The sequence below is a fragment of the Streptomyces sp. WMMB 322 genome, assembly GCF_900090145.1.
Lineage (GTDB): Bacteria > Actinomycetota > Actinomycetes > Streptomycetales > Streptomycetaceae > Streptomyces.
Genome location: NZ_FMHI01000024.1, coordinates 1 through 57,671 on the forward strand (window position 1 = coordinate 1; position 57,671 = coordinate 57,671).

The following is a 57,671-nucleotide window of genomic DNA, read 5'->3' on the forward strand; positions in this document are numbered from 1 at the left end:
GACGCCGGCCATCTGGCCTCTGCGGCCGGACTGGTGCCGGTCCCGCGTGACTCCGGGCGCCGCACCGGCAACCTGCACCGGCCCCAGCGCTACAGCCGCCGCCTGCGCCGGGTGTTCTACATGTCCGCGCAGACCAGCATCATTCGCGAGGGACCGAACCGGGACTTCTACCTCAAGAAGCGCGGAGAGGGCTGCAAACACGTCCAGGCCATCATCGCCCTGGCCCGCCGACGAGCGAGCGTGATGTGGGCGCTGCTGCGTGACGGAAGGGTCTTCACCTCCGCCCCACCGGTCACGCAAGCCGCTTGATTTCGTCATTGAGACTCCTGCGGGGCGGGCGACGGGTCGGGCGGTTCGGGACGACCGTAGAAGTTGAAGTTACCTTGAAGTCAATGGTTCGGTGTGCGGGCACTCCGTTCGTCGGCGGACGTCACCCGGGGCACCGCGGTACGCCCTGCTCCCGTACCGCTCCGATGTCGGCCGGAAGCGGAACCCGTGGACTCCGGGTGATGGGTGATCAGCCCTCCGCGAGGGGCTTTGACCGGCTGTGATGGCACAGCGACAGGGTGTCGTGCACGTGCATCGGCACATGCATAAGCACATGAACGGGGCTATGATCCGGGGCAGTTGAAGGACAACGGTGTCCCCACCGCGCACTGTGCGACACCCCCCACCGCACCAGCCGGGAGATCCAAGTGCCTCACCCGTACAACGGCATGGCCGCCAGGGACCTGCACGGGGTCGAGTGGCAGAAGAGCCGGCACAGCAACTCGCAGGGAACCTGCGTGGAGTTCGCGAAGCTCCCTGGCGGTGACATCGCCGTACGGAACTCGCGCTTCCCGGACGGCCCGGCGCTGCTCTACACACCCGCGGAAATCGAAGCGATGCTTCTCGGCGTCAAGGACGGCGAGTTCGACCACCTCGTGCAGGACTGACCCCGCTGCGGCAGCCGGGCCGTCAGTGAAGACGCCTTTTTTGCGGCGGAGGTTGAGCCGTCCGCCGGCGAATCACGGAACACGACGGCCGGCCCCGGCGCCGTTCCGGCCGCCTCGCACTCCGGCGCCCTCACGCCCCGGAGCCGTGACTCCCGTGCCGCGGGTGCGGCCCGCCAGGATGCGGCCTGCCCGGGTGCGGACTAAAGGGGCCGCACGGACGTGAGGCGGAAGAGCGCCCAGACGACCTTGCCGCGCATCATGCCGGTCATCGGATGCCAGCCCCAGCCGTCGCTGAAGGACTCCACGAGGCACAGACCCCGGCCCGACTCGGCGGTGAAGTCCCCGTACTCGGTGCAGTTGTTGGTGGTCTCCGGCGGCGCGCCGCTCGGGTCGCGCACGGCGCACACCAGCCGTGACGCCCAGCGCATCAGGTCGAGTCTCACCGGGGAGGACGGGTCGGGCACCGGGGTCGGCGGAGCCGTCAGTCCGTGTCGCAGTGCGTTGGTCACCAGTTCCGAGACGACGAGGGCGACGGTGTCGAACTCGCCCTCCAGCCGCCAGCGTTGCAGCGTCTCACGGGTGAAGTCCCGTGCACTCTTGACCGCGTCGAAGCGAGCCGGAAGTGCACAGGTGGCGGACCCGGAGACGGTCGAGTGGTCGAGGTGCGGGAGGCCGCGCCACAAGGGCTCCAGCACAGTCGATCCTTCGGTCCCCATGACGAGCCACTCCTGGCGTTCGCGGCAGTGATGATCCTGTGTGGATCCGGTCGAATTGCTGTCCCGATTGGTCTCGCTGTTCCTCGGTCCCCGTACCCCGTCTTCCACAACTGCCCTGACATGCAGTGCACTTGTCCGGTGCCCATGGTTCCCAATGCCCACGGCAGATGCAAGGGCAGATGCACGTGCACGCGAGACTTTCGATCGTGTGTAATCACCCGGGCACGCAACGAAGCGCATTGATGGCACACTTCCTTCAGAGCAGGGTGAAGGGTTCCTCGAAAATGGAGACACAACCGGCAATGGGTGTGAGCGGCGGCGCAATCGGGGCGAGTGGCTCAAGCGGGTCGATGGTGCGGCGCATCCTGCTCGGCTCTCAGCTCCGCCGCCTCCGAGAGTCCTGCGGCGTCACCCGCGAGGCGGCCGGTTATTCGATCCGCGCATCCGAATCCAAGATCAGCAGGATGGAGTTGGGCCGCGTGAGCTTCAAAGCCCGTGACGTGGCCGACCTGTTGACGCTCTACGGAGTGGTCGACGAAACCGAGCGGGAGCCGCTGCTCGGGCTCGCGAGGGAATCGAGCATAGCCGGGTGGTGGCACAGCTACAGCGACGTGCTGCCCGGCTGGTTCCAGACGTACGTCGGCCTGGAGGGGTCCGCCTCCCACATCAACACCTATGAAGTGCAGTTCGTGCACGGCCTGTTGCAGACGGAGGAGTACGCGCGCGCCGTCGTCACCGCCGGCCACCAGAGCCACATCCCGTACGAGGAGGTCGAGCGCCGCGTCGCCCTGCGCGCCGAGAGGCAGAAGCTGCTGTCCGGTGAGAACGCCCCGAAGCTGCTGTGCATCCTCGACGAGGCCGCGTTGCGCCGCCCGTTCGGCTCGCACGAGATCATGGACGCCCAGCTGCGCCATCTCGCCGAGGTCTCGGAGTCGCCCAACATCACCCTTCAGATCGTGCCGTTCGAGCTGGGCGGTCACCCGGCCGAGAGCGGTGCCTTCACGCTCCTGCGCTTCCCCGAGTCCGATCTGAACGACGTGGTGTATCTCGAGCAGTTGACCAGTGCTCTTTACCTGGACAAGAAAGATGAAGTCGCCCACTATGACCAGGTGTTGAGCCGACTGGTGAAGGACAGTCTGTCCCCCGTGCGCACGCGCGATCATCTTCAGGCAATACGCCGGCTCGGCTGAATTGCAAGTACGATGACCAGCTACCAGTACGGGAGTTGTGCCAGGTCCGCCAACCCCAGGCGGCGTTGCACAACTTGTTCCTGCCCCACGAAGGAATGACATGTCCTACTTCACGGACCTGGCGCTTCAGTACATAGACGGCCAGTGGTGCGAAGGAAGCGGCTCCTGGGATGTCATCGACTTCGACCCGTTCAACGACGACAAGCTCGCCGCCATCACGGTCGCGACGTCCGAAGAGGTCGACCACGCCTACCGTGCGGCCGAACGGCACCAGCGCAACTGGGCGAAGACGAATCCGTACACGCGGCGGCAGGTCTTCGAGCGCGCGATCGGCATCATCGAGGACAACGAGCAGGAGATCAGCGAGGCGCTCATCGCCGAGGTCGGCGGTACGCGGCTGAAAGCGAACATAGAGCTCCACCAGACCAAGGAATTCCTGCGTGAGGCCGTCCACTTGGCGCTGCGTGCCGAGGGCCGGATCTTGCCGTCACCGATCGACGGCAAGGAAAACCGTGTGCACCGCGTCCCCGTGGGGGTCGTGGGCGTCGTCACGCCGTACCACTTCCCGCTGCTGCTGTCGCTGAAGACGGTCGCGCCGGCCCTCGCTCTCGGCAACGCCGTCGTCCTCAAGCCGCACCAGAACTCGCCGGTGTGCGGCGGTTCGCTGGTCGCCAAGATCCTTGAGGACGCGGGACTTCCGCCCGGCGTGCTGAACGTCGTGATCAGCGACACCGCCGAGATCGGTGACACGTTCATCTCGCACCCGGTGCCGAAGGTCATCTCCTTCACGGGCTCCGAACCGGTGGGCCGTCAGGTCGCCACCGTGGCCGCCTCGCACTTCAAGCGCGCGGTGCTGGAGATGGGCGGCAACAGCGCGCTCCTCGTCCTGGACGACGCAGACCTCGACTACGCGGTGGACGCCGCGGTCTTCAGCCGTTTCGTGCACCAGGGCCAGGTGTGCATGTCGGCCAACCGCATCATCGTCGACCAGAGCATCTGCAAGGCGTTCAACGAGAAGTTCACCGCCAAGGTGAAGACCTTGAAGGCGGGCGACCCCCGCGATCCCGACACCCAGATCGGGCCGCTCATCAACCCCGTCCAGGCCGACAAGGTCCACTCGCTCGTGGAGCGCACCATCGCGGAGGGCGCGACCGCCCTCGTGCGCGGCACGAAGCGGGGCAACCTCATCTCGCCGACCATCCTCACCGACCTCCCCGACGGCTCGCCCGCTCTGCGGGAGGAGATCCTCGGCCCCGTGGCCCTGGTCATCCCGGTCGACGGCGAGGACGAGGCCGTGCGCGTCGCGAACGACACCCCGTACGGTCTGGGCGGCGCCGTGCACACCGGCAACATCGACCGTGGTCTGCGCGTGGCCGACCGGATCGAGACCGGCATGGTCCACATCAACGACACCACGGTGGTCGACGAGCCGATCGTCCCGTTCGGCGGCGAGAAGAACTCCGGCCTGGGCAGGCTCAACGGCGAACAGATGGTGGACGCCTTCACCACCACCAAGTGGATCTCCATCCAGCACGACCGCAGCGGCTTCCCCTTCTGAGGCACAGGGAGAGCGGCGGCGCCGTCGCCACCCTTGAGGACAGATCCTGGCCGCAAGGCCGCCTAGCGTTGCCGTCATCGAGAGACGCCGGAACGGGCGGCTCCTGGCGGAAGGTGACGACCATGCCCGTAGTCGTGAAGCCGGAGGAAACCGGTGACGAGCGCGGTGCGCTCCTGGCCTATCTGGACGCCCAGCGCGGCGGCATCCGGCGCTCGCTGCACGGGCTGACCGAGGAGCAGGCCCGCAGCGTCCCCTCGGCCAGTGCGCTCTCGCTCGCGGGGGTGCTCAAGCACGTCGCGGTGGGGGAGCGCGGCTGGCTGCGCACTCTCCGGGCCGGCGGCGAGGAGTTCGACTACGCGGCCTCGGCCGGTGAGTGGGAGGACAGCTTCCACCCGGGCGACGGTGAGACCGTCCAGGTGCTGCTCGACCTCTACGAACGTGTGGCGAACGAGACCGACGCGGCCGTGCGCGCCCTCGGTTCGCTGAACGAGACGTTCGAGGCGCCCAGGGTGCCGTGGGACGAGGGCGGCAAGCGCTCCTGGCGCTGGGCGCTCCTGCACCTCATCGAGGAGACCGCGCGGCACGCGGGGCACGCCGACGTCATCAGGGAGAGCATCGACGGCAAGGGCGCCTTCGACCTCGTCTTCGAGACCGGAGCCATGCCCGAGCCGGACTGGTCGGCCTTCGGGGGCGCCCCCCAGGAGTAGCCGCCGGTTGCCGGCGCGCGGCCCCGCAGCCCGCTTCGTCGCCCGCGCACCGCCGGTCCGGGACACCACCCCCTAGGCTTGCGGCGACGCGGCGCGACGCGCCGGAGTGCGAGAGGGAGACGATGTCGGCGATCCGGCTGCTGGTGCTGGGCGCGGTGCGCCAACACGGGCGGGCACACGGCTACATGGTCCGCAACGACCTGGAGTTCTGGGGCGCCCACGAGTGGTCCAACGCCAAACCGGGCTCGATCTACCACGCTCTCAAGCAGCTGGCCAAGCAGGGCCTGCTGCGCCAGTACGAGACCGCCCCGAGCACGGCCGGCGGCCCGCCCCGCACGCAGTACGAGGTGACCGAGGCCGGCGACGCCGAGTTCATGAGGCTCCTGCGCCACGCGCTCACCTCCATCGACGAGAAGCAGGACGTGCTCACCTCGGGCGTCGGCTTCATCGTCGACCTGCCCCGCGACGAGGCCGTGTCGCTGCTCAAGAAGCGCATCGCGGCCCTTGAGGAGTGGCGGCAGGAGGTGACGCGCCACTGGGCGCCGGACGAGAGCACCCCCGAGGAGTGGGGCCACATCGGCGAGATCATGAAGCTCTGGGTCCACAACGCCGACAGCGGCGCCGAGTGGGCGCGAGCTCTCGTGGAGCGCCTCGAGAACGGTGCGTACGTGATGGCGGGCGAGGGCGAGCGGCAGGTCGACGTGCTCCCGCCCGGCACCGGGAACCCGTTCGCGGGCCGGTGAAGCAGCTCATCGGCATGGACCTCTGACGCGTTCACCTCGCCCGGCACCATGCCTTGTGGACGGGCGCGGTCGCCGGGTGGACCCCGATGTCGGCCACCCCACCGCGCAGGCCGTACGCGAACTGTTCGCCAACCCCGTGCGGGGCGAGGGCGGTTCGTGAGCGACGGAGCACACCCTGCTGCCTGCCGTGGCCTGGCCGTCGCCCCCGGTGTGGTGTTCTTCACGCTCCCCGTGCGCCGTTGCCGGGCGCTGGGCCGCTGAAGAGGCCCGGCGGCGCACCACACGGCCTTCCGCCCGTCCCCGACGCCGTCCCGGGCGTGTCGGGAAGCACCCTCACGGGCACCCTGACCGGGACTTCCACCCGGGGGCGCTCATATGCTTCGGAGGAGCGGACGGGGGCGGACGAAGGCCGCGGATGCGACAGTCAGGGAGGGGGCAGAAAGTGGGCGGGGAGCGGAAGCGCAACGGCCGGACGGTGGAGAACGGGGACTCCCCGGAGGAGACCCGGCAGCAACTCGCCGACGAGGTGCACAGCGCGTTCACACCGCCCCTGGGCATGCCGCTGCCACCAATACCCGAGGACGAGCACCCGAGCTCGGAATTCGCAATTCCCGAGGGGCTGTTGACATCGCCGCCGCAGGACTTCGGCAGCGCCTTCACCCCGCCGGACGGCATCCCCAAGGTCTCCCTGATCAAGCCGGGCGGCCCCTGGCAGGACCGGATGCGCACCATGATCCGGATGCCGCTCGCGGAGCGGCCCGCGCCGGAGAGGCTCACCCGCTCCGAGGACACGGAGACCGGCCCCGCCGTGCCCCGCGTGCTCGACCTCACGCTGCGCATCGGCGAGTTGCTGCTCGCCGGCGGCGAGGGCGCCGAGGACGTCGAGGCCGCGATGTTCGGAGTGGCCCACGCGTTCGGGCTCGACCGCTGCGAGCCCACCGTCACCTTCACGCTGATCTCGATCACGCACCAGCCCTCGCTGGTCGACGACCCGGTCACGGTCGGCCGGACCGTACGCCGCCGCGGCACGGACTACACGCGTCTCGCAGCAGTCTTCAGACTCGTCGACGACATCACCAAGGGCGACGTCACGCTGGAGGAGGCCTACCGGCGACTGGCCGCCATACGCCGTAACCGCCACCCGTACTCCAAGAACGCGCTGACCCTGGCCAGCGGTCTGCTCTCCGGCGCGGCGTCCCTGCTCGTCGGTGGCGACGCGCTGGTCTTCGTACTGGCGGCGATCGGCGCGATGCTCGGCGACAGGCTGGCCTGGCTGTGCGCCGGGCGCGGGCTGCCGGAGTTCTACCAGTTCACGGTCGCGGCGGTGCCGCCCGCGGCGATGGGCGTCGCGGTGGCGCTCGTCGACTCGCAGGAGGCGACGAAGCTCAAGGCCGCGGCCGTCATCACCGGTGGTCTCTTCGCGCTGATACCCGGCCGGGCACTGGTGGCGGCCGTGCACGACGGCCTGACCGGCTTCTACATCACCGCGGCGGCCCGCCTTCTGGAGGTCATCTACCTCATCGTCGGCATCGTCGGCGGCGTACTGGTGATGCTCTACATCGGCTCGAAGCTGGGCGCGGAACTCACGCCCGAGAACACGCACGGCGCGGTCAGTCCCGTGCTCCAGCTCTTCGCGGCGATGGTGCTGGCGCTGGCGTTCTGCGTGCTGCTCCAGCAGGAACGTCACACCGTGGTCCTGGCCACGCTCAACGGCGGTGTGGCCTGGCTGGTCTACGGGGCGCTGACGAATCCTCCGGTGAACGTCGACGCGGTGCCCGCGACGGTCACCGCGGCCGGACTGGTCGGCCTCTTCGGGCAGTTGATGTCCCGTTACCAGTTCTCCTCGTCGCTGCCGTACATCACGGCCGCGATCGGACCGCTCCTGCCCGGCAGCGCGATCTACTTCGGGCTGCTCAACATCGCCCAGGGCCACATGGACGAGGGCATCCTGAGCATGTCCAGGGCCGTCGCCCTCGCGCTGGCCATCGCCATCGGCGTCAATCTGGGCGGTGAGCTGGCCCGTCTGTTCATCAAGAGCCCCGGAGTCGAGACGCCGCTGCCCGGCCGCCGCGCGGCCAAGCGCACCCGCGGCTTCTAGGCCCTGTCTGACAAATCCCGTCTGGGCTGCGATGCCTGGCACGCACTCCCCCAGCCTTCGGCCGGGGGCGCCCCCACGCTGCGTTGTCGATCGTCGGCGCAGCCCGCTGCGCTCTCCTCCTCCGCCTTGCGACCGCACGCACCAGACACCGCAACCCACGTCCTGACGGACGTACGACGCTATTTGTCAGACAGGGCCTAGAACCGCCACTGCCCGCGTCGGGCATCCGGCCACCGCCATCCGGAGACGTCAGCGCCCGCAACCGCCGGGCAGCTCCGGCACGGACGAGGGTGCGCCCCCGCCGGCAGGGGACGCACCCTTCGGATTACGCCTTTCGTACGCTCCCGTCTCGCCGGGGGCCCGGATCGGTGCTTCAGTGGTCGCCGTGGGCCTCAAGCCGCTTGATCGACGCTTCGACCTCGGCCTCGGCCTCGGCACGGCCGACCCAGTTGGCACCCTCGACGGACTTGCCGGGCTCCAGGTCCTTGTAGACCTCGAAGAAGTGCTGGATCTCCAGGCGGTCGAACTCGCTCACGTGGTGGATGTCCCGCAGGTGCTCCATCCGCGGATCGGACGCGGGAACGCACAGCAGCTTGTCGTCGCCCCCGGCCTCGTCCGTCATGCGGAACATGCCGATGGCGCGGGACTTGATGATGCAACCGGGAAAGGTGGGTTCATCGAGCAGCACGAGCGCGTCCAGCGGGTCGCCGTCCTCGCCGAGGGTGTGGTCGACGAAGCCGTAGTCGGCCGGGTAGACGGTCGAGGTGAACAGGTGCCGGTCCAGACGGATGCGGCCGGTCACGTGGTCCACCTCGTACTTGTTCCGCGAACCCTTCGGGATCTCGATGACGACGTCGAACTCCAAGGAAGGCTCCTCAATGATCAGCACATGTATCTGGTGATTAAGTGTCCCCCACGCACGTACACGGGCGCGAAAGGGGCTGATCGAGGTGCGTGACACCGCCTCACAGGTGCGTGACACCGCGATCCGGGCATACCGGAAGGTCCGGGCCCGTGCCCGTCGTGACGGGCGGCGGATCCGGCAGCACTGGCGGACCGCGACTCCGCAGCAGCGGCAGACCGTACGAGTGACGTCCGGTGCTGCCGCACTCGGACTGGTGCTCGCCGTCACGGTGGTGGCCACGAGCGGACCGTGGGACTCGGGCCAGCGTACGGCGGAGCGCACACGGGCAGCCGCCGGGGAAGGGCGAAGTGGCGGGAACCACACCGGTGACAGTTCCCCGGGAGCGCCGCAGGTGCTCGCCGCACTCGACATGGAAGCGGCCCGGAACGACGCCGCGGGGGGCGGACGCGACGCCAAGCCGTCGCACGGCCCGGGTGCGGAAGGAGTGCCGCCGCCGAGCGAGGACGCACTGGCCGACACACTCGAACCGCTCCTGAAGGGCGGGGACTTGGGCAAGCTCCGTGCCGTCTCCGTCGTCGACGCGGCCACGGGCCGGAAGCTGTACGCCACCAAGGCCGGCACCGCCGTCACCCCCGCCTCGACCGTCAAACTGGCGACCGCGACGGCCGCGCTCTCCGCCCGCGGCGCCGACCACCGCATCGCCACGCGGGCGTTGCGCGGCAAGGCCTCCGGTGAGGTCGTCCTCCAGGGCGGCGGCGATCCGACGCTCACCTCGACCGCGCTGGGCGGCCTCGCGCGCGACACCGCCCGCCGGCTGCGTGACCAGGGCTCCGGCAAGGTCTCGCTCCGGTACGACACTTCGCGCTACAGCGGGCCCCTGCGCCACTCCATCGGCACCAACGACAACCTCGCGCCCGTGAGCCCGCTCATGGCCGACGAGGCCCGTCTCGAAGGCGCCTCCGGGGACGGCGACGGCGGGGACGGCGACGCCCCGCCGCACGGCCCCGCCCCGCGGTCCTCCGAGCCCGCGAAGGACGCCGCCGAGGTCTTCGCCGAGGCCCTCGAGAAGCACGGGGTCGAGGTCGAGGGCAAGCCCAAGGAGGGCAGGGCGCCGGGCAAGGCGAAGGAGCTGGCCACGCACCGCTCGGCCCCGCTCTCCGCACTCGTCGAGCGGATGCTGACCTACAGCGACAACGACATCGCCGAGGCCCTCGCCCGCCAGACCGCCCTCGCCGAGGGCGAGCCCGCGAGCTTCAAGGGCGCCGGCAAGGCCGTACGCCACCGCCTCGGCAAGCTCGGACTCTCCCTGAAGGGCGCCCGCTTCGCCGACGGCAGCGGCCTCGACCGCCGCGACAAGGTTTCGCCCAAGCTGCTCACCGGCCTCCTCGTGCGCGCCGCCGACCCCGACCGCCCCGAACTGCGTCCCGTCCTGACCGGCATGCCCGTCGCCCACTTCACCGGCACCCTCGGCAGCAGGTACGGCAGCGACAAGGGCAAGCAGGGCGCGGGGCTCGTACGCGCCAAGACGGGAACCCTCACCGGCGTGAACACCCTCGCCGGCACCGTCGTGAACGCCGACGGCCGGCTGCTGGCCTTCGCCTTCATGACGTCCGGTACCAGCGACGGAAAGGGCGCGCAGCGCTCCCTGGACAGCCTCGCGTCCGCGCTGGCCAACTGCGGCTGCCGCGATTCGCCCTCGGATGGCTGACCTCGGCGGCAGGCACGGAACGCTCCTGCCCAGGCACCCTGCGCCCTCGGTGCAGCCTCCCGTCCGGCGGCGCTGACACGTACCGTGAAGTCATGACGAGCCTCGGTGGTGTGGAGATGGTCGACTGGAATCTCGCGGTCGCGACCGCGACCCGGCTCGTACGGCCGGGCCCCGAAGTGACACGTGAGGAGGCGCGAGCGGCCGTCTCGGAGCTTCGCCGTCACGCGAAGGCGTCCGAGGAGCATGTGCGCGGCTTCACGCGGATGCAGCCGGACCGCCCGTCGGAGTCGGACACCCCGGTCCTCGTCGTCGACCGGCCGGGCTGGGTGCGCGCCAATGTCGCCGGTTTCCGGGAACTGCTCTCACCGCTGCTCGAGAAGGTGCAGGAGCGCCGCGCCGGAACCCCCGGCGGAGCCGTGCTGGGCGCGGTCGGCGGCAAGGTGACGGGCGTCGAGGTCGGCATGCTGCTGTCGTTCCTCGCCTCCCGGGTGCTCGGCCAGTACGAGACGTTCGCCCCGGTGACCCGCGACCTTCCCGGCGGCGCCGACGGAGGGGGCCGTCTGCTGCTCGTCGCACCGAACATCGTGCATGTCGAGCGTGAACTCGAGGTCGACCCGCACGACTTCCGCCTCTGGGTCTGCCTGCACGAGGAGACGCACCGCACCCAGTTCGCCTCGGTCCCCTGGCTCCGCGACCACATCCAGGGCGAGATCCAGGCCTTCCTCAGCGAGACCGACATGGACCCCGGCACGCTGCTGGAGCGCCTGCGCGAGGTGGCCCAGTCCCTCTCCGGCACCCGCTCGCAGGGAACGGAGGGGGAGGAGCAGGAGACCGGCCGGGCCGGACTCGTCGAGCTGGTGCAGACGCCCACGCAGCGCGAGATCCTCAGCCGTCTCACCGCCGTGATGTCGCTGCTGGAGGGCCACGCCGACTACGTGATGGACGGCGTCGGCCCGCAGGTGGTGCCGAGCGTCTCGGAGATCCGCGAGAAGTTCCAGAAGCGCCGGGCCAAGGGCGCCGGACGGCTGGACCAGGCACTGCGCAAGCTGCTCGGGCTGGACGCGAAGCTGCGTCAGTACCGCGAGGGCGAGCGGTACGTACGTGCCGTCGTCGAGGAGCTGGGCATGGAGGGCTTCAACCGCGTCTGGACCTCGCCCAACACGCTCCCCACGAAGTCGGAGATCGCCAGCCCGGCCGACTGGATCGCGCGCATGCGCTCCTGAGCCCGGACAGGGCTGCGATCCGGCCGCTGCGTTCTGGCCGCTGCGACCCCGCGCCGGCGGGACCGCAGCGACCGGAACGACGTGTGCGCAGGTGCTGACAGCGCCGGAGCTCTGTGTCCGCCGGGCCCCGGCGGCTACTCTCCGGAGCGGGGGCGGACCACGGGAAGCCCCGGTAATCACTCGTCCGAGGGACCGAGAATGGCTGTTCCGCGTGCGATGCTCTGGGAACACTCCCATCTCTGTCACCATCAACACACTCAGCGTGACAAGACTCCTTCGAGGAAGTGAATCGGACATGGGTCCCCACCCCGCGGTCGCTGCAATACGTCTCGCGGTTCGCCGCGCACTTCACGACGTCCTCAGCGAGCAAGCAGTCGTCAGTGAGAACGCCGGCGACACCCGCAGCCCGGACGAGCCGCCGCTCGTCCTCGTGGCCTGTTCCGGCGGCGCCGACTCCATGGCGCTCGCCTCGGCCCTCGCCTTCGAAGCCCCCCGGCTCGGCCTCCGCGCGGGAGGCGTGACGATCGACCACGGTCTTCAGCCCGGATCGGCCGATCGCGCCCAGGAGGTCGTCGAGCGGCTCACCGCCCTCCGGCTCGACCCCGTCGAATCGATCGCCATCACCATCGGACGCACGAACACCGGCCCCGAAGCCGCCGCGCGCACAGCGCGGTACGCAGCCCTCGACGACATGGCCGAGCGCTGCGGCGCCAAGGCCGTGCTGCTCGGACACACCCGTGACGACCAGGCCGAGACGGTGCTCCTCGGACTGGCCCGCGGTTCCGGTACGCGCTCTCTGTCCGGCATGGCGGAAGTCACCGGGCCCGGGGACCGCTACCGCCGCCCGTTCCTCGCCATCGACCGGCAGACCACCCGCAAGGCCTGTCTCGCACAGTCGCTGCCCGTGTGGGACGACCCCCACAACGACGACCCCGCCTACACCCGCTCCCGCGTCCGCCACGAGGCCCTGCCGGTGCTGGAGAAAGCATTGGGCAAGGGCGTCGTCGAGGCGCTCGCCCGTACCGCACGTCTCTCCCGCGACGACGCCGACGCCCTCGACTCATGGGCTCTCCAGGCCGAGAGGGCCGTACGCACCGACCAGCCGGGCACCGACGGCTGGGACGGGGTGGAGCTGGACACCGCCCGGCTCTACGCACTCCCGTCGGCGGTACGCCGCCGCGTGCTGCGCCGCGCCGCCGTCGCCGCGGGCGCCCCCGCGGGCTCGCTCTTCGCCCGCCACATCGAGGAAGTCGACCGACTGATCACGGCCTGGCGAGGTCAGCGCGCCATCAACCTGCCGGGCCGTGTCGAGGCCGCGAGGCAGGGTGGCAGACTTGTCCTCCGGCATGGCTCACAGACCCCGCCGACACCGACCGGCTGACCGTCCTCCCGGGGCGGTCTCCGGCCGGCGGCAGCGTGGGCCGGGGACCTCGACCGAGAGCGGCACGCGTGGACGAGAAGGACATGGGCACCGACCTCAAGTCGGTGCTCATCACAAAGGAAGAGATCGACGCGAAGCTGGCCGAGCTGGCCGGGAGGATCGACGACGAATACGCGGGCAAGGACCTGCTCATCGTCGGTGTCCTCAAGGGCGCGGTGATGGTGATGGCGGACCTGGCCCGTGCCGTCTCGACACCGGTGACCATGGACTGGATGGCGGTCTCCTCCTACGGCGCGGGCACCCAGTCCTCCGGAGTCGTCCGCATCCTCAAGGACCTCGACACCGACATCAAGGGCAGGCACGTCCTGATCGTCGAGGACATCATCGACTCGGGGCTGACGCTTTCGTGGCTGCTCTCCAACCTGGGCTCGCGCGAACCCGCGTCGCTGAACGTCTGCACGCTGCTGCGCAAGCCGGACGCGGCCAAGGTGGCGATCGACGTGAAGTGGGCGGGCTTCGACATCCCCAACGAGTTCGTCGTCGGCTACGGGCTCGACTACGCGGAGAAGTACCGGAACCTCCCGTTCGTCGCAACGCTCGCTCCGCACGTCTACGGCGGCTGAGCACCCCGGCACCCAGCGGGAACCATGGGGGACCGCGCTCCGTTGGAGGGTGCAGGACCGGTTCTGTTTGACCGTCCTCGGCGGCGCCTTGCGACAATGCTGAGGTACCGTCCGAAGGTCAGCCTTTTTTCAACTCACTGTGGCAGGAGGGACGGGGCGCACGCGCTCCGTATGGATGGACGTGAAGCGATACTTCCGCGGGCCGGTCATGTGGATCGTGCTGGCCGTCCTCGCCGTGGTCGTGTTGATGCAGGTCGTCGGCTCGTCCGGCGGCTTCAAGACGGTGGACACGGGACAGATTGTCCGGGCGATCGACCAGGACAAGGTGAAGTCCGCCGAGCTCACGACAGGCGACGAGCAGATCGTGAAGCTCGAACTCAAGGACGGCGCCAAGGTCGAGGACAGCGACAAGGTCAAGGCGAGCTACATCGACTCCCAGGGGGTCGACCTCGCCAAGAAGCTGCAGAGCAAGTACGAGCAGAACGAGCTCCCCAAGGGCTATACGGTCGCGCCGCAGCAGCAGAACCCGTTCGTCGGGATGCTGCTGTCGTTCCTGCCGTTCGTGCTGATCATCGTGGTGTTCCTGTTCCTGATGAACCAGATGCAGGGCGGCGGCTCCCGGGTGATGAACTTCGGCAAGTCGAAGGCCAAGCTGATCACCAAGGACACCCCGAAGACGACGTTCGCCGACGTGGCCGGGTCGGACGAGGCGTGCGAGGAGCTCCAGGAGATCAAGGAGTTCCTGCAGGAGCCCGCCAAGTTCCAGGCGGTCGGCGCCAAGATCCCCAAGGGTGTGCTCCTGTACGGGCCGCCCGGTACGGGCAAGACGCTGCTGGCGCGCGCGGTCGCGGGCGAGGCCGGTGTGCCCTTCTACTCGATCTCCGGTTCCGACTTCGTCGAGATGTTCGTCGGTGTCGGTGCCTCCCGTGTGCGTGACCTGTTCGAACAGGCCAAGGCGAACGCCCCGGCGATCGTCTTCGTCGACGAGATCGACGCGGTCGGCCGCCACCGCGGCGCCGGCATGGGCGGCGGTCACGACGAGCGCGAGCAGACGCTGAACCAGCTGCTGGTCGAGATGGACGGCTTCGACGTCAAGGGCGGGGTCATTCTGATCGCCGCCACGAACCGTCCCGACATCCTCGACCCCGCCCTGCTGCGTCCCGGCCGGTTCGACCGCCAGGTCGCCGTCGACCGCCCGGACATGCAGGGAAGGCACGAGATCCTCAAGGTCCACCAGAAGGGCAAGCCGATGGCGCCCGACGTGGACCTGGGTGCCGTGGCCCGCCGTACGCCGGGCTTCACCGGAGCCGACCTCAGCAACGTGCTGAACGAGGCGGCGCTGCTGACCGCCCGCGGCGACAAGAAGCTGATCGACAACCGGTACCTGGACGAGGCGATCGACCGTGTCGTGGCCGGTCCGCAGAAGCGGACCAGGATCATGAGCGACAAGGAGAAGAAGATCACCGCGTACCACGAGGGCGGACACGCCCTGGTCGCGGCGGCTTCGCCGAACTCCGACCCCGTACACAAGATCACGATTCTCTCCAGAGGCCGTGCCCTCGGCTACACGATGGTCCTGCCGGACGAGGACAAGTACTCGACCACGCGCAACGAGATGCTCGACCAGCTCGCTTACATGCTGGGCGGGCGCGCAGCCGAGGAACTGGTCTTCCACGACCCGACCACGGGTGCGGCGAACGACATCGAGAAGGCGACGGCGACGGCCCGCGCCATGGTCACGCAGTACGGCATGACCGAGCGGCTGGGTGCGATCAAGTTCGGCTCCGACCAGTCCGAGCCCTTCCTGGGCAAGGAGATGGGCCACCAGCGCGACTACTCCGAGGAGGTCGCGGGCCTGGTCGACGAGGAGGTCAAGAGCCTGATCGAGACGGCGCACAACGAAGCCTGGGAGATCCTGGTGGAGAACCGCGACGTCCTCGACAACCTGGTTCTCGCGCTGCTGGAGAAGGAGACGCTCGGCAAGGAGGAGATCGCCGAGATCTTCGCCCCGATCGTCAAGCGTCCGAGCCGCCCGGCGTGGACCGGCTCCTCGCGGCGTACGCCTTCCACGCGTCCCCCGGTCTCGTCGCCCGCTCTGAGCAACGGGAACGGCTCCGTTCCCAGCCTCGAGAAGAGCGGCGGCAAGGAGATCGGCCCGCACGAGGCTGAAGCCGTCATCGAACCGGCCGATCCGACGGAGAGCTAGAAGGGTCCTGTGCAGCGGCCCACAGCGGGCCGTGGAATTCCAGCCGCGTCCCATCGGGTTGTGAGACCTGAAGGGGCGCGGCTGACTGCTTGCGCAGGTACCAGGAACGAGGCGACAGATGACCGATCCGGTGACGCTCGAAGAGGGCGGGTTCGCGACGGCCGAATTCGACGAGAAGCGCGCGGAGAACGCCGTACGCGAGCTGCTGATCGCCGTCGGCGAGGACCCGGACCGCGAGGGACTGCTGGAGACTCCCGCCCGTGTGACACGGGCGTACAAGGAGTTGTTCGCCGGCCTGCACCAGCGTCCCGAGGACGTGCTGACGACCACTTTCGACCTCGGACACGACGAGATGGTCCTGGTGAAGGACATCGAGGTGTTCAGCACGTGCGAGCACCATCTGGTGCCGTTCCACGGCGTCGCCCACGTCGGCTACATTCCGTCTGCGGACGGCAAGATCACGGGCCTTTCGAAGCTGGCGCGGCTCGTGGACGTCTACGCCCGCCGGCCCCAGGTCCAGGAGCGGCTGACGACGCAGATCGCCGAGTCCCTGATGCGGATACTGGATCCCCGCGGAGTGATCGTCGTCCTGGAGTGCGAGCACATGTGCATGTCGATGCGCGGCATACGCAAACCGGGCGCGAAGACCGTCACCTCCGCGGTGCGCGGTCAGCTGCGGGACGCCGCGACCCGTTCCGAGGCGATGAGCCTGATTCTGCGCTGAGGACGCGTTCAGGCCGCCGAAGCGGCCGACGGGCCGTCGTTGTCGTCGTCATCGGGGAGACGGCAGACGCGCTCCAGGAAGATCGCCGTCGCCACCACGGCGATGCCCGCCAGGACGGACAGCCCGGCGTAGATCGTCTGGTCGTTGCGGGCGGGAGCCTCTGACGGGTCCATCAGCAGGAAGACCCCGACGCCTCCGTAGATCCCGGCGACCAGCGACGCCACCAGGGCGCTGGCGTGCCCGAAGAGAACGGCGCGCGCCGCCATCATCGGGTCCACGCCCTTGGCGCCCGGTTCGCGCTCGCGCTGCGCCTTGAGCCGGGAGCGCAGCGAGAGGGCGGTGGCGAGCAGCACCGTCGCGATGATCGCGAGTACGACGGGCGCGGCGACCGGTACGGCGGGCAGGGTGTCGAGCGAGTTCCACAGCCGTGCCACCGCCCAGGCCAGCACTCCGGCCACGACGAAGAGACCCGCCAGAACGGGGATACGCAGTTCCTTCACGGGGTTCCCAACGACTACTCGGGCAGGCTGAGTTCCAGATCCGTGCGGGCGGCGACGCCTTCGTGCCCCAGTGTCGCCAGGAGCTCGGTCACCGCGCCGTGGCCCGGCACCACCGCCCCCGGGTCCACGTCGTGCCACGGTGCGAGGACGAAGGCCCGTTCGTGGACACGCGGGTGGGGGAGTGTCAGGAGCGGGTCGTCCGAGACGACGTCCTGGTAGGCGACGATGTCGACGTCGATGGTGCGAGGCCCCCAGTGCTCGTCCCGCACTCGTTCGAGGGCTTCCTCGATCGCGTGTCCCCGCTCCAGGAGGGAGCTGGGCGGCAGTGTCGTCCGTACGAGCACGACGGCGTTGAAGTACGAGGGCTGGCTGGCCGGATCCACGCCCCACGGCTCCGTCTCGTAGACGGGTGAGACGGCCACGACCTTCAGGCCCGGGGTGTCGGCGAGCGCGTCGACGGCGCTCTGGAGCCGCTCCAGGCGGTTCCCCACATTGCTGCCGAGAGCGATCACCGCCCGCTGCGGGTTGTGAAGCGTGGTGTCTGCCGCGTCCACCTGGCGCACGACGGAGGCGGGCACCGGCTGTACGGTCGGGTCACTGTTCGGCGTCATGCGCGACTCCGCTTGATTGAGATGGTCACGTCGTCGAAGGGGACGGTGATCGGAGCGTCCGGCTTGTGCACGATCACCTCGGCCTCCTGCACCCGCGTATGGGCGAGGCAGGCATCGGCGATCCGCTGGGCGAGGGTCTCGATCAGATCGACGGGCTCCCCCTCGACGATCTTCACGATCTCCTCGGCGAGAACGCCGTAGTGAACGGTCTTGGCGAGGTCGTCGCCTCCCGCGGCGGGGCGGGTGTCCAGTCCCAGCTCCACGTCCACGACGAAGGTCTGACCCTCCTCCCGTTCCCGCTCGAGGACTCCGTGATGCCCGCGGGCACGCAGGCCCCGCAGTGCGAGGTGGTCCACGCGTATCACTCCTGTCCTCGGTCCTGGTCACAGCGGTGCGGCGCGTGTCGTCAACTGCCGTCGGCTGTCGCGGGCATTGCCGCACCGAATGTACCCGCGGGCGGTACCGGTACCTGCCCGGGGCGGGTGCCTACCCGACAGCGCCGCTCTCCACGCTCGCATTCCGGGTGAGCTGCTGCGAAGGAGTGTTACGGGCCACACACGGAGTGGCGCGAATGCGTGCCTGCCCGGGCGTCCGAGGCGGGCGTCGGTGCGGCACGGGCGCTCCGGGTTGCGCCCGCGGCGCGGGGGCGCACGCGGCGGGCGGGCCCGGGAGGCCGTGGCTCAGCCGCCTCGCCGTCCCCGCCGCCGTCGTGCCGCCGCATCGTCCTTCTTGTCCGCGCTCGAGCGCAGTGTGGGACCGTGCCCGCGTGGCAAAGGACCGGTGTTGCGCACCGCCGTGCAGGTGGCCACCGACGGGGGCCGGCCGAGCCGCACCCTCGCCGAGCACGGCCTCGGCACGTTCGACGGCGACGCCGGGCCGGTGGCCGCACAGCCGCCCGCACCGCGGCCACCGCTGTCAGAGCTGGACGTCGCCGTCGTCGAGGCCGCCCTCGTCGTCGCCCTCGTCCTCGCGTTCGACGAGGACGGGCGAACCGTGGTGGGACCACACCTTCCAGTCGCCGTCCTCGGCCCGCCGGAAGACGTTCGTGGCGACGACCAGTCCGCCCACGAGAGGACCCGCGGAGCCGTCCTCCTCGGCGGGACCGCCGCTGAGAATGTTCTCGGTGCAGTTGACCAGGGCGGTGTCGCCGTGGACGGCGACCTCGACGTCCGTGAGGAAGAACTGCACGTAGTCGGTGTTCGCCATGATCAGGGCGTAGGAGCGCAGCACCTCCTCCCGGCCGGTCAGCACGGGCCAGCCCGGGTGCACGACGCTCACCCCGTCATCCATCCACAGGTTCTGCAGCGCATCGAGATCGGCGTGCTCCACCGCGTCGTACAGGGCCGTGTTCGCGGCCTCGACCGCTTCGATGTCCGTGCGGGCGCCCCGGCTCACACCTGCCGCCCCACCTGGTCGGTGCCCGAACCCACCTGGTCGGCGCCCGAAGTGCCCGAAGTGCCCGCGGTCGCGGCACCTGCGGGGCCTGGCGGCGGTCCGGCGACGGCGTCGGGCCCGGCGCCCTCCACGGCTTGTGCGACGCGGACCGCGTCCGCGCTCGCCCGTACCTCGTGGACCCGCACCGCCCACGCTCCCTCGCGGGCGGCCAGGGCCGACACCGCGGCCGTCGCGGCGTCACGTTCACGAGCGGGCGGCACCGGGGCGCCGTCGGCGCCGGCGAGCACTCGGCCGAGGAACCGCTTGCGGGAGGCTGCCACCAGCAGCGGCCTGCCCAACTCCTCGCGCAGACGGCCGAGTTCCGCCACCAGGCGCAGATCGTGCGGGGCCTGCTTGGCGAAGCCCAGGCCCGGGTCGGCCACGATCCGGTCCGGGGCCACACCGGCGTCCACCGCGCGGCCGAGGCTCGCGCGCAGCTCGGCGATGACCTCCGCGGTGACGTCGCCGTAGACCGCGCGGTTGTTCATGTCGATGGACTGGCCGCGCCAGTGCATGACGACGAAGGGCACCTGGGCCGCGGCCACGGCGGGAAGCATCCCCGGGTCGGCGAGGCCGCCGCTGACGTCGTTGACGAGCACCGCGCCCGCCTCCATGGCCCGTTCCGCGACCGAGGCCCGCATCGTGTCGACGCTGACCAGCACGTTCTCCGAGCTCAGGCCACGGACGACGGGGAGCACCCGCCGCAGCTCCTCCGCCTCGTCGACACGGAGTGCGCCCGGACGCGTCGATTCGCCGCCGACGTCGACCAGGTCGGCGCCCTCGGCGACCAGATCGAGACCCCGTTTGATCGCCGCTTCGCTGTCGAACCACTTGCCGCCGTCGGAGAAGGAGTCCGGCGTGACGTTGACCACCCCCATCACGGCACAGCGGTTCCAGTCCGGGAGTCCGGTGACGCGGCCACGCGATGGATTCATGTCTCCAGCGTAGGCCGCGCGTCCTCTCGAGGGGGGTCGGGTGGCGTGACGGGGAGTCCGGCGGCACGCCAGGACTGGAAGCCTCCCTCGAGGTCCGTTGCCCGGCGAAGCCCCAGGTCGTGAAGGGAACGGGCGGCGAGGCTGGAGGCGTAGCCCTCGTTGCACACCACGACGATGCGCAGGCCGAGGGCCTTGGGGTCTCCCCAGGCCCCACGGGCCGAGGGGAAGGCCTCGGGTGAGCGGTGCGGACACGTCGGGTCCAGACGCCACTCCAGCTCGTTGCGCTCGACGATCAGCGCACCGGGGATGGTGCCGTCCCGCTCCCGCAGTGCCGCGTAGCGGATGTCCACCAGCAGCGCGCCCTGCTCGCGCTGGGCCCGGGCGGCCGACTCGGCGCTGAGCCGTTCCAGTCCGGAGCGCGCCGAGGCCAGCAGGGAGTCGACGCGGCTCGGGGGCCGGGAGCCCGGGGCCGTACCGTCGCCGGCGGCCTGTCGAACGCCGGTCATGCCCGCTCCTCCGGTCGGGCGCCGGGGCGGGGGGAGGCCCCGGGGCGCCCGGCGTGCGGCGGGCGGCGCTGCGGGCCGGTGCTTCCGTGGCCGGGCGTCATTCCCACTCTCCCGGGCGCTCGACCTGCTCCAGGCGCAGCAGTGCGCCCGTGCGGCTGTACCGCCGCATGAGCGGCAGCGGCGGGTAGTAGGCGTGCACGGAGACCGCGTGCTCGGACCCGGTGTCGTTGAGCACCTGGTGCACGTGGTGCGGCCCGAACGCGCGTCCGCGGCCGGTGGTCAGCTCACGCTCCCGGTCCACACCGTCCGCCAGCTCCAGCGTCTTCCACCCCTCGGTGGGGAGCCGGGTGGCGAGGGAATGCTCGGTGAGACGGCCGCGGGCGGTGGCGAAGGCTCCGTGGGAGCCGCCGTGGTCGTGCCAGCCGGTGCCGGTCCCGGGCGGCCAGCTGATGATCCAGGCCTCGCTGCCGCCGGGCCCGTTCAGCCGCAGCCAGGTGCGGCCCCCGGGGTCGAGGGGGAGCGAGGTGACGAGTCCGGCGTCGGCGGCCGTCTCCCGGACGAAGTCGAGCAGCTCGGCCTCGGTGGGAGCGGGCGCGCCGCCGGCCGGCCCGGCGGGGCCCTTTGCGGGCGCGGATCCGGAACCGGACACAGGCGTGGCGGAGGATGCGGATGACACGGAGAACCGTCCTGAAGTGTGATCGAGGGCATGCGCTCACCAAGAGCGCGCGGAACGGCCTGACTTGATCAGCAGGACGGACGACACAGGCAGCCCACGTAGCGGAGCAGGTCCAGGTGGACCCTCCGCCAGGGATGCAGCTCGGTGCCGTTCATGCGGTGGAGTGAAGCACGAGACCCCTGGGTGGTCAACTTGCCTCCGCACGTTCCGGGATGGACGGACGGGCCCCTGCCACGCCGGGCGTGAGGCGGTTCCTCACGTGTCCGCCACCGTCCTCAGCCTCACCTCGTCGCGGCGTACGTCGCGTTCGTCCGCGTCGATGGAGCGGCGCAGCGCCTCGTGCAGCCGGCCCGGCGTCAGCACGCCGACGAAGCGGTCGGCGTCGTCCAGCACGGCGATCCAGCCCGCGTCGTGCTGGAGCATGCTGCTGAACGCCTGCTTCAGCGGCGAACCGAGCGGCAGCCACGCCTCCATGCGGCGGGCGTGGTCCGCGACCGTGGGCGGCGCGTCCTTGCCCGCCGCCTTCGCGGCGGCCGTCGTGTCGGCCTTCGCGCCGAGGCCGGAGTCCGCCGCGGTGCCGGCGCCGCGCTCGGACTCCTCGCCCAGCGCGTCGGCGGCGAGCCAGCCGTGCAGCTCGTCCGCGTCGTCGAGCACGACGGCCCAGCGTGCACCCTCGCCGCGCATGCGGGCGCGGGCCTTGTCGAGCGGATCGTCGAGGTGCACGACCGGGGGCTGCTCCAGGTCGCCGAGCTCGATCGGGGTGACCGAGAGCCGCTTCAGCCCGCGGTCGGCGCCGACGAAGTCCGCGACGTACGGGGTGGCGGGTGCGCCCAGCACCTTCGCCGGAGGGTCGAACTGCTCGATGCGCCCGTCCCCGTAGACGGCTATGCGGTCGCCGAGCCGCACGGCCTCCTCGATGTCGTGCGTGACGAAGAGGACCGTCTTGTGCAGCGTCGACTGGAGCTTGAGGAACTCGTTCTGGAGATGCTCGCGCACCACCGGGTCCACGGCGCCGAACGGCTCGTCCATGAGCAGCACCGGCGGGTCGGCGGCGAGTGCCCGTGCGACGCCGACGCGCTGCCGCTGACCGCCGCTGAGCTGGTCGGGGTAGCGGTCGCCGTACCGCGCCGGGTCGAGGCCGACCATCTCCAGCAGCTCGGCGGCGCGCTTGCGGCGCTCTGCCTTGGACCAGCCGAGCAGGAACGGGACGGTGGCCGTGTTGTCGAGCACCGTCTTGTGGGGGAAGAGGCCCACCTGCTGGATGACGTACCCGATGCGCCGGCGCAGTTCGACCGGGTCGACGGCGGAGATGTCCTCGCCGTCGAGCAGGATGCGCCCGGACGTGGGCTCGATGAGCCTGTTGACCATCTTCATCGTGGTCGTCTTGCCGCAGCCGGACGGCCCGACGAGGGTGACGAGTTCGCCCCGCGCCACCTCCAGGGACAGCTCGTGCACGGCGGTGGTGCCGTCCGGGTAGCGCTTTGTGACGTTCTCGAAGCGGATCATCGTCTCATTCTCGTCGCTCGGCTCGGGTTCGGGACGGGGCCGGTCTGCTCTGCTCCTGCTCTGCTTCTTTCTCGGCCTTCTCGGCCTTCTCGGCTTTCTCCGCTGTGCTCCCGGCCCGGGATCTGCCTGTCCCGGGCCGGGCTCTCGTGCCGGCTCCCGTCCGGGCGCGTACCGGGGTCTCGTACCGGGGCTTCGTCTCGGACGCCCGTCGGCCGCCGTGTCCTCGGTCCGGGCCGCGTTCTTCCCGGGGCCGGACGAAGTCCGTGGCAGGAGTGTGGCAGTTCGGACCAGTTGTCGGTAGCGGACTGTAAGGTCTCCCGGCATGCTTACGGACGCACGTGGCGCGCCCCGGCGGTGACGCAGGCGGCGGACGTGAGCAGTACGACGTGAGTACGACGTGAGCAGTACAGCGCGCGCCGTACGGGGCAGGCAGCCGGAGCCGAGCGGGTCGAGGGGGTGAGCGGGGTGAACGGGCCGAGTGTGCCGAGCGGCGGCGAGCAGGCGGCGATCCTGGCCGGGGCCGTCGAACAGCCGGGTGGCGGCTGCCTCAAGACGAACGACTGGATCTGCGCCGAGTACGTGCGCACGCGCAGCCAGGAGCTGACGGACGCCACCGTGGAGCACATCTGGATCACGGTCGCCTCGGTGCTGCTGGCGCTGCTCGTCGCCTTCCCCCTCGCGCTCGCCGCCCGGCGCTGGCAGCGCGCGTACGGGCCCGTGCTCGGACTGACCACGGTGCTCTACACGGTGCCGTCGCTGGCCATGTACGCGCTGCTGCTACCGCTCTTCGGCGTCGGAGCGGCAGTCGTCGTGACGGGGCTGGTGCTCTATTCGCTCACCGTGCTCGTACGGAACATCCTCGCCGGCCTCGAATCCGTGCCCGAGGAGGCCCGGGAGGCCGCGCGCGGCATGGGCTACGGCCCGTACCGGCTGCTGTTCGGCGTGGAGTTGCCGCTCGCGCTGCCCGCCCTGATGGCCGGCGTGCGGATCGCGACGGTCTCCGCCGTGGCGCTGACGACGGTCGGCGCGATCGTCGGCTTCGGCGGCCTCGGCAACCTCATCTACGACGGCATGGACAGCTTCTTCAGGGCGCAGGTGCTGACCGCTTCGGTGATCTGCGTGCTCCTGGCGTCGCTCGCCGACGTGCTGCTGCTCGGGGTGCAGCGGCTGCTGACGCCCTGGGCCCGTACCGGCGGCCGCGGGCGGCGCCGCGCGGGTGCGGGCACACGTGACGAGGCGGGCGGCGAGCAGGCACCGGACGCCGGTGGCGACGGCGGTGCGGACGCCGTGGACGACGGCGCCCGCGGCGCGCCGGAGCCGGCCGGCAAGGGGGCGTGACGGTGAGCTTCTTCCTGGACGCGTGGACGTGGCTGATCACGGGCGCCAACTGGACCGGCGGCGACGGCGCGACGCACCGGCTCGCCGAGCATCTCTTCCTCACCGTCGTCTGCCTCGGCATCGCCTGCGCCGTCGCCCTGCCCGTCGCCCTGTGGCTCGGGCACGTGGGGCGGGGCGGCGCGCTCGCCGTCAACATCTCCAACGTCGGCCGTGCGGTGCCCACATTCGCGGTGCTCGTCCTGCTGACGCTGAGCCCTCTCGGCAGGCTCGGCGACGTGCCCACGATCATCGCGCTGGTGCTCTTCGCGATTCCGCCGCTGCTCACGAACGCCTACGTCGGGATGCGCGAGGCCGACCGTGACGTGGTGGAGGCGGCCCGCGGAATGGGCATGTCCGGATGGCAGCTGCTGGGACGGGTCGAAGTGCCGCTTGCCTTCCCGCTGATCATGACGGGCGTGAGGTCGGCCGCCGTACAGGTCGTGGCGACGGCGACGCTGGCCGCGCTGCCCGGCGGCGGCGGGCTCGGCCGGATCATCACGGCCGGCTTCGGGACGTACGACACCCCGCAGGTCGTCGCCGGCGCGGCACTCGTCGCGGCGCTCGCCCTGCTGGTGGAGGGCGTGCTGGTGGTGGCCGAGCGGCTGCTGGACCCGATGCGCGGCCGTCGCACGAGCGGGAAGGCACGGGGCCGCGGAAGGCCGGGGAGAACCGGCTCCGAATCCCCTCCGCCCTCGCCTTCGTCGCCTTCTTCGTCGCACTCCCCTTCGTCGCCCTCGGGCTTCGATGAAAAGGTGATTTCCGCCCGGCCGACGTCCTGACCGATGACGAGCGACAACTCCCTGGCCCTGGGGTTCCGATGCCTGGGGTGACACCCGTACCCCTGACACGAACGGTGGACATGATGAACGAGGCAGCAACAGCGAAGCCGGACCGGAAGCCCCGCAGGGCGCGCACCCTGCTCGCCGCGGGCGGCGCGGTGGCCGTTCTGGCCACGGCCCTGACCGCGTGCGGCGGAAACAGCCTGGAGAAGGAGGGCGGCGGCTCCGCCGACGGCGGCTCCAAGGGCGAACTGGTCGTCGGCTCGGCCGGATTCACCGAGTCGCAGATCATGGCGGAGATGTACTCGCAGCTGCTCACCAAGGCCGGCTACAGCACGTCGATCAGCAAGCTGAAGAACCGCGAGCTGTACGAACCGGCCCTGGAGAAGGGCGAGATCGACGTCGTGCCGGAGTACGCGGCGACCCTCGCCGAATTCCTCAACGCCAAGGAGAACGGGCCCAAGGCGAAGCCCGTCGCATCCAGTGACGTCGGGAAGACGACCGCCGCGCTGGAGAAGCTCGCGAAGCCGCGCGGGCTGAAGGTGCTGCCCGCCGGTGACGCCGTGGACCAGAACGCCTTCGCGGTCACCGAGGAGTTCGCGAAGAAGCACAAGCTCAAGACCCTCTCGGACCTCGGCAGGTCGGGCGAGAAGATCAAGCTCGCGGCGAGCGACGAGTGCGAGGAGCGGCCCTTCTGCCGCCCCGGCCTGGAGAAGACCTACGACATCGACATCACCGGCATCGACCCCAAGGGCGTCGGGACGACGCAGGCGAAGGAGGCCGTCAAGGACGGCACCGACCAGATGGTGCTGACGACCACGACCGATGCCACTCTCGAGGACTTCGGGCTCGTGCTCCTCAAGGACGACAAGGGCCTGCAGAACGCGGACAACGTCCTGCCGGTCGTCAACGCGAAGAAGGCGGGCGGCGAGAAGGTCTCCGCGGCGCTCGAGAAGCTGACGCAGGTCCTGACCACCAAGGACCTCACCGACCTCAACAGGAAGGTGGACGCGGAGCGGCAGAAGCCGAAGGACGTCGCCGAGGAGTACCTCAAGGCGAAGAATCTCCTCTGAGGGCCGGGCCCGGAGAGCGGCCGGCCATCGCGTACTCGAAGTCCTGGGCGTGCAGGGCAATCGCGTCCGGGATGTCCCGGGCGTGCACGGCGATCGAGTACGGGAAGTCCCGGGCGAGCCCGGTCCGGGGAGCGCCGCGGGGCGTACGGCGGGCCCGGGGCACGGAAGTCCCGGGCGCGTACGGCGAGTCCGTGGGCGTGCGGGATGTCCGGCGCGTGCGGGATGTCCGACCGGCTTTTCGCGGAGTTCCGTGAGGCGTTCTCGGACGTATTTCCGGCCACGGGCGCGGGGTTGCCGGAGCGAGGAATTCCAGAAGGGGACAGCGGAGGCGAAAGAGGACAGCGACGGGTTGTGGCGGGGTAACAATGCCCCATGTCCGGTGCCTGATCGGAGTCTTGCAAGGTACATTCCAGGCCATGCCTCGTGGACGTCATCGCCATTCGCAGCCACTGCACCGGGTCCTCGCCCCGGCAACTGTCACGGTGGCGGCTCTGCTCTGCGCGGGAGCCGCCTGGCTGTTCGGCGAAGCCGGCGTCGGCGACGTGGAAACGGTGCTGCTCAGGGCGTGTGCGGCCGGTGCCGCCGTCGCGGCCGTGACCGGTGCCGTACTGCTGCGGGCCTGGGACCGGGCGGCGGGCAAGCGGGTCGGCGAGCTCAAGGCCAAGCAGGCGAGCACGGAGTGGCGCGCCGAGGAGCGGCAGGCGGAACTGGAGGGCCAACTCGAGGAGGCCCGCCAGGGACGTGAGAAGACACGCGGCAGGCTTCGCGACAAGCGTGCCGAACTGGCCCAGCTGCGCAACGAACACGCGGACCTCCTGCGCCGCTACGCGACCGCCGAGACGGAGCGTGCGAGCGCGCTGGAGGGGCGGCGGCAGCTGCAACTGGAGTCCGGCGAGCCGACCAAGGCGCTGGCCGCATCGGCCACGGACCACCGCCATCCGTCGGGCGCCCCGACTCCGCTGACCTATCTCCAGGCGAACGAGGCGCTGCGCAACCTCAGCCGGAACCTCGCGCGGCGGAATGAACGCGAGGAACAGGAACGCGAGGAGCGGCAACAGGAGGAACTGGAACGGCAGGAGAGGCTCCGCAGGGAGCGCGAACTGCGCGAGCAGGAGCGCGAGGCCGTGCGACAGGCTGCGCTGCACAAGCCGGGGGCCGCGGTCGAGGAGCGCAGGCCGGCCGAACCGGAGGTCGCGAAATTCGACTTCTTCGGCACCGCGGGCACGGCCAGGCCGAAGCGGCGCGCAAAGAGGCTCTCCGCCACACAGGGAGCACAGGGCGCCTCGTCCGCCCCGTCCAGGGCTGCACGTGAACCCCGCGAGGCCTCCGAGCTGTTCGAACTCCGTGAGCCGCGTGAGCCCGGTGAGAGGCGTGAGCCCGGTGAGGGGCGTGAGCCGGGTGATGCGCCCGAGCAGCCTCGCGGCGTCGAGAAGTCCGGGGTGCCGGAGAAGTCCGGGGCGCCGGATACGTCCGACGCGGCCGGTACGCAGGAGGTTCCCCCGCCCGCGGTCAACGGCCGTGCGGCGCAGCCGGAAGCGGGACGTACGAGCAGGGGCGCCGGCGCGAACGGCACGAACGGCGCGAACGGCACGAACACGGGAAGAGTGAAGGGGCGGGGCACCCGGTACGTCCCGGGGAAGCCGCCCGCGTCGTCCGGGAAGCCGGACGGTACCGGCACGGAGGGCACGGAGGGCACGGACGCGCCGGAGGCGAAGCGGCCCGGGAAGCCCGGTGAGCCCGCGAAGGCCGAGGCGTCCACGGAGCCCGGCACGGACGCCGACGGGAGCGCCGGAAAGGCCGGTTCGGGCGCCTCTGCTCCGGGCGCACGCTCCGCGCGGAAGCAACCGGAAGCCGGTTCGGGCTCGTCGTCGGCCGTGCCGGACAGTTCGCCGGGTAAGCCGGACCGTTCGCCCGGTAAGCACGCCAAGCGGGACGAGGTCACGCGTGACGAGTCCTCGGGGTCCGCGGAGTCCTCGGGGTCCGCGGAGCAGGTGGAGCCGTCGGGGGTGTCGGAGTCCTCGGAACCGTCCGGGACGTCGAAGCGGGCGGAACCCTCGAAGTCGTCGGCCTCCTCGGTCTCGTCGGCCTCGTCGGACCTGTCGGGACCTGGTGCGGCGGGCTCCGGAGGTACGGAGCGGCGGTCGGCACCCAAGTCCCCCCGACGGGGGGCGGCTTCCCGTTCCGCGTCCGGCTCGGGCTCCGGGTCCGGCAGCTCATCCGCGAAGGCGGCGGACGCGCCGAGCGGTACGAACGACGCCCCTGGAACCGCCCCAAAGGCCGGGAAGGGGCCGGACGAGAGCAAGTCCGGGGCGGAAGACACCGGATTAGCCGAGCCCGAAGCCGACTCTCAGCCGGAGAGGGGGACTGGGAAAGACTCCTCCGGGACTGTGAAGGGCCCCTCCTCGAAGGAGAAGGACTCCTCCGCAAGCGAGAACGACTCCTCCGCGAGGGGGAAGGACTCCTCCGCCGCGGACAAAGAGAGTTCTGCGGGGTCGGCCGCCGGGTCCGGCGCGACCGCGAAGTCGGATCCCTCCGCGAAGTCCGGTTCCCCCTCGGCGGATTCCGGCTCCGGAAAGCCGAAGCCGAAGCCGGAGTCCAAGCCGAAGCCGAAGTCCGAGAAGGGACCGGAGACCGACAAGCCATCGGGGCTCGACAAGGAATCGGGTCGCGACGAGGAATCGGAAGCCAGGGCGAAGCCGGAGTCCGGCAAGGAGCCGGAAACCGAGTCCGAGTCCCAGTCCGAGCCTGAGTCCGGGTCCGGGTCGAGCGCGGACAAGGCAGCCGACTCTGAATCCGGAACGAAGTCGGGGCGTTCCGCGCCGAATCCCCGTAAGCCGGCGGGCTCCAAGCCCAAGTCGGACACGGGTGTGCGCAACGTCGGCTGACGGAGCCGCCGAACCGCTGCGCCGGCGCGGCGGTCGGCGTGGGCTACTTGTCGATGTCGCCCACCACGAAGAAGAACGACCCCAGGATCGCGACCATGTCGGCGACCAGCGTCCCCGGAAGCAGCTCCGTCAGTGCCTGGATGTTGTTGAACGAGGCCGAACGCAGCTTGAGCCGGTACGGCGTCTTCTCTCCCTTGGAGACCAGGTAGTAGCCGTTGAGGCCGAGCGGGTTCTCCGTCCAGGCGTACGTGGCTCCCTCCGGCGCCTTCAGCACCTTCGGGAGCCGCTGGTTGACGGGACCGGGCGGCAGCTGCGAGAGACGGTCGAGGCACGCGTCCGCGAGGTCGAGCGAGTTGTGCGCCTGTTCCAGCAGCACTTCGAAGCGGGCGAGGCAGTCGCCCTCGGTCCGCGTGACGACCTGGAGCGTGTCCCGCAGCTCTCCGTACGCCAGATACGGCTCGTCGCGGCGGAGGTCGAAGTCGACGCCGGAAGCGCGTGCGATGGGGCCGCTAACCCCGTAGGCGTGCGCGGTCGCCCGGTCGAGGACCCCCACGCCGCGAGTGCGCCCGCGGAAGATCTCGTTGCCCGTCACCAACCGGTCGAAGACCCCCATCCGCGACCGCACGTCGGCGACGGCCTGCCTGGCCCGGCCCTGCCAGCCGGCCGGAAGGTCCTCCTTCAGGCCGCCGACCCGGTTGAACATGTAGTGCATCCGGCCGCCGGAGATCTCCTCCATGACGTGCTGAAGCTCCTCGCGCTCGCGGAACGCGTGGAAGACGGGCGTGATACCGCCCAGTTCCAGCGGATACGAGCCGAGGAACATCAAGTGGTTCAGGACGCGGTTGAGTTCGGCCAGCAGCGTGCGCGTCCACACGGCACGCTCGGGAACCTCCATGCCGAGCATGCGCTCGACGGCGAGTACCACGCCGAGTTCGTTCGAGAAGGCGGACAGCCAGTCGTGGCGATTGGCGAGGACGATGATCTGCCGGTAGTCGCGGGCCTCGAACAGCTTCTCCGCGCCGCGGTGCATATAGCCGACGACGGGTTCGACCTCACTGATCAACTCGCCGTCGAGGACGAGCCGCAACCGCAGGACGCCGTGCGTCGAGGGGTGCTGGGGGCCGATGTTGAGCACCATGTCGGAGCTCTCCGCGGCACCGCCGATGCCGACCGTGGTCTGCTTGCCCGGGCCGTCCGGTGCCGCCGCGGTGCCGTCCGTCATCGTCCGCTGACTCATGGACTCAGTGTCCCACCCGCTTGTTCGAGGTCTCCCGGCGGCGGTGTATCTCCCGGAGCCTGCCCTTGGCCGCTGACCCGGCCGTAAGGTGGCTGCATGACGACGGGGACGGGGATGTCCGACGCGGGGAAGGACCCGAAGAGCGTCTCGCGGGACGACTCGGGTCACCTCGCGCGCGACTCGGGTCACGGACCGGGGAACGGCTCGCACGGCGCCGGGACCGGGCCGGGCAGCACCGGGCCGGGCCTCGCCGGGCCGTCCGAGCCGGTGGGCGGGCACGAACCGGAGAACGAACCGGAGCACGAACCGGAGCGCTGGAGCGGCGTCGAACGAGCGCTGCTGCGGATGCGCCGGGTGGTGCTGCTGAGCACGCTGCTTCCGCTCGCAGCCGTAACGGCCGGCGTCCTCTGGCCGGTGGCCGGCCCGGCGTGGGCCGCCCTCGCGCTGCTGCCGTCCGCCGCCGCAGCGTGGGGCTGGGGCGCGCTGGAGCGCAACTGGCGCTCCTGGCGGTACGCGGAGCGCGCCGACGACCTGCTCATCAGCCGAGGCGTGCTCTGGCGGGAGCTGACGGTGGTGCCGTACGGGCGCATGCAGCTCGTGGAGGTGACGTCCGGACCGCTCGAGCGGCGCTACGGCCTCGCACGCGTCCAGCTGCACACCGCCGCAGCCACGACCGACGCCGCGATCCCGGGTCTCGTGCCGGACGAGGCGGAACGCCTGCGCGACAGGCTCACGGAGCTCGGCGGCGCCAGGTCGGCAGGACTGTGAGCGCCGTGGTGCTGGCGGCGGGCGCGCAGCCATGACCGGAAAGGCGGAGGGTGGGGTGGACGGGACGGACAGGGCGGACGCGGTGAACGGAGCGGAACCGGTGGCCGGGGAACCCACCGGCACCGCCTCGGGCGCCGAATCCGGCACCGGCACCGCCCCGCGCACCGCATCCGGCACCGCCTCGGGCGCCGAATCCGGCACCGGCACCGCCCCCGGACGGGACACCGCCCGCGGCGAGGACACCGTCCCTGGAAAGGACACCCCCGGCAAGGACACCGGCAGCGCGCCCCCGCCGTCGGGCCGCCCCTCGCGCCGTCCGGAGGGGAAGCGGCTGCATCCCGTCACGCCCTGGCGTCGCGCCTGGGCTCCCGTCGCGGGACTGGTCGCCTTCTCGGTCCATGACTTCGAACGCACCCGCGAATGGTTCACGCATCTGACGCCGGGCTGGCTCGCGGCGGCGTTCGCCGTGCTGCTCCCGGCGGCTGCGGCCTACGGCTTCTTCTCGTGGTGGTTCACCAGCTACCTCGTCACCGACACCGAACTGCGCATCCGTACGGGCCTGGTCTTCCGGCGCACCGCGCACATCCGGCTCGACCGCGTGCAGGCCGTCGACGTGGGGAGGCCACTGCTGGCCCGCGTCGCCGGAGTCGCCAAGCTCAAGCTGGACGTCGTGGGCACGGAGGCGAAGGACGAACTCGCCTTCCTCGGCGAGCGCGAGGCCGTCGACCTCCGAGCCGAACTGCTCGCCCGCGCCGCCGGGATCGCCCCGGAGGCCGCACCGGAGGCCGGTGAGGCCCCTGCCCGTCAGCTGCTGCGCGTCGGCACCCGCACGCTGGTCACGGGGCTGCTGCTCATGGGCACAGGCTGGGGCGCGCTGCTGATGATGCTCGCCGTACCGGTTCTCGTGTACTTCGCCAGCGGCAGCGTCCTGGGTGCCGTGGCAGCTCTGCTCCCCGCCCTCGGCGGTGTCTGGGCGAGTACGGGCGGCCGCTTCCTCAAGGAGTACGACTGGACGGTGGCCGAGTCGCCCGACGGCCTGCGCCTCGACCACGGCCTGCTGGACCGCGAGCACGCCACCGTGCCGCCGGGACGCGTGCAGTCCGTGCGCATCACCGAACCGCTGCTGTGGCGGCGCCGAGGCTGGGTGCGCGTCGAGCTGGAGATCGCGGGTGCGGGCAAGGACAAGGGCGGAGTGCTCATCCCCGTCGCCCCAAGGAGCGATGCGGCCGCCGTTCTCGCGCGCGTACTGCCCGGCGTCGACCTCGTGGCCGCCGCCGGGACCGCCGCTCCCGTCCCCCGCCGGGCACGCTGGTGCGTGCCGCTGGCGTGGCGCGGATACGGGCACGGGGCGACCGACGCCGTGTTCGTCACCCGCAGCGGGCTGATCAGGCGCCGGGTCACGCTCGTCCCGCACGCCAAGGTGCAGAGCGTGCGCTTCGTGCAGGGGCCGTGGGAGCGACGGATGCGGCTGGCGGACGTGGCCGTCGACCACGGCGCCAACGGATGGACGGCGGCCCGGCTGCGCGACGCGGAGGAGGCACGGGCACTGGTGCACGCCCAGGCGGAACGCTCCCGTACGGGGCGGCGCGAGGCCCGTCCGGACCGCTGGATGACCGGCGCCCCGAGGCAGGGGCAGGAACGGGAACAGGGGCAGGATCAGGGGCAGGAACAGGGGCAGGAACAGGGACCGCGGGCCGCTGCCCCTGCGGGCGAGGCACCCGGCGGGCCCGCCACCGCACCGGACGAGGGCAGCCCAGCCGGATCGGCCGGATCATCCGGGTCGGCGGAACCAGCCGGATGAGCCCGATGAGCCCGGCCGGCCCAACGAGCCCGGCCCGCCCGAGGAGCCGGGCCGGCGCCGGGTCAGCCGAAGGGGGACGGGACACCGCCGACGGGCTGGATCAGCCAGCTGAACGAACCGAGGCCGCCCGTCCCGATCAGCTCCGCGGCCTCGCCGGCCGAGGCCAGCTGCCGTACGTACGCCGCGGGATCGCTGGACGCCAGCGCAAGCGGCGGACGGGCGCCGTCGATCCCCAGGCTGTGGAGGGCGTCGCGCTGGGAGCGGACGGCCGGAGGCGCCACCCCGGTGGTCGCAGCCGCACGGGAGGCCGAACCCGTGCCGCGGTCGGCGGCGGCCCGTGCGCCTGCCGCCGCGCAGGCGTCCATCGCGACGTGGGCCGTGAGATCCCGGCTGCCGTCCGGTACGGGCCGCACCTCGCGGCCGTCGAGGTAGGCGGTGAGCGTGCCGAAGGGCGGTCGGTCCTCGCGGAAGTGCGCGAAGTCGACGGCCACGGCGAGGCCCTGCGCGAGTGTGCCCACGGCCGCCGCCCACGCCTCGTCGCGCGGAAGCCCGATCTCGGCTCGCAGCCCGGGTTCCGCGCCGCCGGTGCGGCCGGCGCCGCTCCCGACGCGGCCGGGCCTGCTCTCGACTCCGCCGGCCGGGCCGCCGTGGGGCTCGTGGTCAGGTTCGCGTCCAACTCCGCGACCGGCCCCGTCGCGCTCGGCTCCGTCGCGCTCGGTCCCGTCGTGCTCAGCCCGACCGCGACCGTGACCGCTCCCGTCCCGGCCGGCCGCGCCGGATTCGGCTCCGCGGGCCCCGGCTCCGCGCGGTTCGCCGGAGCCGCCCGGCCCCAGGGGCCACCACCGCTCCAGCCACTCGGCCTCGGGCCCGTGCAGGGAGTCGCCGAGCCGTTCGGCTCCGTCCGACGTCCGCACGAGCACGGTGCGGGGAACCCCGTCCGCGTCGGTCTCGGCCACCTCGACGGGCACGTTGTCGAGCCATTCGTTCGCGAAGAGCAGGCCGACGGACTCGCGGGGAGCCGGCAACTGCCGGGACCACACGATGCGCTCGTCCAGCCCGCCGGGACGGGGAGCGCGCTCCACGGCGTAGGGACGCACGCGGGCGGCGACGTCCGCGGGCAGCGCCCCGAGCACGCCGGTGAGCAGTTCGCCGCGCCCGGCCCCGACGTCCACCATGGTCAGCTCCCGGGGGTGCCCGAGAGCGTCGTCGACGTGCCGCAGCAGGCGGGCGACCGCGACCGCGAAGAGCGGCGAGGCGTGAACCGACGTACGGAAGTGGGCCGACGGGGCTTCGCGCACGAAGAAACCGTCCGGCTCCGCGCCGTCCGTACCCGTGCTGCCGGGCCCCTCGTCGTCCGCCCCAGCCCCGTCCGCCCCCGCCCCGCCCGAACCCGGGCTGTCCGGCCCCGCGTTCGCGTCCCCGGTTCCGTAGAGCGCGCGCTCCGCGGCGGCCCTCCACGGCAGCCAGACACCGTCCACGCTGTTCACGCCGTCCGGTCCCTCGGGCCGGTCCGGTCCACCGAGGCCGCCCGCGCCGCCCGCGCCGCCGGGACCCTCCGGTCCGTCCGTGCCGCCGGGTCGCGTCGAGCCCGTCTGGGGTGTGTTCACACGGCCACGTTAGGCGAGCGGTGCGGACGATTTTCCTCCACCTTGCGGAGTAGGCAGGCGCTCCGGGATCGGCCCCCGGGCTGACCCCTGCACGTACTCGGCCTGAATACGCTGGGTTATGTGAATCGCATCTACGATTTCATCCGCAGGCACCCCACCTGGGTGGACAGCTGGTGGGCGGTCCTGCTGCTGGTGATTTCGGCGGTGTGGATCGTCGCGAGCGTGGGGGGACCCGACGGGGCGGGTCTGCCGCGCGGGCCCCAGGAGCAGATAGCCGCGATCCCGATAACCCTCGCGATGTGCACGGTGGTCGCACTGCGCCGCCGCGTGCCCGAGAAGATGCTCGTCCTCGCGACGGGCACCGGGGTGGCCCAGGTCGTCACGCACGTCGACGTCGGGCCCAGCAACTTCGCAATGCTGGTGATCGTCTTCACGGTGGCGTCCCGGAACACCCGCTGGGCGTCGCGCTTCGCCCTGGTCGGGGCACTCCTGGCCCCCACCATCGCCGCGCTCCGCTGGCCCGACGAGAGGCAGACGCTCACCAGCGCGATCCTCGGCGACATCTTCATGACGGTGACGTTCCTCCTCGCGTGGGTGCTCGGCGACTCGCTGCGCACCCGCCGGGCCTACTACGCGCAGCTCGAAGAGCGCGCCACCCGCCTGGAGAAGGAGCGCGAGGCACAGACGAAGATCGCAGCCGCCGCCGAACGGGCCCGCATCGCCCGTGAGTTGCACGATGTCGTCGCACACAACGTCTCGGTGATGGTCGTTCAGGCCGACGGCGCCGCATACGTGCTGGACTCCGCGCCCGACCAGGCCAAGCAGGCCCTCGAGACGATCTCCGGCACGGGCAGGCAGGCGCTCGCGGAGATGCGCCGCCTGCTCGGCGTCCTCCGCACCGGCGAGGTGGGCAGCGCCGCGGGCGGCTTCGCCGGCCGGGCCCGTGAGAGCGGCAACGGAATCGGCGACTATCTGCCGCAGCCCGGCGTGGAGCAGCTCTCGGAGCTGATCGAGCAGGTCAGAGGCGCGGGACTCACCGTCAGCTTCTCGATAGAGGGGACTCCGCGCCCGCTGCCCAGCAGCGTCGAACTGACCGCGTACCGCGTGGTGCAGGAGGCGCTGACCAACACGCGCAAGCACGGCGGCCCGGAGGTCGGAGCGACCGTCCGGCTCCGCTACGGCCGTGACGAGCTCTCGCTGCTCGCCGAGGACGACGGACGCGGCGCGGAACGCGAGCTGTACGAGGACGGCGGCACCGACGGGCTCGGGCACGGCCTCATCGGGATGCGCGAACGCGTCGGCATGGTCGGGGGGAGTCTGGAGACCGGCCCGAGGCCCGGCGGCGGGTTCCGCATCAGCGCGGTGCTGCCGTTGAAGGCGGCCCACTGAGTGAGCAGCAGAGGAGCGAAGCCGTTGCCCGTGCACGAGGTGTCCCCGCAGAGCCCGCCCGCGAACGAGTCCTCCGCGAACGAGTCCTCCGCGAGCGGGCTGTCCCCGTGCGTCCTCACCGTGCACCTGCGCGTCCTGCCCGCGTGCGGCCCGCCTCGGCACGACCGGCTCGCGGACGAGCCGCCCGCGTGCACACCTCGCCCGGCGGGTGACTCCGCGTCCGTACCTCGCCCGGCGGACAAGCCGCCCGCGTCCGCACGTCCTCCGGCCTGTGACCCGGCGTCCGCGCGTCCGCCGTCCGCGCGTCCGCCGTCCGTACACACGCCCCCCGCACATCCCACGTCCGTACCTCCCGCCACGACCACCTCCAAGGGGCCCCGATGACGATTCGCGTGATGCTCGTCGACGATCAGATGCTGCTGCGCACCGGCTTCCGGATGGTGCTGGCCGCACAGCAGGACATGGAGGTCGTCGCCGAGGCCGGGGACGGCGCCGAGGCACTGGAGAGGCTGCGTTCGACGCCGGTCGACGTCGTGCTGATGGACGTGCGGATGCCGAACGTCGACGGGGTCGAGGCCACGCGCCGGATCTGCTCCGGGAGTTCCGGTTCCCCGAAGGTGCTGATCCTGACGACCTTCGACCTCGACGAGTACGCCTTCTCCGCGCTCAAGGCCGGTGCGAGCGGCTTCATGCTCAAGGACGTCCCGCCCGCCGATCTGCTCGCCGCGATCCGCGCCGTGCACAGCGGGGACGCGGTCGTCGCGCCGAGCACCACGCGCAGGCTCATCGACCGCTTCTCGACCGTGCTGCCCGCCACCGCACCCGAGCCCCTCTCGAACGGTCTGGAGCGGCTGACCGACCGGGAGCGGGAGGTGCTGATGCTCATCGCCCAGGGGCTCTCGAACGGGGAGATCGCCGCCCGGCTCGTGCTCTCCGAGGCGACCGTGAAGACCCATGTGGGCCGCATCCTGGCGAAGCTCGAACTGCGCGACCGTGTCCAGGCGGTCGTCCTCGCATACGAGACGAAGCTCGTCAGGGCGGGCGGCGGCACCCCGTAACGCCCTGCACGCGACGCCGTGCTCGTACGGCCGCTTCGCCGCTCCCGCCCGCCGGTGCTCCTGCGCCCCTTCGGCGCTCCCGCCCGCCGGTGCTCGTATGCCCCTTCGGCGCTCCCGCCCGCCGGTGCTCCTGCGCCCCTTCGGCGCTCCCGCCCGCCGCGGGGGAATAGCATGGCCCGCAGGACGTCCGGTACCCGGCGAGGACCGGAACGGAACACGGAAGGCCGCCAAGCCGTGAACGATCAGCACCCAGCCCAACCTCCGGACGGGCCCGGCCCTGGCCGGGACGCCCACATCAGGGCGGAGGACCGGCCCGCACGCCTCACCGTCGGCGTCGTCGGCACGGGCCGCGTCGGCGCCGCCCTAGGAGCCGCTCTCCGGCAGGCCGGGCACCGTCCGGTCGCAGCCTCCGGCGTCTCGGAGCGCTCGCGCCGCCGCGCGGCGGAACTCCTCCCCGGAGTGCCGCTCGTCGACCCGCCCCAGGTTCTGGCCCAGGCCGATCTGGTGCTGCTCACCGTGCCGGACGACGCGCTGCCCGAGCTGATCACCGGGCTCGCCGGGACGGGCGCAGTGCGGCAGGGCCAGCTCATCGCCCACACCTCCGGCCGGTACGGCGCGAGTGTGCTCGAACCGGCCCTGCGTGCGGGCGCGTTGCCGATAGCGCTGCATCCGGTCATGACGTTCACGGGGACGCCCGTCGACGTACAGCGCCTGGCGGGCTGCTCGTTCGGCGTCACCGCGCCCGAGGAGCTGCGCCTCGCCGCCCAGGCCCTCGTCATCGAGATGGGCGGCGAACCGGAGTGGATCGCGGAGGAGGCCCGCCCCCTTTACCACGCGGCGCTCGCGATGGGCGCGAACCATCTCGTCACCCTCGTCGGGCAGTCCGTCGACCTGCTGCGCGCATCCGGGGTCGAGGCACCCGAGAAGATGCTCGGACCGCTGCTCGGTGCCGCGCTCGACAACAGCCTGCGCTCCGGCGACGCGGCACTGACGGGACCGGTCGCACGCGGCGACGCGGGCACCGTCTCCGCGCATCTCGCCGAACTCGGCGAGCACGCACCGCGCATGGTCGCCGGCTACCTCGCGATGGCACGGGCCACCGCGGACCGCGCCATCGACAACGGCCTCCTCAAGCCCGAACTCGCCGAGGAACTGCTCGACGTCCTGTCCGAAGGGGGCCGCGGCCGATGAACGGGAACGGCAACAGCACGGCACAGAACACGCCGCCGCGCGCCGCGCCGGGGACCGCTGAGGCGGAGACGGAGGGCGGCGCGGTCGGCGGAACCGACGTGCGGCACATACGACTTGTCCACACCGCCGCAGAACTGCGCGCCTCCACAGCCGGACTGCGCGCCTCCGCCGCCGGTTCCGGTGCCGGAGCCCCCGGTGAGCGAGCCGTCGTCATGACGATGGGCGCACTGCACGCGGGGCACGCCTCGCTCATCCGCACCGCCCGCGAGCGCGTGGGACGGCAGGGGCAGGTCGTCGTCACGGTGTTCGTCAATCCGCTTCAGTTCGGGCCCTCCGAAGACCTCGACCGTTACCCGCGCACGCTCGACGCCGACCTGGCGGTGGCCGAAGAGGCAGGCGCGGACGTGGTGTTCGCGCCGTCGGTCGAGGAGGTGTATCCCGAATACGCCGCCTCCAACGGGTCGCGGACGGCCGGGAGAAACCAGGGGGAGGACGGGCCGCAGGTCCGCGTCTCCGCCGGCCCGATGGGCGACCGCTTCGAAGGTGCGTACAGGCCCGGGCACTTCGACGGCGTGCTCACCGTCGTCGCGAAGCTGCTGCATCTGACGGCGCCCGACGTGTCGCTGTACGGGCAGAAGGACGCACAGCAACTCGCCCTGATCCGGCGGATGGTGACGGACCTCAACTTCCCCGTGGAGATCATCGGCGTGCCGACCGTGCGCGAGTCCGACGGCATGGCCCTCTCCAGCCGCAACCGTTACCTCTCGCCCGAGGAGCGGACCAGCGCACTCGCCCTCTCCCGGGCCCTGTTCGCGGCACGGGACGCGCTGACGGACGGGGCGGACGCGGCCCTGGCCGCCGCGCGGGCGGTACTCGACGAGGCGGCACGTCGCGAACCACCGCTGCACGTCGACTACCTGGCCCTCATCGATCCCGCCGACTTCACCGAACTCACCGAGCGCGCGGGGCAGTCCGGCAGCCCGCCGCGCACCGGCGCGGAAACGCACGGACCGGAAGGGGTGCTCGCGGTCGCCGCCCGCGTCGGCGGCACCCGGCTGATCGACAACATCCCCCTCGGACCGCTGCGATGACGGGGCGCACGCTGCACACAGCATCCGCAGGCGGTACGCGGCACCCCGGACCGGACGAGGCCGCCCGGGAGGAGCCCGTCGAGGCAGGTGGCGCGGGCGGGCCCGCGGAAGCGGCCGGGACCACGTCCCGTACGATCCACGGCCACCACCTCGGCCACGGCCACGGCCACGGCCGCAGCCATGGCCACCACCTCGGCGCCGCCCTGCCCGCCGGCTGCACGGGCCCGCTGCGTGCCCCGGCCCCCGGCTGGCGCATCGACGCGGACGTCGTGGTCGTCGGCTCCGGCGTCGCCGGGCTGACGGCGGCGCTGCGCTGCGACGCGGCAGGGCTCCGTACCGTCGTGGTCACCAAGGCGCGCCTCGACGACGGCTCCACACGCTGGGCACAGGGCGGCATCGCGGCCGCACTCGGCGACGGCGACAGCCCGGCGCAGCACCTCGACGACACCCTCGTCGCCGGAGCGGGGCTCTGCGACGAGCAGGCCGTACGCATGCTGGTGACCGAGGGGCCCGCGGCCGTACGCCGCCTCATCCGCACCGGAGCCCGCTTCGACGCCGACCCCCTCACCGGCCGGATCCAGCTGACCCGCGAGGGCGGCCACCACCGGCGCCGCATCGCGCACGCGGGCGGCGACGCGACGGGCGCCGAGATCTCCCGGGCGCTGGTCGACGCCGTACGGGAGGGGCACGGCGGCCGCGGCGGCCTGCGCACCGTCGAGAACGCCCTCGTACTCGACCTGCTCAGGACGGCGGACGGTGCGACCGCGGGCGTCACTCTTCATGTGATGGGTGAGGGCCAGCACGACGGTGTCGGAGCGGTGCACGCCCCCGCAGTGGTGCTCGCGACGGGCGGCATGGGCCAGGTGTTCTCCGCGACCACCAACCCGTCCGTCTCCACCGGGGACGGCGTCGCCCTGGCCCTGCGCGCGGGCGCCGAGGTCAGCGACCTGGAGTTCGTGCAGTTCCATCCGACGGTGCTCTACCTGGGCGCCGGTGCCGAGGGCCAGCAGCCGCTGATCTCGGAGGCGGTGCGCGGCGAGGGCGCCCATCTCGTGGACGCCGACGGCGTGCGCTTCATGGCAGGGCAGCACGAACTGGCAGAGCTGGCGCCGCGCGACATCGTCGCCAAGGCGATCATGCGGCGCGCCGCCGAGGCGGGCGCGGCACCGGGCAGCGAGCACATGTATCTCGACGCCCGCCACTTCGGCGCCGGGATGTGGGAGTCCCGCTTCCCCACGATCCTCGAGGCCTGCCGCAGCCACGGCATCGATCCGGTGACCGAGGTGATTCCCGTGGCACCGGCCGCGCACTACGCCAGCGGCGGCGTGCGCACGGATCTGCACGGCCGTACGACCGTCCCCGGCCTCTACGCGTGCGGCGAGGTCGCCTGCACCGGCGTGCACGGCGCGAACCGGCTCGCGTCCAACAGCCTTCTGGAGGGCCTGGTCTTCGCCGAACGCATCGCCGAGGCCGTCGCAATGGCCGCCCGGGAGGGCGCCCGGACCGGCGGGAGCGCCGATGACGCCCCGGCCCCCGCACCGTCGGCTGCCCCCGCCCCCGCCCCCGCCCCCGCCGCCGCCCCCGCGCCCGAGGCCGCGCACGCACCGGAGGTGACTTCCCTGCTCCCCGCGGAGGCGCGGCCCGTCATCCAGCGCATCATGACCGGCGGCGCCGGGGTCCTCCGCTCCGCGACGAGCCTGGCCGAGGCCGCCGCCCGCCTCGACGCGCTGCCCGGGGACACGGCGCACAAGCCCGCCGACCCCGGCGTCGAGACCTGGGAGACGGCGAACCTCCACCTCGTGGCCCGCGTCCTCGTCGCGGCCGCGCTGCGCCGCGAGGAGACCCGCGGCTGCCACTGGCGCGAGGACCACCCCGGCAGGGACGATGCCGCCTGGCGCCGTCACCTCGTCATCGGAGTGCACGGGGCGGGCCGTAGTCTCGACGTCCGTACGACCCCGACGACCGCATTCCCGCCGACCGCGGGCGAGCCGGCCGCGCCGGCGCCGCCGACCACGGAAGCAGCCCGCCCGGAGCTTCCCGGCGACCAGGACCGTTCCGGGGTTGCAGAGGCCCCGCCACCACACACCCCTACGGAGAAGCCGTGACCAGCCCCCTTCCGGACTCCCCGGAGGAGCGACGCCCTCAGCCCGTCGACGTTCCCCTGCTCCAGATCGGCGGTCCCGCCTCGGCCCTGACTCCGCAGCCGGGCGGCTGCGGCGATGCGTGCGGCTGCGGTGCCGGTACGGACGGCGCCGGCGACGCATGGGACCTGAATCCGCTGGACTGCGGTCTCGACCCCGACCTCGCACGGCTTCTGGCGGACGCGGGACTGGACCCCGTACAGGTCGAGGACATCGCGCATCTCGCGATCGAGGAGGACCTGGACCACGGCGTCGATGTCACCACGGTCGCCACCATCCCCGAACTCGCAGTCTCCACAGGTGACTTCACGGCCCGTGAGGAGGGGACCGTCGCCGGGCTGCACGTCGCCGAGGCCGTCCTCTCCGTCGTGTGCACGGACGAGTTCGAGGTCGAGCGCCACGTCGAGGACGGCGACCGGGTCACGGCCGGGCAGCGCCTGCTGACCGTGCACACGCGCACCCGCGACCTGCTCACCGCCGAGCGCAGCGCCCTCAACCTGCTCTGCCGCCTCTCCGGCATCGCCACCGTCACCCGCAGCTGGGCGGACGAGCTCTCCCGCGCCGCGACCGCCGCCGACGCGGGCACCCACGCGGAGACGCGCGTGCGCGACACCCGCAAGACGACGCCGGGCCTGCGCGCCCTGGAGAAGTACGCGGTCCGCTGCGGCGGCGGCACCAACCACCGCTTCTCCCTCTCCGACGCGGCGCTCATCAAGGACAACCACGTGGTGGCGGCGGGCGGCGTCGCCGAGGCGTTCAGACTCGTGCGCGCCGAGTTCCCCGACGTCCCCATCGAGGTGGAGGTCGACCGCCTGGACCAGATCGAGCCCGTCCTCGCCGAGGGCGCCGACCTGATCCTTCTCGACAACTTCACGCCGGACGAGACCGCCGCGGCCGTCGCCCTCGTCGCGGGGCGGGCCCAGCTGGAGTCCTCGGGCCGTCTCACGCTGGAGAACGCCGGGGCCTACGCCGCCACCGGCGTGGACTTCCTCGCCGTCGGCGCCCTCACCCACTCCGCCCCGATCCTCGACATCGGCCTGGACCTCCGCGACGCGGGAGGCGCCGGCGAGACCCGCGAAGAGGTTGATGACTGATGCTCCTGACCATCGACGTCGGCAACACCCACACCGTCCTCGGCCTCTTCGACGGCGAAGAGATCATCGAGCACTGGCGGATCTCCACCGACGCCCGCCGCACTGCCGACGAACTCGCCGTGCTCCTCCAGGGCCTGATGGGCATGCACCCCCTCCTCGGCGAGGAGCTCGGCGACAACGTCGAGGGCATCGCCATCTGCTCGACGGTCCCCTCCGTGCTGCACGAGCTGCGCGAGGTGACCCGCCGCTACTACGGCGACATCCCCGCGGTCCTCGTCGAGCCGGGCGTGAAGACGGGCGTGCCGATCCTCATGGACAACCCCAAGGAGGTCGGCGCCGACCGCATCATCAACGCGCTCGCCGCGGTCGAGCTGTACGGCGGGCCCTGCGTCGTCGTCGACTTCGGCACGGCCACCACCTTCGACGCCGTCTCCGCGCGTGGCGAGTACGTCGGCGGCGTCATCGCCCCCGGCATCGAGATCTCCGTGGACGCCCTCGGCGTGCGCGGCGCGCAGCTGCGCAAGATCGAGCTGGCCCGTCCGCGCAGCGTCATCGGCAAGAACACCGTCGAGGCCATGCAGTCGGGCATCCTCTACGGCTTCGCCGGCCAGGTCGACGGCGTCGTCGACCGCATCGCCCGTGAGCTCACCGACGACCCGGACGACGTCACGGTCATCGCCACCGGCGGACTCGCGCCGATGGTGCTCGGCGAGGCGTCGGCCATCGACGAGCACGAGCCCTGGCTGACGCTCATCGGTCTCCGCCTCGTCTACGAGCGCAACGTCAGCCGTACCTGACGCCGGTCGCAGTCTCCGCGCGCCCTCACGCGCCCTCACGCCCCTTCAGGCGCCCGTGGCCGGTCCCGGGCGCTCCCGGGGCCTGCCGTAGTCTGAAGGCCTGTTCTGAAGGAGGCACGACAGCCATGGACTACATCGCGGCACTGACCCCGCCCGTCGTGATGGCGGTGGCATTCACCGCTCTCATCGTGACGATCGTGAAGAGCCAGGGTGGCGCGAACAAGGCCAAGGAGGACGCCGCCGTGGATGCCGCCATCGCGCGTGCGGAGAGCGCCGGGCGCAAGAAAGCGGACTGATCCGCGATCTTCCCCGCGGTATTCGGGACATCTCCGACTATTATTCACGGCGTGCCTCGGCCATTGGGAGAGCTGGAAGACGCCGTCATGACGCGGGTATGGCGGTGGAACCGTCCCGTCACCGTGCGGGAAGTCCTCGAGGATCTGCGGGACGACCGGTCCATCGCGTACACGACGGTCATGACCGTGATGGACAACCTCCACCAGAAGGGCTGGCTCCGCAGACGCCAGGACGGCCGGGCCTATCTGTATGAACCGGTCTCGACGCGTGCCGCTTACTCCGCCGCACTCATGAACGAGGCCTGGGCGTCGAGTGACAACGCCGCCGCCGCTCTCGTGGAGTTCTTCGGCCGTATGACCCCGGAACAGCTCGATGCCGTACGGGATGCGTTGCGCGTCGTTCAGCTGAACGACGTGCATGTCGAGACTCCGGAGAGAACGACGCGCGATCCCCGCTGACCGGACCGGCCGCAAGGAGAGCGACGGGGCGCGGCTCGGAGCAAACTGCCGCGAACGGCCGGGAACGCCCGCCGGAGGAACGAGCCGAAGCGGGGGGTTCCCGGTGCGCGCGGTACTCCGCGGAACGCCGCAGAACGGTACTGAACCCGCGGGACTTCTGAGCCGGGGAGCAGTGCCGCGTATGCGGAACCCCACGGGAAGCCGTTCGGGAACCAGCGGCGGAACGCACACGGAACGCCGCCGGGAACGGTAGCGGGAACGATGGCGGGAACGTCCCGGGAAGGCGGGCCGGGAACGCCTCGGACCCGGAGAGCACCCCCTTCGGCAAGGGCGATAGCGTCCGGTTCATGGCGTCCGCATCCCCTTCCGTGTCAGAAGTCACCGTCCGCCGCGCACGCACGGCAGATGTGCGCGCAGTGCGCCGCCTCATCGATGTCTACTCACGCGACCGCATCCTGCTCGACAAAGCCACGGTCACCCTTTACGAGGACATTCAGGAGTTCTGGGTCGCGGAACGCGATCACGACGCCGAGGTGGTCGCATGCGGTGCGCTCCATGTGATGTGGGAGGACTTGGCCGAGGTCAGGACCCTCGCCGTGGATCCCGCACTCAAGGGTTCCGGTGTGGGTCATCTCCTGCTGGAGAAGCTCGTGAACACCGCGCGATGGCTGGGTGTGCGGCGCATTTTCTGTCTCACCTTCGAAGTGGACTTCTTCATCCGGCACGGCTTCACGGAGATCGGGGACACCCCGGTCGACGGTGATGTCTACAGCGAACTGCTGCGTTCCTTTGACGAGGGAGTGGCAGAGTTCCTCGGTCTCGAACGAGTGAAGCCGAACACCTTGGGCAACAGCCGCATGCTTCTGCATCTCTGAGTGACGGAGCCGTGACCGCTCCTGCCACTCGACCGAGCGATGAGCGCGGCGCTTTGTCCGAAAGATCCCGCCAATCCCGCCGGTGGACCGGACAAACTCAACAGAGGGTTTGTGTTTCTCCCCGAAAAGGGGTTTCCTTTCTTCGTCAGTATCAGTAATCGAGTTATCGATGACGAATGGGAGTATGCGGTGGCGCAGAAGGTTCAGGTTCTTCTGGTCGACGACCTCGAGGGCGGCGAGGCCGACGAGACGGTGACGTTCGCTCTGGACGGGAAGACCTACGAGATCGACCTGTCCACCTCTAATGCGGACAAGCTCCGTACGGTGCTCGAGCCGTATGTGAAGGGCGGCCGGCGCACCGGTGGCCGTTCGGCCCGCGGAAAGGGCCGGGCGTCGGGCGGTGGCAGCAGCCAGGACACTGCGAAGATCCGCGCCTGGGCGAAGGAACAGGGTTACGAGGTCAACGACCGAGGCCGCGTTCCGGCCAATATCCGAGAGGCTTACGAGAAGGCCAACGGCTGATCCCGCGACTTACGTGCGGTGCTTCGAAGCCTCGCCCGGTGGCATTCCGTCGCCGCAGCGCTGACCAGCCGTACGAGATCGACGCGGTTCGCCTCACGCCCCGGTCCGGGAGGCCGCAGCCAAACGGCGGCCTCCCGAGGGTCGTAAGCGGCACGGCCCGCCAGCTCCAGTTCGATGCCGCCCCATTCGAGCCACTCCAGCAGTCCCGGCAATTCCTCCGCGCTGCCCTCCGGGACGAGCAGTTGAACGCATCCGCTTTTCCCGTCGAACGCGACGGGCCCCGTGCGCACGCCCGTGCGCCGCAGCAGCGCCAGTCCGGCGTCCGCGGAGAGCACCAGAGCGTCGTATCCGCCCGTGCCTTCCGTGACGCCCCCGATGCGCCGTCGCTCCCGGGACGGGACGCCGGGAGCCGTGTGCGGGCCGGGAATCGCGAAGCTCACGACCGGAGCAACTGACGAACACCCTCCGGGTTACGCAGCGTTGCGGCGCGGCTACAATCGATGCCCTTCGTGTTCACGCATGCGCGGAGGGCTACGCGTGCGGGAACCGGCAGGTGCAAGGCTGTTCGCCCTCAGCGGATGCCCCCGTCCGACTCGGACAACCCCGGCATGGACTGTCAGTACGAGCGGGTAAGAAGGCTCTGAGGTCGGTCCCGCCTGCTGCAGGCCGGACAGCGGCACAAAGACCTGGTGACACGGGGGTGCGGAGAGCTATGACGGTGAGCCGGGAGCCATTCGGCCAAGAGCCGTTCGCCATGGGCGTAGTGAATCAGGGTGGATACGCCTGGCCTGCGGGAACATCGTCTCGCACCATCGGGTTGGTACTGGTGTCGACTGTTCGGGGAAGGAGGCCCGACTGTGCTTCCCTCGGGAGCGTGGCCGGCCGTCGGCGCAGCCGGGCCGGAGTCGGCAGATGGAATGAGCGGTCCCCGCTTGCGGGACTAAGCTGCGGAAGGACAGAGAGGGGAGCGTCCCCTTACTGCCTGACCGCTCTGAGGAGCGATTAACGATGTTCGAGAGGTTCACCGACCGCGCGCGGCGGGTTGTCGTCCTGGCTCAGGAAGAAGCCCGGATGCTCAACCACAACTACATCGGCACCGAGCACATCCTCCTGGGCCTGATCCACGAGGGTGAGGGTGTCGCCGCTAAGGCACTGGAGAGCCTCGGGATTTCGCTCGAGGCGGTCCGTCAGCAGGTGGAGGAGATCATCGGCCAGGGCCAGCAGGCGCCCTCGGGCCACATCCCCTTCACGCCCCGTGCCAAGAAGGTCCTGGAGCTGTCGCTCCGCGAGGCCCTTCAGCTCGGCCACAACTACATCGGCACGGAGCACATCCTGCTCGGCCTGATCCGCGAGGGCGAGGGCGTCGCCGCCCAGGTCCTCGTGAAGCTGGGCGCCGATCTGAACCGGGTGCGGCAGCAGGTCATCCAGCTGCTCTCCGGCTACTCCGGCGGCAAGGAGGCGGCCACCGCAGGCGGCCCCGCCGAGGGCACGCCCTCGACCTCCCTCGTCCTGGACCAGTTCGGCCGCAACCTCACGCAGGCCGCCCGCGAATCCAAGCTCGACCCGGTCATCGGGCGCGAGAAGGAGATCGAGCGGGTCATGCAGGTGCTCTCGCGCCGTACGAAGAACAACCCGGTGCTCATCGGCGAGCCCGGCGTCGGCAAGACCGCCGTCGTCGAGGGCCTGGCGCAGGCCATCGTCAAGGGCGAGGTGCCCGAGACCCTCAAGGACAAGCACCTCTACACCCTCGACCTGGGCGCGCTGGTCGCCGGTTCCCGCTACCGCGGTGACTTCGAGGAGCGCCTGAAGAAGGTGCTGAAGGAGATCCGCACCCGCGGCGACATCATCCTGTTCATCGACGAGCTGCACACGCTGGTCGGGGCGGGTGCCGCCGAGGGCGCGATCGACGCCGCCAGCATCCTCAAGCCGATGCTGGCCCGCGGCGAGCTGCAGACGATCGGTGCCACGACCCTCGACGAGTACCGCAAGCACCTGGAGAAGGACGCGGCCCTGGAGCGCCGCTTCCAGCCGATCCAGGTCGCCGAGCCGTCGCTGCCGCACACCATCGAGATCCTCAAGGGTCTGCGCGACCGGTACGAGGCGCACCACCGCGTCTCCATCACGGACGCCGCCCTGGTCGGTGCCGCCACGCTCGCCGACCGCTACATCTCCGACCGGTTCCTGCCGGACAAGGCGATCGACCTGATCGACGAGGCCGGCTCCCGCATGCGGATCCGCCGGATGACGGCGCCGCCGGACCTGCGCGAGTTCGACGAGAAGATCGCGAACGTGCGCCGTGACAAGGAGTCCGCGATCGACTCGCAGGACTTCGAGAAGGCGGCCTCTCTCCGCGACACGGAGAAGCAGCTGCTGGCGCAGAAGGCCAAGCGGGAGAAGGAGTGGAAGGCCGGCGACATGGACGTCGTCGCCGAGGTGGACGAGGAGCTGATCGCGGAGGTCCTGGCCACGGCCACGGGCATCCCGGTCTTCAAGCTCACCGAGGAGGAGTCCTCGCGTCTGCTGCGCATGGAGGACGAGCTGCACAAGCGCGTCATCGGGCAGGAGGACGCCATCAAGGCGCTCTCCCAGGCGATCCGGCGTACCCGCGCCGGCCTGAAGGACCCGAAGCGCCCCGGTGGTTCGTTCATCTTCGCGGGCCCGTCCGGCGTCGGTAAGACGGAGCTGTCCAAGACGCTCGCGGAGTTCCTCTTCGGCGACGAGGAGGCGCTGATCTCCCTCGACATGTCGGAGTTCAGCGAGAAGCACACCGTCTCCCGGCTGTTCGGCTCGCCTCCCGGATACGTGGGGTACGAAGAGGGCGGTCAGCTGACCGAGAAGGTCCGCCGCAAGCCGTTCTCCGTGGTCCTCTTCGACGAGGTCGAGAAGGCGCACGCGGACATCTTCAACTCCCTGCTGCAGATCCTGGAGGACGGCCGCCTGACCGACTCCCAGGGCCGGGTCGTCGACTTCAAGAACACGGTCATCATCATGACGACCAACCTCGGCACCCGGGACATCTCCAAGGGGTTCAACCTGGGCTTCGCCGGCCAGGGTGACGTCAGTGCCGGCTACGACCGGATGAAGGCCAAGGTCAACGACGAGCTGAAGCAGCACTTCCGCCCGGAGTTCCTCAACCGTGTCGACGACACGGTGGTCTTCCACCAGCTCACCCAGGACGACATCATCCGCATCGTGGACCTGATGCTGGCCATGGTGGACGAGCGGCTCAAGGACCGTGACATGGGTCTGGAGCTGAGCACGGACGCCAAGGAGCTGCTCGCGAAGCGGGGCTACGACCCGGTGATGGGCGCCCGGCCGCTGCGCCGGACGATCCAGCGCGAGATCGAGGACCAGCTGTCCGAGAAGATCCTCTTCGGTGAGCTGCGTCCGGGTCACATCGTGGTCGTGGACACCGAGGGTGAGACCGACGAGGACAAGAAGTTCACCTTCCGCGGCGAGGAGAAGGCCGCCCTGCCCGACGCACCTCCGGTGGAGTCGGCGGCGGGCGGTGGCCCCAACCTCTCCAAGGAGGCCTGAGGCCGGGCCGTAGCGACCGAGAAGTCCCCCGTCACCGAGTGGCGGGGGACTTCTCGTCGTTCAAGCGGGGTGTTCGATGACGCGTATGCCCTCGGGCACGCCGGTCACCGGCGGAAGGCGCGGGTCCACGCGCAGCGTCGTCAGCGACGGGAACGAGCTCAGCCACTCCGTCTTCATGCCTGCGCCGAGGTCGTAGGCGATCCACAGATGTGTGAGCCGGTCGGCCACGAGGCCGTCCAGCAGTTCACCGGGGCTGAACCGGCCGACGATCTTCACCCGCTCCCTGCCGCCGAGGTTCCGTAACTCCCGCAGCTCGGCACGGTCCGCGACCGGGAAGAAGAGCCCTTCCGGGTCGAGGTGCCGGATGACTTCCGCCGCGTACCGCTCGGTCTCGAAGTTCCGCCAGCCGCGGGCGAGTTCCGTGCGCACCTTCAGTGACTTGCGGTCCCGCATCCGGGCCAGGTAGTCGACGGCGGCGTCGTCCTCGATGCGTGTCACGGTGAGTGCGAGCCGGTACGCCCTCTCGTCCGTGACCTGCGCGGGATCGGGGATCATCTCCAGCACGATCGGGCCCACCCAGCCGAGGCCGCGGGCCGCGCGGTCGTCGGCGGGCGAGACCATGTTCTGCGTCTCGCGGCGCACGCGGGCGTGGGTCTCCGGGTCCAGCTCGGTGACGTACTCCAGGCAGGCGGCCGCCATCAGCCGCCGCCGCTTCCGCTTCATCCCGAGCGCTCCGGGGGCGAGCAGCCCCTGCAGCAGCGTCGCGCACTCGCCGGGGCGGGCGTGGGCGACCGCCATGCGGAACACTTCCTCCCACTCCGGTTCGTGTGCGTGCTCCAGCAGCAGGTCGAGCTTGCCCTGTTCCACCGCCTCCTTCGCCGCGAGGTGGTCCTGGACCGTGCGGTGCACGAACTCCACGGACCTGTCGGCCTGTTCACGCAGCAGCCCGGTGCGCTCCAGCAGGTGGTCGAAGATCTCCTCCGGGCTTCCCTCGCCCGCGACCTTGGGCATGGCCGGGAGGTGGAGTGCGATTTCCTGCAGCGCGTCCGCGTGGTCGAGCACGGTGCGTTTGCCGGTCAGCATGCGGAAGGCGAGCTTGCGCAGCAGGGCCTCGCGGGGCGCTCGTGGCAGGTCGACCGTGTCCGCCTTCACGCGCCTTTCGGGGTCGCGGCGCTCCAGCAGCATTTTCATCGCCGCGTCGTACAGCTCGCGGCGGCCCTTCGGCAGGGAACCCGACCTGTCGCGGTTCAGGGCGCAGATCAGGCCGCACATCAGCGGGTTGGTGGCGAGCACGCGCAGCTCGCGGAAGAGCGGGATGGACCGCAGCAGCATGTCCTTGTAGTCGTTCAGACGGGCGTGGTCCCGGCCCTCGTCCCTGCCGGCCGCGGTGTGCCAGGCGGTGACGAAGGCCGCGACCTGGTCGCGGTTCATGGGGGCGAGAGTGATTTCCGTGAAGCCGTCCTCGGCCGGCCAGTCCGCGTCCACGGCCGGCGGACGCGAGGTGACGAGGCAGAGGTTGCCGGAGTACCTCTGCAGCAGAGGGCGCAACTGAGCGCGGACCGCCTCGCGTTGGGGCTCCGGTGCCTCGTCGATGCCGTCGACGAGAAGCAGGCCCCGCTCCGCGGCCAGTACGCGTTCGACCCAGCCCTCCGGTGCCTTCGCGGCGAGCGGGTGGCGCACCGACGACAGGAACTGGGCCGGTGCGGGGAAACCTTCGTCGGCGAAGCGGCGCACGGGCAGCACGAAAGGAATGCGGCCGTGCAGCGTCTGCAGCTCCTCGGGGAGGGCCGCGCGTGCCGTGGAGACGGCCAGCCACTGAATGAGAGTCGTCTTGCCCGAGCCCGCGACTCCGCGCAGCAGCACGCGCTTGTGCCTGGCCAGCGCGCGGTCCGCGGTCATGACGGGGGCGGCACCTCCGCCGGCGGCACCTGGCCCCGTGGCGTCGTCCTCGTCGTCGTCCGGCCGGGCGCTCCGCGGAGAGGGGTCTTCTCCGTCGCCCGTGGCCTCGTCGGTGTCGTCCTCGCTGCCGAACTCCGCGGAGAGGTTGAGGTAGGTGGCGTCGAGGGACCAGTGGTCGGGTGCGTCGGGGTTGGGAAGGTCGATCCCGTAGATCGTGACGCGGTTGTACTGCTCCGCGATGTGCCGCAGATACCGCTCCTCGAACTCGGCGTCCTCCGCGGCGGGCCGGGCCGCCTGCACGGCCAGTGCCTCCCTGTCCTCGCGTTCGACGAGTTCGCGCACGTGGTCGCACTGGTCGGGGAGCGACGTGCCGAGCGAGGGGGAACGCTCGACGATGTGATGGAGGAGGTGGAGGCAGACGGCCGCCAGCAGATCCTCGAAGAACCAGGCCGCCTCGTCGGACAGTTCGGAACCGTGCTGCCGTACGGCGGAGTGCAGCCGCCTGGCGTATGCGTGCGGCCCCAGCCGCACGGCGTCCGCGTCGGTGGTGTCCAGGTCGCCGGCCGCCCACAGCGAGCCGGCGAGAAGCGCGGCGACGCCCGTCTCCTCGTCCGCGGGCAGTTCCTGCCCGGTGGCCTGCAACCCCAGCCGTACCAACTCGGCTGCCACTTCGGACAGTTCGGCCCAGCCAAGTGTCGGTTCCTCGCCGCGGTAGGCCACCAGGTCGGCCATGAGCCGTCCCGAGGGGGACGCCTCAGCGGCCGCCGCGACCGAGCCGGGTACGAGAAGAGGGCTGATGAGCGGGTCGACGACGGAGGACGCGAGACGTACGACGGGCTGGTCCATGGACTCGGGAACTCCCGGCAGAGCTGCTTGTCGGCGGTCGAATGCGTTCGGAAGGGATGCGGATGGATGTGCGTCAGATCACGTTGTGTGTCCACCCTATTCGGACGAGTCGCGCCCCGGCCACGGTCGGTTGGCGGCGGATCAGGGGCGCGGGCGGGGGCGCACAATGACCTCGACGGACGGGTCGAGTCGCTCCGCGTCGATGTCCGGTGGCGGCCGGAACAGGGACAGCCGGGCCAGGCCAGGCAGGGCGGTGAGCGGCGACAGGTCGGTGCCTTCTCCGGGTTGTGCCAGCGAGACCTGGTTGACGGCCGGGAAGACGCCGGCGAGCGAGCGGAGCCGCGCTGCTGATCCGTCGCAGAGCAGTTGGACCTCGCTCACCTGCGGCATCGTCTTCCCCGAACGTGCCAGGCGGTCGAGTCCGTCGACGTCGAGCGTCAAGGCCCGCAATCGGGGCAGCTGTGCCACCTCGGCCCAGTCGCGCTCCGCGAGGTGCGTCTCGTTCAGGCGGAGATCGGTCAGGTTCGTGAGCCCGCCCGTGCCCGTGAGGTCGCAGACCATGCTGAAGAGCACCAGCGTGTCGAGGGACGTCGGAAGTTCCGCGATGCTGATCGTCGAGGGACGTCCGGACATGACCAGCCGCTTCAGTCCTGCGAGGCGGTGCAGTCCCGCCGGGCTGTGCAACCGGAGTGTGAGGGTGTGCAGTTGCAGATCCGCGAGGGGAGACACGTCCGTCACGTTCGTCTCGTAGAGTTCCAGATCCTCCAACAGCCGGAAGCGGCGCAGAAATTGAAGATCGCTGACGGCGTTGTTCCGCGAGAGCCTGAGTTCCGTGAGTTCACCGGTGGGGAGCGCTTCGGTGATCTCTTCGGCCGTGAAATCTCCGTGCAGGTACACCTTCCGGGGCCGGTCGAGCCGGGAGAGGACATCCAGTTCCTTCCGCGAGCGGACCGTCACCGCGACGTCGACGTCCGTCCGGCCCACGAGCGGAGCGATGATCTCCCGGCCGTACACCTCGGTGTCGAACCTGTCCCAGTGGCCTGCCAGTTGCCGGAGCACATCGGGCCGCGCATCGTTCAGGAACTCGGTCAGCCGCGCCAGCGCGGCGTCCGAACCGATCTGTGCGACCGCGTGTGCCACGGCCTCCGCCTCGTCGTCCTCCAGCAACTCCGGGCCGGGCAGCAGCTCCAGAGCGACAGGGCCGACGGCGGCCAGTTCTTTGGCCTCCTCGAAGCTGCGGGGCGGAAACATCGCCGCCGCGCGAAGCTCGACCTCGTTCCGCACGGCCGGATCCATCTTCGTGGCGTGCTCGAGGCAGGCCGTGGCCAGCAGATACAGCCTGATGCGGGCATCCGCTTCCTCGTCGCCGCGCTTCACGAGCATGCGCAGGATCCGCGCCCGCTCGTCGGGACGGGCGTGTGCCACGGCCATCCGGACCACGTCGTCCCACTGGTCCTCGTGGGCGTGCCGTACCAGCAGATCGAAGTCGCGTTCCTCGACCAGTTCCCGTGCGGCCAGATAGTCCTGGAAGGTGCGGTGTACGAAGTCGACAGCGCCTTCGACCGGTTCCCGGAGCAGCCCGGAGCGTACGAGAAGGAAGCGGAGGATCTCCTGGGGGGAACCCTGCTCCCGCGCGTACGGCATCGACGGCAGCACGCGCGCAAGCAGCTCGACGGCATCTGAACTGTCCATCTCCGCCCGCCCGTTGCGGATCAGCCAGTACGCGAGCTTCTGCAGCAGCTCCGTCTGCGACTCCGCGTCCAGCTCGATGCCGCCGAGCGGACCCAGGTGGCGTTCGCGGTCGCGCCTCTCCAGCATCATGCTGAGGGCGGCGTCATACAGGGCCTTCCGCCCGCGTGGCAGGAATCCCCGCCGCTCCCGGTGCAGTGCACAGATCAGCCCGCACATCAAAGGGTTCGTGGCCAGCCTGGCCAAGTCGTGCTTGACGCGCAGCTCGCCGAGCAGCGACTCCTCCAACTCCCCTCCGGCATCTGCCGCGTCGTGCCAGCGGCGCACGAAGACGGCCACATCCGCCGGACGCATTCCCGACAGCGACAGCTCCGCGAAGTCCTCGCTGCCGAGCCACTCCTCGCGCACGGCCGAGGGGCGGGAGGTGACCAGCAGCCTGCTGCCGGGGAAGGCGACGAGCAGGTCGCAGAGCCAGCGGCGAGTGCGTTCGCGGTCGTCCTCGGTCACCTCGTCGATGCCGTCGACGAGGATGAGCCCTCGCCCGGCGCTCAGCACGCGGGTCGCCCATCCGTGCGGCTGCGCCCCCGCCAGTGGACAGCCGACGGCACCGAGGAACCGTTCCGGATCGGGTAACGGTTCCCCGCCGCGTGCGAGGGTCCGCAGCGGCAGAACGAAGGGAACCATGCCGGAGAGATGGACCAGGTCGCCGGTCAGGCGCCGCTGGTCGGCCGTGGAGACCGCCAGCCACTGCATGAGCGTCGTCTTGCCGGAGCCGGCCACGCCGCGCAGCAGGACGCGCTTGTGGCGTGCCAGGGCCTCGTCCACGCGATGGTGAACGGCAGGCGTCCAGCTGCTTCCGGAGTGGGTGTCGGCCCAGTCGGCCTCGTCGGAGCGCTGCGTGACCTCCAGGTTCAAGTAGGCGGTGTCGAGCGGCCATTCGCGCGAGTGGTTCAGGTCGATGCCGTAGATGGTGATGCGGCTGTGCTTCCTCGCCACGTACTCCGCATAGCGCTTCTCGAAGGCGGCGTCGCCGGCGGTGCGGGAGGCGAGGCGCTCCAGGAGCAGGTCGGTCCGGATGGCCAGTTCCCTCAGGTTCTTGCTCTGCTCGACCAGGGTGCGGGCGACGAACGTGGAGCGCTGCGTGAAGAAGTGAAGGATGTGGAGGCACGCGGAGTCGAGCAGGTACTCGTAAAGTGCCACCGAGGGCCCGCTGAGGGTGGACGTGAGCCTCTTGCCGCCGGCCGCTTCGTACAGTTCGCGCCTCAGCGCCTGCTCCCCGAGCGACAGGGCCTGGACGTCGTCCATGTCCAGGTCGCCCAGTGCGTGCAGCGTCCGCACGAGGGCATCAATCACGGCTTCCGACTCGTCGTCGATGCCTGCCTCTTGGGCCGCTCGCTGCACCAACTCCCGTACGAGCTTGCGCAGATCCTTCTCCGACAGAACGCGCTTCTCACCCCTGAAGGAGACCAGCGACGAGATCCGTACCGGCTTCCCGGCAAGTCCGGCTCCCGGGCCTTCCTTCACGAACAGCTTCTTCACCAGCGGCATCACGGCACTCGATGCGAGCCGTGCCCCCACCACTCCGGAGTCCATGCCGGTCAGAGTACGGGGCCGTCAGACCGAGAACAGCTCGCTCTCCCGCACAACTCTCAGATGTGCGGGAAGAGTTGCGATCTCCCGCGGTGTCGTCGCGGGGACGACGAGCGTGTGCAGATGCGGAAAGGCCGACAGCCACTCCCGGCCGCCGTGACGTGCGTAGCCGTCGCGCAGCCAGAGGTGCGTCAGCCTGCCCGGGTCGAGGTGTTCGAGCAGCTGGTCCGGGTGGTACGTGCCGGCGATCTGGACGCGTGCACGGCCGCCCATGGCACGCAGAGCACGCAGATGGCCGGTGTGGTGCGCGGTGAAGTAGAGGTCCGACTCGTCGAGGTGGGCGATGATCTCGCGTGCGTACTCGTCCGTGTCGAACCGGTGCCACGCCCACACCAGTTGCCGCCGCAGGCCGAGCGACGGATGGTCGCGGAACCGGGCGAGCACGGGAAGCGCCGCGTCCGTACCCGTGCGGGAGGCGGCCACGACCGCACAGGCCGCCTCGGCGTCGGTGAGTCCCTCCGGCCCGGGGAGCAGCCCCAGCAGCATCGGCCCGCCGACGTCGGCGACATGACGGGCCGCGGCCATGCTCCTAGGCGGGAAGAGCCGTGAGGTCTTCGCGGTGACCTCCTCGCGCACCGCCGGATGCAGGTCGGTCGCGTGCTCGAGGCAGGCCGCGGCCAGCAGCAGATTCCGTACGCTGCCCGGCTGCGGGTCCCCGCCCGCACCCGCGGCCCCCCGCGCACCTGCGTCCCCGCCCGCACCCGCGGCCTCGCGCGGGGCACCCGCACCCGTGCCTGCACCGGCACCGCAGGCCCCGTCCTCGCCCTCGTCCGGTACCCGCGCGACGAGCCCGCGCAGCAGCCGGTCCCGCTCCCGGGGCTGCGCGTAGGCGACCGCCATGCGGATCACGTCCTCCCAGTCGTCCTTGTGGGCGTTGTCCAGCAGCAGCGGGAAGTCGCCTTCTTCGACGGCGGCCTTGGCGCCCAGAGCGTCCTGGAAGGTGCGGTGGACGAAGTCGACGCGTCCCTCGGCCGGTTCGCGAAGCACGCCCGACCGGTCGAGCAGGTGCCGGAGGATCTCCCGGGGTGTGGCCTCGACCGGCCCCACCAGCCGTGTGGAGCGGCCGAGTTGCGCGACGGCGTCCTCCTCGTCCATCTCCGTGCGCCCGTTGCGGATCATCCAGTGCGCCAGCCGCTGCAGCAGCAGCAACTGTGTGTCCTTCGTCAGGTGCAGCCTGTCCGGCACCGGAACGGAGCGCTCGCGGTCGCGGTGCTCCAGCAGCATCGAGAGCGCCGCGTCGTACAGCAGATCCCTGCGTCCGTACGGGAGGTCGCCGCAGCGTTCGCGGCTGAGGGCGCACAACAGACCGCACATCAACGGGTTGACGGCGAGACGTCCCAGGTCGGGGTTGGAGCGCACGGCGGCGACGAGGGCTTCGGCATGGCCCGGCTCGGCCTCGGCGGCGCTGTGCCAGCGGCTGATGAACGCGGCGACGTCGTGACGCGACATCGGCGAGAGCGACAGCTCCGTGAAGCCCTGCCCGGTCAGCCAGTTCTCGGGCGCCGCGGACGGACGCGAGGTGACCAGCCAGAGGTTGCCCGGAAAGTCGCCGGTCAGCTCCCGCAGCCAGCGCCGCGTCTCCTCCCTCCGGTCCGCCGGCACCTCGTCGACGCCGTCGATCAGGAGGAGCGCCCGTCCCGCGGTCAGCACCCGCAGGGCCCATCCGTCGGGCTGCGCGCCGGCGAGGTTGCTGCGCACCGCGTGCAGGAAGCGGTCCGGTGTGGGCAGGCCCTCGTGCGCGATGCGGCGCAGCGGCAGTACGAAGGGGACGCGGCCCAGCAGGTGCGTCGTCTGCTCGTCGTACGTCTGACGGGCGGCAGTCACTGCCAGCCACTGCATCAGCGTCGTCTTGCCCGAGCCGGCGCCGCCGCGCAGCAGCACCCGCTCGTGCCCGGCCAGGACGCGGTCGGCCGCCAGCGGAGCCCCCGAAGGCAGGGCCTGCTCCTGCTCCGGTGCGCGCCGCCGCCGTCCCGGAGGCGGCTGCGCCGCGTGCTGCCGTGCCGCATTCTGCTGCGTCGGCCGTGTGCCGGGCGCCTGCGGTGTTTCCGGTGCCTGCTGGGTGCCGTCCGGTTCGTCCGGCGTGTCCTTCGTGACTTCGAGCGGTATGTAGGCAGCGTCGAGACGCCACTCGCGGTGGTGGCCGAAGTCGAGCCCGTAGATGGTCAGTTCGCCGTGCCTGCGGGCGATGTGCTCCGCGTACCGCTGCTCGAAGCGGGCGTCCTCGGCCGAGCGTGCCGGGACGCGTTCGAGGAGGAGGTCGGCCGTGTTGATGAGGCGGTCGAGTTGATGGGTCTGCTCGGCGAGCGTGCGCGGGATGAACGTCGAGCGCCGGGTGAAGAAGTCCAGGATGTGCAGGCAGGCCGTGTGCAGCAGCGGTCCGAAGTGCGCGTCGGCGTCGGCCGAGAGCGACGCCGGAGGGGTGAGCCGCCGTGCCAGGCCGTGCGGTCCGAGACGAACTGCCTGCACATCGTCCATGTCCAGGTCGCCGAGGCTGTGCAGAGCGGTCGCCAGCGCATCGGCCAGTTCGCGCCGGGTCTCTTCGCCGGGGCCGTCGTGCGGTCCGGAGGCGTGGGAGGCCCGCTCCGTCAACTCGGCTGCCAGCTTGCGCAGGTCACCGTCCTGCAGGGTGCGTTTCTCGCCCCTGAAGGAGACGAGCGAGGAGACACGGACCGGCCGGTCGGTCAGTCCCGCTCCCGGGCCCTCCTGCACGAACAGCTTCTTGACGATCGGCGCCACCGCGGAGGACGCGATGCGCGTGGCGATCG

General features: G+C 71.0%; 47 protein-coding genes (1 of these 47 running past the window's edge). 31 read left to right on the plus strand and 16 right to left on the minus strand.

The genetic code is table 11. The features are described 5' to 3' along the window. The coding region (locus H180DRAFT_RS27250) for a transposase (RefSeq protein WP_139151381.1) at positions 1-309 on the plus strand (309 nt) is incomplete at its 5' end. A 386-nt stretch (positions 310-695) separates the two neighbouring features. Beyond that, positions 696-935, plus strand: a complete 240-nt coding sequence (locus tag H180DRAFT_RS27255) for a DUF397 domain-containing protein (protein ID WP_055488823.1) — start codon at positions 696-698, stop codon at positions 933-935. Between the two features lie 200 nt (positions 936-1,135). Here H180DRAFT_RS27255 and H180DRAFT_RS27260 read toward each other — a convergent pair whose 3' ends face one another. Then, positions 1,136-1,651, minus strand: coding sequence for an ATP-binding protein (locus H180DRAFT_RS27260; RefSeq protein ID WP_055488824.1), 516 nt, complete (start codon positions 1,649-1,651; stop codon positions 1,136-1,138). Positions 1,652-1,974: 323 nt separating this feature from the next. On the opposite strand from H180DRAFT_RS27260, the gene H180DRAFT_RS27265 reads away from it, so the two are divergent. From H180DRAFT_RS27265 to H180DRAFT_RS27285, 5 genes are all read left to right on the plus strand, one after another. After that, the gene (locus tag H180DRAFT_RS27265; protein ID WP_055488875.1) at positions 1,975-2,841 is read left to right on the plus strand and encodes a helix-turn-helix domain-containing protein; all 867 of its coding nucleotides are present in this window, start codon (positions 1,975-1,977) and stop codon (positions 2,839-2,841) included. Positions 2,842-2,941: 100 nt separating this feature from the next. Further along, entirely contained in the window at positions 2,942-4,399 is a 1,458-nt protein-coding gene (locus H180DRAFT_RS27270; protein WP_055488825.1) for an aldehyde dehydrogenase family protein, read from the plus strand. 122 nt (positions 4,400-4,521) lie between these two features. Continuing rightward, a complete protein-coding gene (locus H180DRAFT_RS27275) occupies positions 4,522-5,106 on the plus strand; it encodes a DinB family protein (RefSeq protein WP_055488826.1) in 585 nt (194 codons plus the stop codon). Positions 5,107-5,228: 122 nt separating this feature from the next. Beyond that, positions 5,229-5,849: a PadR family transcriptional regulator gene (locus H180DRAFT_RS27280; protein WP_055488827.1), complete on the plus strand. Its 621-nt coding sequence runs from the start codon at positions 5,229-5,231 to the stop codon at positions 5,847-5,849. A 442-nt stretch (positions 5,850-6,291) separates the two neighbouring features. After that, positions 6,292-7,947, plus strand: coding sequence for a threonine/serine exporter family protein (locus H180DRAFT_RS27285; protein WP_055488828.1), 1,656 nt, complete (start codon positions 6,292-6,294; stop codon positions 7,945-7,947). A gap of 373 nt (positions 7,948-8,320) precedes the next feature. On the opposite strand, the gene H180DRAFT_RS27290 is transcribed toward H180DRAFT_RS27285, so the two are convergent. Beyond that, positions 8,321-8,812 (minus strand): inorganic diphosphatase, encoded by a 492-nt coding sequence (locus H180DRAFT_RS27290; RefSeq protein ID WP_028438011.1) that lies wholly within the window; start codon positions 8,810-8,812, stop codon positions 8,321-8,323. A gap of 85 nt (positions 8,813-8,897) precedes the next feature. Between H180DRAFT_RS27290 and dacB the strand changes: the two genes are divergently transcribed. The 6 genes from dacB (at position 8,898) to folE (ending at position 16,677) form a co-directional block, all read left to right on the plus strand. Next, positions 8,898-10,520: a D-alanyl-D-alanine carboxypeptidase/D-alanyl-D-alanine endopeptidase gene (gene dacB / locus H180DRAFT_RS27295; RefSeq protein WP_055488829.1), complete on the plus strand. Its 1,623-nt coding sequence runs from the start codon at positions 8,898-8,900 to the stop codon at positions 10,518-10,520. A gap of 92 nt (positions 10,521-10,612) precedes the next feature. Continuing rightward, on the plus strand, positions 10,613-11,743 hold the full coding sequence (locus H180DRAFT_RS27300; protein ID WP_055488830.1) for a zinc-dependent metalloprotease: 1,131 nt from the start codon (positions 10,613-10,615) through the stop codon (positions 11,741-11,743). Positions 11,744-12,038: 295 nt separating this feature from the next. Further along, positions 12,039-13,124 carry a tRNA lysidine(34) synthetase TilS gene (gene tilS / locus H180DRAFT_RS27305; RefSeq protein WP_055488831.1) on the plus strand — a complete coding sequence of 362 codons (1,086 nt, stop codon included), beginning with the start codon at positions 12,039-12,041 and terminating at the stop codon, positions 13,122-13,124. Between the two features lie 83 nt (positions 13,125-13,207). Beyond that, the gene (hpt, locus tag H180DRAFT_RS27310; protein WP_055488876.1) at positions 13,208-13,747 is read left to right on the plus strand and encodes a hypoxanthine phosphoribosyltransferase; all 540 of its coding nucleotides are present in this window, start codon (positions 13,208-13,210) and stop codon (positions 13,745-13,747) included. Positions 13,748-13,922: 175 nt separating this feature from the next. After that, positions 13,923-15,953, plus strand: a complete 2,031-nt coding sequence (ftsH, locus tag H180DRAFT_RS27315; protein ID WP_055488832.1) for an ATP-dependent zinc metalloprotease FtsH — start codon at positions 13,923-13,925, stop codon at positions 15,951-15,953. 118 nt (positions 15,954-16,071) lie between these two features. Further along, on the plus strand, positions 16,072-16,677 hold the full coding sequence (folE, locus tag H180DRAFT_RS27320) for a GTP cyclohydrolase I FolE (protein ID WP_055488833.1): 606 nt from the start codon (positions 16,072-16,074) through the stop codon (positions 16,675-16,677). 8 nt (positions 16,678-16,685) lie between these two features. Here the strand turns inward: folE and H180DRAFT_RS27325 are convergent, their stop codons facing one another. The 8 genes from H180DRAFT_RS27325 to H180DRAFT_RS27360 all read right to left on the minus strand — a co-directional run bounded on the left by H180DRAFT_RS27325 (position 16,686) and on the right by H180DRAFT_RS27360 (position 22,845). Continuing rightward, complete coding sequence (locus H180DRAFT_RS27325; protein ID WP_055488834.1) at positions 16,686-17,177, minus strand: DUF3180 domain-containing protein; 492 nt, start codon at positions 17,175-17,177, stop codon at positions 16,686-16,688. A gap of 14 nt (positions 17,178-17,191) precedes the next feature. Continuing rightward, positions 17,192-17,788: a 2-amino-4-hydroxy-6-hydroxymethyldihydropteridine diphosphokinase gene (folK, locus tag H180DRAFT_RS27330; protein ID WP_055488835.1), complete on the minus strand. Its 597-nt coding sequence runs from the start codon at positions 17,786-17,788 to the stop codon at positions 17,192-17,194. Further along, positions 17,785-18,144, minus strand: a complete 360-nt coding sequence (folB, locus tag H180DRAFT_RS27335; RefSeq protein WP_055488836.1) for a dihydroneopterin aldolase — start codon at positions 18,142-18,144, stop codon at positions 17,785-17,787. Before folB ends, folK begins: the two co-directional genes overlap by 4 nt. 559 nt (positions 18,145-18,703) lie before the next feature. After that, positions 18,704-19,183: a nuclear transport factor 2 family protein gene (locus tag H180DRAFT_RS27340; protein ID WP_055488837.1), complete on the minus strand. Its 480-nt coding sequence runs from the start codon at positions 19,181-19,183 to the stop codon at positions 18,704-18,706. Then, the gene (folP, locus tag H180DRAFT_RS27345; protein WP_055488838.1) at positions 19,180-20,157 is read right to left on the minus strand and encodes a dihydropteroate synthase; all 978 of its coding nucleotides are present in this window, start codon (positions 20,155-20,157) and stop codon (positions 19,180-19,182) included. Before folP ends, H180DRAFT_RS27340 begins: the two co-directional genes overlap by 4 nt. Further along, complete coding sequence (locus H180DRAFT_RS27350; protein ID WP_055488839.1) at positions 20,154-20,663, minus strand: rhodanese-like domain-containing protein; 510 nt, start codon at positions 20,661-20,663, stop codon at positions 20,154-20,156. Before H180DRAFT_RS27350 ends, folP begins: the two co-directional genes overlap by 4 nt. 97 nt (positions 20,664-20,760) lie before the next feature. Further along, positions 20,761-21,339: a cupin domain-containing protein gene (locus H180DRAFT_RS27355; protein ID WP_055488840.1), complete on the minus strand. Its 579-nt coding sequence runs from the start codon at positions 21,337-21,339 to the stop codon at positions 20,761-20,763. A 255-nt stretch (positions 21,340-21,594) separates the two neighbouring features. Then, a complete protein-coding gene (locus H180DRAFT_RS27360; protein WP_055488841.1) occupies positions 21,595-22,845 on the minus strand; it encodes an ABC transporter ATP-binding protein in 1,251 nt (416 codons plus the stop codon). A 510-nt stretch (positions 22,846-23,355) separates the two neighbouring features. Here H180DRAFT_RS27360 and H180DRAFT_RS27365 point away from each other — a divergent pair. The 4 genes from H180DRAFT_RS27365 (at position 23,356) to H180DRAFT_RS27380 (ending at position 28,959) form a co-directional block, all read left to right on the plus strand. After that, positions 23,356-24,183, plus strand: coding sequence for an ABC transporter permease (locus H180DRAFT_RS27365; protein ID WP_055488877.1), 828 nt, complete (start codon positions 23,356-23,358; stop codon positions 24,181-24,183). A 2-nt stretch (positions 24,184-24,185) separates the two neighbouring features. Next, positions 24,186-25,001 (plus strand): ABC transporter permease, encoded by an 816-nt coding sequence (locus H180DRAFT_RS27370; protein ID WP_055488878.1) that lies wholly within the window; start codon positions 24,186-24,188, stop codon positions 24,999-25,001. A gap of 83 nt (positions 25,002-25,084) precedes the next feature. Further along, a complete protein-coding gene (locus tag H180DRAFT_RS27375; protein WP_079100456.1) occupies positions 25,085-26,074 on the plus strand; it encodes an ABC transporter substrate-binding protein in 990 nt (329 codons plus the stop codon). Between the two features lie 416 nt (positions 26,075-26,490). After that, the gene (locus H180DRAFT_RS27380; protein ID WP_139151455.1) at positions 26,491-28,959 is read left to right on the plus strand and encodes a hypothetical protein; all 2,469 of its coding nucleotides are present in this window, start codon (positions 26,491-26,493) and stop codon (positions 28,957-28,959) included. A gap of 43 nt (positions 28,960-29,002) precedes the next feature. Here H180DRAFT_RS27380 and H180DRAFT_RS27385 read toward each other — a convergent pair whose 3' ends face one another. After that, positions 29,003-30,196, minus strand: a complete 1,194-nt coding sequence (locus tag H180DRAFT_RS27385) for an NADH-quinone oxidoreductase subunit D (RefSeq protein WP_254666208.1) — start codon at positions 30,194-30,196, stop codon at positions 29,003-29,005. Positions 30,197-30,463: 267 nt separating this feature from the next. Here H180DRAFT_RS27385 and H180DRAFT_RS27390 point away from each other — a divergent pair, with 267 nt between their 5' ends. Then, the gene (locus H180DRAFT_RS27390) at positions 30,464-30,964 is read left to right on the plus strand and encodes a PH domain-containing protein (protein WP_055488880.1); all 501 of its coding nucleotides are present in this window, start codon (positions 30,464-30,466) and stop codon (positions 30,962-30,964) included. Between the two features lie 55 nt (positions 30,965-31,019). Continuing rightward, the gene (locus H180DRAFT_RS27395; protein ID WP_055488844.1) at positions 31,020-32,765 is read left to right on the plus strand and encodes a PH domain-containing protein; all 1,746 of its coding nucleotides are present in this window, start codon (positions 31,020-31,022) and stop codon (positions 32,763-32,765) included. A 62-nt stretch (positions 32,766-32,827) separates the two neighbouring features. Here H180DRAFT_RS27395 and H180DRAFT_RS30685 read toward each other — a convergent pair whose 3' ends face one another. Continuing rightward, entirely contained in the window at positions 32,828-34,063 is a 1,236-nt protein-coding gene (locus H180DRAFT_RS30685; protein WP_368073150.1) for an SAM-dependent methyltransferase, read from the minus strand. Positions 34,064-34,492: 429 nt separating this feature from the next. Between H180DRAFT_RS30685 and H180DRAFT_RS27405 the strand changes: the two genes are divergently transcribed. From H180DRAFT_RS27405 to H180DRAFT_RS27450, 11 genes are all read left to right on the plus strand, one after another. Next, positions 34,493-35,761: a sensor histidine kinase gene (locus H180DRAFT_RS27405; RefSeq protein ID WP_055488845.1), complete on the plus strand. Its 1,269-nt coding sequence runs from the start codon at positions 34,493-34,495 to the stop codon at positions 35,759-35,761. 380 nt (positions 35,762-36,141) lie between these two features. After that, positions 36,142-36,819, plus strand: coding sequence for a response regulator (locus tag H180DRAFT_RS27410; protein ID WP_055488846.1), 678 nt, complete (start codon positions 36,142-36,144; stop codon positions 36,817-36,819). 294 nt (positions 36,820-37,113) lie between these two features. Next, positions 37,114-38,010, plus strand: a complete 897-nt coding sequence (locus tag H180DRAFT_RS27415) for a Rossmann-like and DUF2520 domain-containing protein (RefSeq protein ID WP_055488882.1) — start codon at positions 37,114-37,116, stop codon at positions 38,008-38,010. Then, complete coding sequence (gene panC / locus H180DRAFT_RS27420; RefSeq protein ID WP_079100454.1) at positions 38,007-39,101, plus strand: pantoate--beta-alanine ligase; 1,095 nt, start codon at positions 38,007-38,009, stop codon at positions 39,099-39,101. Before H180DRAFT_RS27415 ends, panC begins: the two co-directional genes overlap by 4 nt. Continuing rightward, on the plus strand, positions 39,098-41,206 hold the full coding sequence (locus tag H180DRAFT_RS27425; protein WP_254666209.1) for an L-aspartate oxidase: 2,109 nt from the start codon (positions 39,098-39,100) through the stop codon (positions 41,204-41,206). The genes panC and H180DRAFT_RS27425 overlap by 4 nt, the downstream gene beginning before the upstream one ends. Then, positions 41,203-42,336 (plus strand): carboxylating nicotinate-nucleotide diphosphorylase, encoded by a 1,134-nt coding sequence (gene nadC / locus H180DRAFT_RS27430; protein ID WP_055488847.1) that lies wholly within the window; start codon positions 41,203-41,205, stop codon positions 42,334-42,336. Before H180DRAFT_RS27425 ends, nadC begins: the two co-directional genes overlap by 4 nt. Continuing rightward, complete coding sequence (locus H180DRAFT_RS27435) at positions 42,336-43,133, plus strand: type III pantothenate kinase (RefSeq protein WP_055488848.1); 798 nt, start codon at positions 42,336-42,338, stop codon at positions 43,131-43,133. Before nadC ends, H180DRAFT_RS27435 begins: the two co-directional genes overlap by 1 nt. A 125-nt stretch (positions 43,134-43,258) precedes the next feature. After that, entirely contained in the window at positions 43,259-43,429 is a 171-nt protein-coding gene (locus H180DRAFT_RS30010; protein WP_175437838.1) for a hypothetical protein, read from the plus strand. Between the two features lie 51 nt (positions 43,430-43,480). Beyond that, positions 43,481-43,888 carry a BlaI/MecI/CopY family transcriptional regulator gene (locus H180DRAFT_RS27440; RefSeq protein ID WP_074467038.1) on the plus strand — a complete coding sequence of 136 codons (408 nt, stop codon included), beginning with the start codon at positions 43,481-43,483 and terminating at the stop codon, positions 43,886-43,888. Positions 43,889-44,235: 347 nt separating this feature from the next. After that, positions 44,236-44,763: an amino-acid N-acetyltransferase gene (locus H180DRAFT_RS27445; RefSeq protein WP_074467039.1), complete on the plus strand. Its 528-nt coding sequence runs from the start codon at positions 44,236-44,238 to the stop codon at positions 44,761-44,763. A 189-nt stretch (positions 44,764-44,952) separates the two neighbouring features. Next, complete coding sequence (locus H180DRAFT_RS27450; RefSeq protein ID WP_055488851.1) at positions 44,953-45,285, plus strand: histone-like nucleoid-structuring protein Lsr2; 333 nt, start codon at positions 44,953-44,955, stop codon at positions 45,283-45,285. Here H180DRAFT_RS27450 and H180DRAFT_RS27455 read toward each other — a convergent pair. Next, on the minus strand, positions 45,264-45,725 hold the full coding sequence (locus tag H180DRAFT_RS27455) for a hypothetical protein (RefSeq protein WP_055488852.1): 462 nt from the start codon (positions 45,723-45,725) through the stop codon (positions 45,264-45,266). The two genes, H180DRAFT_RS27450 and H180DRAFT_RS27455, sit on opposite strands and share 22 nt — an antisense overlap. A gap of 568 nt (positions 45,726-46,293) precedes the next feature. Between H180DRAFT_RS27455 and H180DRAFT_RS27460 the strand changes: the two genes are divergently transcribed. Beyond that, positions 46,294-48,822, plus strand: a complete 2,529-nt coding sequence (locus tag H180DRAFT_RS27460; RefSeq protein ID WP_055488853.1) for an ATP-dependent Clp protease ATP-binding subunit — start codon at positions 46,294-46,296, stop codon at positions 48,820-48,822. A 60-nt stretch (positions 48,823-48,882) separates the two neighbouring features. Here the strand turns inward: H180DRAFT_RS27460 and H180DRAFT_RS27465 are convergent, their stop codons facing one another. The 3 genes from H180DRAFT_RS27465 to H180DRAFT_RS30690 all read right to left on the minus strand — a co-directional run. Beyond that, positions 48,883-51,567: an NACHT domain-containing protein gene (locus H180DRAFT_RS27465; protein WP_055488854.1), complete on the minus strand. Its 2,685-nt coding sequence runs from the start codon at positions 51,565-51,567 to the stop codon at positions 48,883-48,885. Positions 51,568-51,708: 141 nt separating this feature from the next. Then, positions 51,709-54,849: an NACHT domain-containing protein gene (locus tag H180DRAFT_RS27470; protein WP_055488855.1), complete on the minus strand. Its 3,141-nt coding sequence runs from the start codon at positions 54,847-54,849 to the stop codon at positions 51,709-51,711. A gap of 21 nt (positions 54,850-54,870) precedes the next feature. Further along, positions 54,871-57,671 carry the 3' portion of an NACHT domain-containing protein gene (locus H180DRAFT_RS30690; protein WP_055488856.1) on the minus strand. Its footprint extends 13 nt past the window's final position, so 2,801 of the gene's 2,814 nt are visible here — the last part of the coding sequence; its start codon lies beyond the right edge, outside the window — the gene reads right to left on this strand; it ends in the stop codon at positions 54,871-54,873.

Coding starts and splice junctions, on each gene's coding strand:
- H180DRAFT_RS27260 (WP_055488824.1), bottom strand. CDS start 1,651: ATGGGGACCGAAGGATCGACTGTGCTGGAGCCCTTGTGGCGCGGCCTC.
- H180DRAFT_RS27270 (WP_055488825.1), top strand. CDS start 2,942: ATGTCCTACTTCACGGACCTGGCGCTTCAGTACATAGACGGCCAGTGG.
- H180DRAFT_RS27275 (WP_055488826.1), top strand. CDS start 4,522: ATGCCCGTAGTCGTGAAGCCGGAGGAAACCGGTGACGAGCGCGGTGCG.
- H180DRAFT_RS27280 (WP_055488827.1), top strand. CDS start 5,229: ATGTCGGCGATCCGGCTGCTGGTGCTGGGCGCGGTGCGCCAACACGGG.
- H180DRAFT_RS27300 (WP_055488830.1), top strand. CDS start 10,613: ATGACGAGCCTCGGTGGTGTGGAGATGGTCGACTGGAATCTCGCGGTC.
- tilS (WP_055488831.1), top strand. CDS start 12,039: ATGGGTCCCCACCCCGCGGTCGCTGCAATACGTCTCGCGGTTCGCCGC.
- hpt (WP_055488876.1), top strand. CDS start 13,208: ATGGGCACCGACCTCAAGTCGGTGCTCATCACAAAGGAAGAGATCGAC.
- ftsH (WP_055488832.1), top strand. CDS start 13,923: ATGGACGTGAAGCGATACTTCCGCGGGCCGGTCATGTGGATCGTGCTG.
- folE (WP_055488833.1), top strand. CDS start 16,072: ATGACCGATCCGGTGACGCTCGAAGAGGGCGGGTTCGCGACGGCCGAA.
- folK (WP_055488835.1), bottom strand. CDS start 17,788: ATGACGCCGAACAGTGACCCGACCGTACAGCCGGTGCCCGCCTCCGTC.
- folP (WP_055488838.1), bottom strand. CDS start 20,157: ATGAATCCATCGCGTGGCCGCGTCACCGGACTCCCGGACTGGAACCGC.
- H180DRAFT_RS27350 (WP_055488839.1), bottom strand. CDS start 20,663: ATGACCGGCGTTCGACAGGCCGCCGGCGACGGTACGGCCCCGGGCTCC.
- H180DRAFT_RS27360 (WP_055488841.1), bottom strand. CDS start 22,845: ATGATCCGCTTCGAGAACGTCACAAAGCGCTACCCGGACGGCACCACC.
- H180DRAFT_RS27375 (WP_079100456.1), top strand. CDS start 25,085: ATGAACGAGGCAGCAACAGCGAAGCCGGACCGGAAGCCCCGCAGGGCG.
- H180DRAFT_RS27380 (WP_139151455.1), top strand. CDS start 26,491: ATGCCTCGTGGACGTCATCGCCATTCGCAGCCACTGCACCGGGTCCTC.
- H180DRAFT_RS27385 (WP_254666208.1), bottom strand. CDS start 30,196: ATGAGTCAGCGGACGATGACGGACGGCACCGCGGCGGCACCGGACGGC.
- H180DRAFT_RS27410 (WP_055488846.1), top strand. CDS start 36,142: ATGACGATTCGCGTGATGCTCGTCGACGATCAGATGCTGCTGCGCACC.
- panC (WP_079100454.1), top strand. CDS start 38,007: ATGAACGGGAACGGCAACAGCACGGCACAGAACACGCCGCCGCGCGCC.
- H180DRAFT_RS27425 (WP_254666209.1), top strand. CDS start 39,098: ATGACGGGGCGCACGCTGCACACAGCATCCGCAGGCGGTACGCGGCAC.
- H180DRAFT_RS27435 (WP_055488848.1), top strand. CDS start 42,336: ATGCTCCTGACCATCGACGTCGGCAACACCCACACCGTCCTCGGCCTC.
- H180DRAFT_RS30010 (WP_175437838.1), top strand. CDS start 43,259: ATGGACTACATCGCGGCACTGACCCCGCCCGTCGTGATGGCGGTGGCA.
- H180DRAFT_RS27445 (WP_074467039.1), top strand. CDS start 44,236: ATGGCGTCCGCATCCCCTTCCGTGTCAGAAGTCACCGTCCGCCGCGCA.
- H180DRAFT_RS27460 (WP_055488853.1), top strand. CDS start 46,294: ATGTTCGAGAGGTTCACCGACCGCGCGCGGCGGGTTGTCGTCCTGGCT.
- H180DRAFT_RS27465 (WP_055488854.1), bottom strand. CDS start 51,567: ATGGACCAGCCCGTCGTACGTCTCGCGTCCTCCGTCGTCGACCCGCTC.
- H180DRAFT_RS27470 (WP_055488855.1), bottom strand. CDS start 54,849: ATGGACTCCGGAGTGGTGGGGGCACGGCTCGCATCGAGTGCCGTGATG.